The organism is Serratia odorifera (assembly GCF_041448735.1).
GTDB classification, from domain to species: Bacteria; Pseudomonadota; Gammaproteobacteria; order Enterobacterales; family Enterobacteriaceae; genus Serratia_F; species Serratia_F odorifera.
In genome coordinates this window covers 780,142-837,243 of sequence record NZ_JBGMUT010000002.1, presented here as the reverse complement: position 1 = coordinate 837,243, position 57,102 = coordinate 780,142, and the positions used below count along the sequence as shown (strand labels likewise).

56 protein-coding genes (1 of these 56 only partly in view) are annotated in these 57,102 nt (G+C 56.0%); 20 read left to right on the top strand and 36 right to left on the bottom strand.

Translation table 11 applies throughout. From position 1 onward, the window contains the following. The 3 genes in view from minC to minE are tightly spaced (at most 25 nt apart) and all read left to right on the top strand, a layout consistent with a single transcriptional unit that may run on beyond the window. Positions 1–654 carry the 3' portion of a septum site-determining protein MinC gene (gene minC / locus ACCC84_RS10055; protein ID WP_004962202.1) on the top strand. 42 nt of this gene lie to the left of the window's left edge, so the window shows 654 of its 696 coding nt (coding positions 43–696); its start codon lies off the left edge, out of view; it ends in the stop codon at positions 652–654. A gap of 25 nt (positions 655–679) precedes the next feature. After that, a complete protein-coding gene (minD, locus tag ACCC84_RS10050) occupies positions 680–1,492 on the top strand; it encodes a septum site-determining protein MinD (protein WP_004962198.1) in 813 nt (270 codons plus the stop codon). A 3-nt stretch (positions 1,493–1,495) separates the two neighbouring features. Beyond that, positions 1,496–1,765: a cell division topological specificity factor MinE gene (minE, locus tag ACCC84_RS10045; protein WP_088499709.1), complete on the top strand. Its 270-nt coding sequence runs from the start codon at positions 1,496–1,498 to the stop codon at positions 1,763–1,765. Between the two features lie 238 nt (positions 1,766–2,003). On the opposite strand, the gene rnd is transcribed toward minE, so the two are convergent. From rnd to yoaA, 5 genes are all read right to left on the bottom strand, one after another. After that, positions 2,004–3,125: a ribonuclease D gene (gene rnd, locus ACCC84_RS10040; protein ID WP_004962192.1), complete on the bottom strand. Its 1,122-nt coding sequence runs from the start codon at positions 3,123–3,125 to the stop codon at positions 2,004–2,006. Between the two features lie 81 nt (positions 3,126–3,206). Continuing rightward, positions 3,207–4,895, bottom strand: a complete 1,689-nt coding sequence (gene fadD, locus ACCC84_RS10035) for a long-chain-fatty-acid--CoA ligase FadD (RefSeq protein WP_039992038.1) — start codon at positions 4,893–4,895, stop codon at positions 3,207–3,209. Between the two features lie 208 nt (positions 4,896–5,103). Next, positions 5,104–5,694 (bottom strand): Slp family lipoprotein, encoded by a 591-nt coding sequence (locus ACCC84_RS10030; RefSeq protein ID WP_004962186.1) that lies wholly within the window; start codon positions 5,692–5,694, stop codon positions 5,104–5,106. Between the two features lie 99 nt (positions 5,695–5,793). Next, positions 5,794–6,495: a tRNA (adenosine(37)-N6)-threonylcarbamoyltransferase complex dimerization subunit type 1 TsaB gene (tsaB, locus tag ACCC84_RS10025; protein ID WP_004962183.1), complete on the bottom strand. Its 702-nt coding sequence runs from the start codon at positions 6,493–6,495 to the stop codon at positions 5,794–5,796. A 58-nt stretch (positions 6,496–6,553) separates the two neighbouring features. Then, entirely contained in the window at positions 6,554–8,455 is a 1,902-nt protein-coding gene (gene yoaA, locus ACCC84_RS10020; RefSeq protein WP_039992037.1) for a DNA repair helicase YoaA, read from the bottom strand. Positions 8,456–8,578: 123 nt separating this feature from the next. On the opposite strand from yoaA, the gene ACCC84_RS10015 reads away from it, so the two are divergent. Beyond that, entirely contained in the window at positions 8,579–8,923 is a 345-nt protein-coding gene (locus tag ACCC84_RS10015; RefSeq protein ID WP_004962179.1) for a RidA family protein, read from the top strand. 61 nt (positions 8,924–8,984) lie between these two features. Here ACCC84_RS10015 and mdtI read toward each other — a convergent pair whose 3' ends face one another. From mdtI to zwf, 11 genes are all read right to left on the bottom strand, one after another. Continuing rightward, positions 8,985–9,314, bottom strand: coding sequence for a multidrug/spermidine efflux SMR transporter subunit MdtI (mdtI, locus tag ACCC84_RS10010; protein ID WP_004962177.1), 330 nt, complete (start codon positions 9,312–9,314; stop codon positions 8,985–8,987). Continuing rightward, positions 9,301–9,669, bottom strand: coding sequence for a multidrug/spermidine efflux SMR transporter subunit MdtJ (gene mdtJ, locus ACCC84_RS10005; protein WP_004962175.1), 369 nt, complete (start codon positions 9,667–9,669; stop codon positions 9,301–9,303). Before mdtJ ends, mdtI begins: the two co-directional genes overlap by 14 nt. A gap of 562 nt (positions 9,670–10,231) precedes the next feature. Continuing rightward, on the bottom strand, positions 10,232–10,978 hold the full coding sequence (gene dagF, locus ACCC84_RS10000) for a 2-dehydro-3-deoxy-phosphogluconate aldolase (RefSeq protein ID WP_004962172.1): 747 nt from the start codon (positions 10,976–10,978) through the stop codon (positions 10,232–10,234). Beyond that, positions 10,965–12,092 (bottom strand): D-glucosaminate-6-phosphate ammonia lyase, encoded by a 1,128-nt coding sequence (gene dgaE / locus ACCC84_RS09995; protein WP_371901804.1) that lies wholly within the window; start codon positions 12,090–12,092, stop codon positions 10,965–10,967. Before dgaE ends, dagF begins: the two co-directional genes overlap by 14 nt. 7 nt (positions 12,093–12,099) lie before the next feature. Then, on the bottom strand, positions 12,100–12,960 hold the full coding sequence (locus ACCC84_RS09990) for a PTS system mannose/fructose/sorbose family transporter subunit IID (RefSeq protein ID WP_164844336.1): 861 nt from the start codon (positions 12,958–12,960) through the stop codon (positions 12,100–12,102). After that, entirely contained in the window at positions 12,960–13,706 is a 747-nt protein-coding gene (locus tag ACCC84_RS09985; protein ID WP_004962165.1) for a PTS mannose/fructose/sorbose/N-acetylgalactosamine transporter subunit IIC, read from the bottom strand. Before ACCC84_RS09985 ends, ACCC84_RS09990 begins: the two co-directional genes overlap by 1 nt. A 32-nt stretch (positions 13,707–13,738) precedes the next feature. Next, positions 13,739–14,224, bottom strand: coding sequence for a PTS sugar transporter subunit IIB (locus ACCC84_RS09980; RefSeq protein ID WP_004962163.1), 486 nt, complete (start codon positions 14,222–14,224; stop codon positions 13,739–13,741). A gap of 2 nt (positions 14,225–14,226) precedes the next feature. Next, the gene (locus tag ACCC84_RS09975; RefSeq protein ID WP_233092240.1) at positions 14,227–14,646 is read right to left on the bottom strand and encodes a PTS sugar transporter subunit IIA; all 420 of its coding nucleotides are present in this window, start codon (positions 14,644–14,646) and stop codon (positions 14,227–14,229) included. Between the two features lie 149 nt (positions 14,647–14,795). Beyond that, positions 14,796–17,606, bottom strand: a complete 2,811-nt coding sequence (gene dagR / locus ACCC84_RS09970; protein WP_371901803.1) for a transcriptional regulator DagR — start codon at positions 17,604–17,606, stop codon at positions 14,796–14,798. 292 nt (positions 17,607–17,898) lie between these two features. Continuing rightward, a complete protein-coding gene (locus ACCC84_RS09965; RefSeq protein ID WP_039992704.1) occupies positions 17,899–18,540 on the bottom strand; it encodes a bifunctional 4-hydroxy-2-oxoglutarate aldolase/2-dehydro-3-deoxy-phosphogluconate aldolase in 642 nt (213 codons plus the stop codon). Positions 18,541–18,685: 145 nt separating this feature from the next. Next, entirely contained in the window at positions 18,686–20,161 is a 1,476-nt protein-coding gene (zwf, locus tag ACCC84_RS09960) for a glucose-6-phosphate dehydrogenase (protein WP_039992033.1), read from the bottom strand. A gap of 380 nt (positions 20,162–20,541) precedes the next feature. On the opposite strand from zwf, the gene ACCC84_RS09955 reads away from it, so the two are divergent. The 3 genes from ACCC84_RS09955 to ACCC84_RS09945 all read left to right on the top strand — a co-directional run bounded on the left by ACCC84_RS09955 (position 20,542) and on the right by ACCC84_RS09945 (position 24,023). Next, complete coding sequence (locus ACCC84_RS09955; RefSeq protein WP_004962143.1) at positions 20,542–21,414, top strand: MurR/RpiR family transcriptional regulator; 873 nt, start codon at positions 20,542–20,544, stop codon at positions 21,412–21,414. Positions 21,415–21,600: 186 nt separating this feature from the next. Then, on the top strand, positions 21,601–23,043 hold the full coding sequence (gene pyk, locus ACCC84_RS09950) for a pyruvate kinase (RefSeq protein ID WP_004962140.1): 1,443 nt from the start codon (positions 21,601–21,603) through the stop codon (positions 23,041–23,043). A gap of 89 nt (positions 23,044–23,132) precedes the next feature. Beyond that, complete coding sequence (locus ACCC84_RS09945) at positions 23,133–24,023, top strand: leucine-rich repeat domain-containing protein (RefSeq protein WP_004962137.1); 891 nt, start codon at positions 23,133–23,135, stop codon at positions 24,021–24,023. Between the two features lie 56 nt (positions 24,024–24,079). Here ACCC84_RS09945 and lpxM read toward each other — a convergent pair whose 3' ends face one another. From lpxM to znuA, 3 genes are all read right to left on the bottom strand, one after another. After that, positions 24,080–25,048, bottom strand: coding sequence for a lauroyl-Kdo(2)-lipid IV(A) myristoyltransferase (gene lpxM, locus ACCC84_RS09940; RefSeq protein ID WP_371901802.1), 969 nt, complete (start codon positions 25,046–25,048; stop codon positions 24,080–24,082). A 159-nt stretch (positions 25,049–25,207) separates the two neighbouring features. Beyond that, positions 25,208–26,530 carry a murein DD-endopeptidase MepM gene (gene mepM, locus ACCC84_RS09935; protein ID WP_039992031.1) on the bottom strand — a complete coding sequence of 441 codons (1,323 nt, stop codon included), beginning with the start codon at positions 26,528–26,530 and terminating at the stop codon, positions 25,208–25,210. A 21-nt stretch (positions 26,531–26,551) separates the two neighbouring features. Next, positions 26,552–27,508: a zinc ABC transporter substrate-binding protein ZnuA gene (znuA, locus tag ACCC84_RS09930; RefSeq protein ID WP_004962127.1), complete on the bottom strand. Its 957-nt coding sequence runs from the start codon at positions 27,506–27,508 to the stop codon at positions 26,552–26,554. 78 nt (positions 27,509–27,586) lie between these two features. Between znuA and znuC the strand changes: the two genes are divergently transcribed. Both znuC and znuB read left to right on the top strand, forming a co-directional pair. Then, positions 27,587–28,345, top strand: a complete 759-nt coding sequence (gene znuC, locus ACCC84_RS09925) for a zinc ABC transporter ATP-binding protein ZnuC (RefSeq protein WP_273869795.1) — start codon at positions 27,587–27,589, stop codon at positions 28,343–28,345. After that, on the top strand, positions 28,342–29,127 hold the full coding sequence (gene znuB, locus ACCC84_RS09920; RefSeq protein ID WP_004962121.1) for a zinc ABC transporter permease subunit ZnuB: 786 nt from the start codon (positions 28,342–28,344) through the stop codon (positions 29,125–29,127). The genes znuC and znuB overlap by 4 nt, the downstream gene beginning before the upstream one ends. Positions 29,128–29,181: 54 nt before the next feature. Here the strand turns inward: znuB and ruvB are convergent, their stop codons facing one another. The 6 genes from ruvB to aspS form a co-directional block, all read right to left on the bottom strand. After that, complete coding sequence (gene ruvB, locus ACCC84_RS09915) at positions 29,182–30,186, bottom strand: Holliday junction branch migration DNA helicase RuvB (RefSeq protein WP_004962119.1); 1,005 nt, start codon at positions 30,184–30,186, stop codon at positions 29,182–29,184. Between the two features lie 20 nt (positions 30,187–30,206). Beyond that, positions 30,207–30,821: a Holliday junction branch migration protein RuvA gene (ruvA, locus tag ACCC84_RS09910; protein ID WP_088499710.1), complete on the bottom strand. Its 615-nt coding sequence runs from the start codon at positions 30,819–30,821 to the stop codon at positions 30,207–30,209. Between the two features lie 112 nt (positions 30,822–30,933). Next, positions 30,934–31,455: a crossover junction endodeoxyribonuclease RuvC gene (gene ruvC, locus ACCC84_RS09905; RefSeq protein ID WP_004962113.1), complete on the bottom strand. Its 522-nt coding sequence runs from the start codon at positions 31,453–31,455 to the stop codon at positions 30,934–30,936. A gap of 61 nt (positions 31,456–31,516) precedes the next feature. Then, on the bottom strand, positions 31,517–32,260 hold the full coding sequence (locus ACCC84_RS09900) for a YebC/PmpR family DNA-binding transcriptional regulator (RefSeq protein ID WP_004962110.1): 744 nt from the start codon (positions 32,258–32,260) through the stop codon (positions 31,517–31,519). Positions 32,261–32,282: 22 nt separating this feature from the next. Continuing rightward, on the bottom strand, positions 32,283–32,729 hold the full coding sequence (gene nudB / locus ACCC84_RS09895; RefSeq protein WP_004962103.1) for a dihydroneopterin triphosphate diphosphatase: 447 nt from the start codon (positions 32,727–32,729) through the stop codon (positions 32,283–32,285). Next, positions 32,729–34,513, bottom strand: a complete 1,785-nt coding sequence (aspS, locus tag ACCC84_RS09890; protein WP_004962101.1) for an aspartate--tRNA ligase — start codon at positions 34,511–34,513, stop codon at positions 32,729–32,731. The genes nudB and aspS overlap by 1 nt, the downstream gene beginning before the upstream one ends. A gap of 397 nt (positions 34,514–34,910) precedes the next feature. On the opposite strand from aspS, the gene ACCC84_RS09885 reads away from it, so the two are divergent. The 5 genes from ACCC84_RS09885 (at position 34,911) to cmoB (ending at position 38,785) form a co-directional block, all read left to right on the top strand. Beyond that, entirely contained in the window at positions 34,911–35,495 is a 585-nt protein-coding gene (locus ACCC84_RS09885) for a hydrolase (protein WP_371901801.1), read from the top strand. 59 nt (positions 35,496–35,554) lie between these two features. Continuing rightward, a complete protein-coding gene (locus tag ACCC84_RS09880) occupies positions 35,555–36,370 on the top strand; it encodes a DUF72 domain-containing protein (protein ID WP_164844309.1) in 816 nt (271 codons plus the stop codon). A 102-nt stretch (positions 36,371–36,472) separates the two neighbouring features. Beyond that, complete coding sequence (locus tag ACCC84_RS09875; protein ID WP_004962088.1) at positions 36,473–36,868, top strand: MAPEG family protein; 396 nt, start codon at positions 36,473–36,475, stop codon at positions 36,866–36,868. 205 nt (positions 36,869–37,073) lie between these two features. After that, positions 37,074–37,817, top strand: a complete 744-nt coding sequence (gene cmoA, locus ACCC84_RS09870; protein ID WP_004962084.1) for a carboxy-S-adenosyl-L-methionine synthase CmoA — start codon at positions 37,074–37,076, stop codon at positions 37,815–37,817. Next, a complete protein-coding gene (gene cmoB, locus ACCC84_RS09865; RefSeq protein WP_004962081.1) occupies positions 37,814–38,785 on the top strand; it encodes a tRNA 5-methoxyuridine(34)/uridine 5-oxyacetic acid(34) synthase CmoB in 972 nt (323 codons plus the stop codon). Before cmoA ends, cmoB begins: the two co-directional genes overlap by 4 nt. Before the next feature lie 52 nt (positions 38,786–38,837). On the opposite strand, the gene ACCC84_RS09860 is transcribed toward cmoB, so the two are convergent. Continuing rightward, a complete protein-coding gene (locus tag ACCC84_RS09860; protein ID WP_004962079.1) occupies positions 38,838–39,551 on the bottom strand; it encodes an HPP family protein in 714 nt (237 codons plus the stop codon). Between the two features lie 187 nt (positions 39,552–39,738). Then, complete coding sequence (gene cutC / locus ACCC84_RS09855; RefSeq protein ID WP_004962076.1) at positions 39,739–40,497, bottom strand: copper homeostasis protein CutC; 759 nt, start codon at positions 40,495–40,497, stop codon at positions 39,739–39,741. Positions 40,498–40,598: 101 nt separating this feature from the next. Here cutC and ACCC84_RS09850 point away from each other — a divergent pair, with 101 nt between their 5' ends. Further along, positions 40,599–41,747 carry a MalY/PatB family protein gene (locus ACCC84_RS09850; protein WP_004962074.1) on the top strand — a complete coding sequence of 383 codons (1,149 nt, stop codon included), beginning with the start codon at positions 40,599–40,601 and terminating at the stop codon, positions 41,745–41,747. Here ACCC84_RS09850 and ACCC84_RS09845 read toward each other — a convergent pair. Beyond that, on the bottom strand, positions 41,744–42,307 hold the full coding sequence (locus tag ACCC84_RS09845; RefSeq protein WP_004962071.1) for a VOC family protein: 564 nt from the start codon (positions 42,305–42,307) through the stop codon (positions 41,744–41,746). The two genes, ACCC84_RS09850 and ACCC84_RS09845, sit on opposite strands and share 4 nt — an antisense overlap. Before the next feature lie 828 nt (positions 42,308–43,135). On the opposite strand from ACCC84_RS09845, the gene argS reads away from it, so the two are divergent. Further along, on the top strand, positions 43,136–44,866 hold the full coding sequence (gene argS / locus ACCC84_RS09840; protein ID WP_004962068.1) for an arginine--tRNA ligase: 1,731 nt from the start codon (positions 43,136–43,138) through the stop codon (positions 44,864–44,866). Positions 44,867–44,927: 61 nt separating this feature from the next. On the opposite strand, the gene murJ is transcribed toward argS, so the two are convergent. The 4 genes from murJ to rimJ all read right to left on the bottom strand — a co-directional run bounded on the left by murJ (position 44,928) and on the right by rimJ (position 48,738). Beyond that, positions 44,928–46,463 (bottom strand): murein biosynthesis integral membrane protein MurJ, encoded by a 1,536-nt coding sequence (murJ, locus tag ACCC84_RS09835; protein WP_004962065.1) that lies wholly within the window; start codon positions 46,461–46,463, stop codon positions 44,928–44,930. Positions 46,464–46,586: 123 nt separating this feature from the next. Further along, positions 46,587–47,507, bottom strand: a complete 921-nt coding sequence (locus ACCC84_RS09830; protein ID WP_004962062.1) for a Gfo/Idh/MocA family protein — start codon at positions 47,505–47,507, stop codon at positions 46,587–46,589. Then, positions 47,500–48,144, bottom strand: coding sequence for a DUF480 domain-containing protein (locus ACCC84_RS09825; protein ID WP_198772863.1), 645 nt, complete (start codon positions 48,142–48,144; stop codon positions 47,500–47,502). Before ACCC84_RS09825 ends, ACCC84_RS09830 begins: the two co-directional genes overlap by 8 nt. Positions 48,145–48,153: 9 nt before the next feature. Beyond that, on the bottom strand, positions 48,154–48,738 hold the full coding sequence (rimJ, locus tag ACCC84_RS09820; protein WP_039992030.1) for a ribosomal protein S5-alanine N-acetyltransferase: 585 nt from the start codon (positions 48,736–48,738) through the stop codon (positions 48,154–48,156). 393 nt (positions 48,739–49,131) lie between these two features. Here rimJ and ACCC84_RS09815 point away from each other — a divergent pair, with 393 nt between their 5' ends. The 4 genes from ACCC84_RS09815 (at position 49,132) to ACCC84_RS09800 (ending at position 52,544) form a co-directional block, all read left to right on the top strand. Then, positions 49,132–49,377, top strand: a complete 246-nt coding sequence (locus tag ACCC84_RS09815) for a hypothetical protein (protein WP_004962051.1) — start codon at positions 49,132–49,134, stop codon at positions 49,375–49,377. 126 nt (positions 49,378–49,503) lie between these two features. Continuing rightward, complete coding sequence (gene grxB, locus ACCC84_RS09810) at positions 49,504–50,151, top strand: glutaredoxin 2 (RefSeq protein WP_004962048.1); 648 nt, start codon at positions 49,504–49,506, stop codon at positions 50,149–50,151. Between the two features lie 31 nt (positions 50,152–50,182). Further along, positions 50,183–51,826 carry an ABC1 kinase family protein gene (locus ACCC84_RS09805; RefSeq protein ID WP_004962045.1) on the top strand — a complete coding sequence of 548 codons (1,644 nt, stop codon included), beginning with the start codon at positions 50,183–50,185 and terminating at the stop codon, positions 51,824–51,826. A 154-nt stretch (positions 51,827–51,980) separates the two neighbouring features. Then, positions 51,981–52,544: a lipoprotein gene (locus ACCC84_RS09800; protein ID WP_004962044.1), complete on the top strand. Its 564-nt coding sequence runs from the start codon at positions 51,981–51,983 to the stop codon at positions 52,542–52,544. A 38-nt stretch (positions 52,545–52,582) separates the two neighbouring features. On the opposite strand, the gene ACCC84_RS09795 is transcribed toward ACCC84_RS09800, so the two are convergent. The 4 genes from ACCC84_RS09795 to ACCC84_RS09780 all read right to left on the bottom strand — a co-directional run bounded on the left by ACCC84_RS09795 (position 52,583) and on the right by ACCC84_RS09780 (position 56,574). Next, positions 52,583–53,164, bottom strand: coding sequence for a TorD/DmsD family molecular chaperone (locus ACCC84_RS09795; protein ID WP_198772865.1), 582 nt, complete (start codon positions 53,162–53,164; stop codon positions 52,583–52,585). 42 nt (positions 53,165–53,206) lie between these two features. After that, the gene (locus tag ACCC84_RS09790) at positions 53,207–53,944 is read right to left on the bottom strand and encodes a phosphatase (protein WP_273869852.1); all 738 of its coding nucleotides are present in this window, start codon (positions 53,942–53,944) and stop codon (positions 53,207–53,209) included. A gap of 90 nt (positions 53,945–54,034) precedes the next feature. Continuing rightward, positions 54,035–54,976, bottom strand: coding sequence for a glyoxylate/hydroxypyruvate reductase GhrA (gene ghrA, locus ACCC84_RS09785; protein ID WP_004962035.1), 942 nt, complete (start codon positions 54,974–54,976; stop codon positions 54,035–54,037). Between the two features lie 134 nt (positions 54,977–55,110). Then, the gene (locus ACCC84_RS09780) at positions 55,111–56,574 is read right to left on the bottom strand and encodes a peptide MFS transporter (protein ID WP_182646444.1); all 1,464 of its coding nucleotides are present in this window, start codon (positions 56,572–56,574) and stop codon (positions 55,111–55,113) included. Positions 56,575–57,102 lie beyond the last annotated feature (528 nt).

The following is a 57,102-nucleotide window of genomic DNA, read 5'->3' as shown; positions in this document are numbered from 1 at the left end:
CTATCGGTTGTTCATTTGCATAATTCGCAACCCGAGGTAATTCGCCAGGCGTTACAGGAAAAAGTCGAGCAAGCGCCCGCTTTTCTCAAAAACGCCCCTGTTGTTATCAACGTTGCTACGCTTAACGGCGATGCGAACTGGAAAGAACTCCAACAGGCCGTTACGGCTGCAGGCTTGCGCGTGGTGGGCATCAGCGGTTGTAAAGATGAGCGGCAAAAACGGGCTATTGCCCGTGCCGGCTTGCCGTTGATGAGCGAGGGCAAAGGCCAGAAAGTGGCCGTTGACGCACCGCCGGCCGTAGCGCCGGTAGCGGAAAATGCCCCGGCCAAAACGCGCACCATCAGCACGCCTGTCCGTTCCGGCCAACAAATTTATGCCCGCAACTGCGATTTAATCGTGACCAGCAGCGTCAGTGCCGGTGCCGAATTGATTGCCGACGGCAACATTCATATCTACGGTTCGATGCGCGGTCGTGCGCTGGCGGGCGCTTCAGGTGATACGCAATGTCAGATTTTTTGCACGCACCTGGGCGCTGAGCTAGTCTCTATCGCAGGGCAGTACTGGTTGAGCGACCAAATCCCGTCCGAATATTCCGGGCAGGCAGTGCGACTCAGCCTGTTGGATAACGCTTTAACCATACAACCTTTAAATTAAGCCCTTTTGACAAGGAATCCATTTCATGGCACGCATTATTGTTGTTACATCGGGTAAAGGGGGCGTTGGCAAGACCACTTCGAGCGCGGCCATTGCGACCGGCTTGGCCCAAAAAGGCAAGAAAACCGTGGTTATCGATTTCGACATCGGCCTGCGTAACCTTGACCTTATCATGGGCTGCGAACGCCGCGTGGTTTACGATTTCGTTAACGTGATCCAGGGTGACGCCACGCTCAACCAGGCGCTCATCAAGGATAAACGCACCGAAAACCTGTTCATTCTGCCCGCATCACAAACGCGCGACAAAGACGCGCTGACCCGTGAAGGCGTTGAAAAAGTGCTCAACGAACTGGGCGAGATGGATTTCGATTTTGTGGTCTGTGACTCACCGGCAGGTATCGAAACCGGCGCGCTGATGGCGCTGTACTTCGCCGATGAAGCCATTATTACCACCAACCCGGAAGTGTCGTCAGTACGCGACTCGGACCGCATTCTGGGTATCCTGTCGTCCAAATCGCGCCGTGCGGAACAGGGGAAGGAAGCCATCAAGGAACACCTGCTGCTCACCCGTTACAATCCGGGCCGCGTTAGCCGTGGCGACATGCTGAGCATGGAAGACGTGCTGGAAATCCTGCGTATTCCACTGGTCGGCGTGATACCGGAAGATCAATCGGTGCTGCGCGCCTCCAACCAGGGCGAACCCGTCATCCTGGACCACGAGTCTGACGCCGGCAAGGCCTACGACGACACCGTTAACCGCTTGTTAGGAGAAGAACGCCCATTCCGCTTCATCGAAGAAGAGAAGAAGGGCTTCCTGAAACGCCTTTTTGGGGGATAAACCATGGCTTTGTTAGACTTTTTTCTGTCCCGCAAAAAATCGACAGCCAGTGTAGCCAAGGAACGGCTGCAGATTATCGTTGCAGAACGTCGTCGCGGGGACAGTGAGCCCCCGTATCTGCCTGATTTGAAACGCGACATTCTGGCGGTAATCTGCAAATACATTCAGATCGACCCTGAAATGCTCCACGTTCAGTTTGAGCAGAAAGGGGACGATATTTCGGTACTTGAACTTAACGTGACGTTGCCGGAATCGGAAGAAGCAGCTAAATGATTGCGACGCATTAATTACCCCCTGTATATTTTTTGCAGGGGGTAACTGTATATGCATCCAGATAAATCGTATTTTGACAGTAATTTCCACGCGTTTATTGTTTGAGATTAATCCCAATTAATTTTGCGTCAACTTTCTTTAAAGTTGAAAATGGTCCAAAAATATCCGGTCAGATTATCCAGCAACAAATGTACGGAGCAAAGACTGTTTCCCCTGCCCCGTTACTTTTATCGTTTAATTAATAATTCTTCAGAATAGCCTGCAAAGGTTCGGCTAATAATTCCGCACGCCAACCACTGATTAATTCCGGCAGACCGTCGCCGTTTTTCAATTTCCAGTGCCAATTGAGCAACTGGTTGATCTGACGTCGCGATGCCAACAGCTCGCTGCTGAGACCGCTTTGTTCGCTGACGGTAACGATCGCCGCCTTGATATCCTTGAACACTTTCTTGTAACCAGGCTGGTCGATCAGGCTCGCGACCGGTGGCGGCAACGCGCTCTCGTCCATCTGGTTGGCTTCCTCGACCAGCGCCAGCAGGGTTTTACCGTGATAGCGAATTTCCGGACCACTCAGGCCAAGGGCATCCAGCTCCCCCAACGACCCCGGCATATGACGCGCTACCGCCCACAGATTTTCTTCACGCACCACAAAATTAACCGCCAGATCGCGTTCACGCGCCTGACGCAACCGCCACTCCGCCAGCTTTTGCAAACAGCCCAACTGACGCGCGCGCAGCTGCCAGGCGTTGGTGATTTCACGGTAGGCCAGTTCCGGCGCCAGCGTTTCGCTGCGGCGTTGGCACAACAGCAGGCACTCGCTGCTGGCGGCAGCGGTCCAGCCGGCCTGTTCGGTTTCCTGCACCAACTGCCTGGCCATCGGCAACAGATAAAACACGTCGGCGGCGGCATACACGCACTGGCGTTCGGTCAATGGACGCGCCAGCCAGTCGGTACGCGATTCGCTTTTATCCAGTTCGACCTGCATGTATTGCGCCACCAGAGTGGCAAAACCGCACGACAGCGGCTTGCCGGTAAAGGCGGCCAGGATCTGCGTATCGACCAGCGGAGTGGGCAACGTATTGAAGGCGTTCAAAAACACCTCCAGATCTTCGCTACCGGCGTGCAAGAACTTGACCACTGCACTGTCGGCCAGCAGATCGACAAACGGCTGCCATTGTTTGATTGGCAGTGGATCAATCAGGGAGAGTTGTTCACCATCGTATAACTGGATCAGGCCTAACTGCGGATAGTAGGTACGCGTTCTGACAAATTCGGTGTCGAGCGCAATCTGCGCATGTTTTCTTGCCTGTTCGCAGACCTGCTGCAATCCGGCGTCGGTAGTGATCAACGTATAATTCAAAACATCATTCTCTTATTTCGGTTCAAACACAACAACGCCGGCATTCACCGGCGTTGTTGATGCAAAGGGACAAGCAAGGCGTCAGGCGGCATCAGCGGCCTTTGGCTTGTTCTGCTCGTCACGCAGTTCTCGCCGCAAGATCTTGCCAACGTTGGACTTTGGCAATTCGTCGCGGAACTCAACAATTTTAGGCACTTTATACCCGGTCAGATGCCGACGGCAATGCGTCAGCAGCTCATCAGCGGTCAGTGAGGCATCCTTCTTCACTACGCACACCTTCACCGCCTCACCGGAAACGTCGCTCGGCACGCCAATCGCCGCGCACTCCAGCACTTTGGCATGCTGACTGACCACCTCTTCGATTTCGTTCGGATATACGTTGAAGCCTGACACCAGGATCATGTCCTTCTTGCGATCGACAATGCGGATAAACCCGTCATTATCGACCGTAACGATATCGCCGGTCGCCAGCCAACCGTCCTTCAGCACTTCATCCGTTGCTTCCGGGCGCTGCCAATAGCCTAACATAACTTGCGGCCCTTTGACCCACAGTTCACCCGGTTCGCCCGGCGCAACATCATTGCCGTGCTCATCCACCAGGCGCACGTCGGTCGACGGCACTGGCAAACCGATGCTGCCGCTGTAATGTTTCAGATCGTAGGGGTTGCCAGCCACCAGCGGCGCGCACTCGGTCAGGCCATAGCCTTCCAGCAAATGTTTGCCGGTGGTTTTTTCCCATTTGTCCGCCACCGATTTCTGCACCGACATGCCGCCGCCGACCGAGAAACGCAGGGTCGAGAAATCGAGTTTGTGGAAGTCGTCGTTATTCAGCAGCGCATTAAACAAGGTATTTACCCCACTCATGGCGGTGAACGGGTATTTGGCCAGTTCTTTTACCAGACCGGGAATATCACGCGGGTTGGTGATCAGCAGGTTGCGACCACCCAGATCGATGAATAACAGGCAGTTCACCGTTAGTGCAAAAATGTGATACAGCGGTAACGCCGTCACCACCAGCTCCTGACCGTCACGGAACAGCGGCGCATAGGCCGCCTTGGCCTGCTCCAGATTGGCCTGCATGTTGCGGTGGGTCAGCATCGCGCCCTTGGCAACCCCGGTGGTGCCACCGGTGTATTGCAAGAACGCCAGATCGGAATTAATGATGTCCGGTTTTACATATTGCAGCCGGCGACCGCGTTGCAGCGCGGCGCGAAACGAGATGGCATCCGGCAGGTGATACTTGGGCACCAACCGTTTGATGTACTTCACCACAAAATTGACCAGCGTGCCTTTGGCGGCGGAAAGCTGATCGCCCATCCGCGTCAGGATTACGTGCTTTATCTGGGTTTTGAATACCACTTTTTCCAGCGTATGGGCAAAGTTGGATACGATGACGATCGCCGCCGCCCCGCTGTCGTTCAACTGGTGTTCCAACTCGCGCGGCGTATAAAGCGGATTGACGTTGACCACCACCATGCCGGCGCGCAAGACGCCAAACAGCGCAATCGGGTATTGCAACAGGTTGGGCATCATCAACGCCACACGGTCGCCCTTCTGCAAACCGAGTTCATTTTGCAAATAGGCGGCGAAAGCCCGGCTGCGCTCTTCCAGCTTGCGGAAAGTCATGACCTCGCCCATGTTGATAAAGGCTGGCTGATCTGCGTAGCGCAGCGCCGCGCTTTCGAACATTTCAACCAAAGACGAATGGCGATCGGCGTCGATTTCTGCCGGAACATCTGCCGGGTAACGTTTTAACCAGACCTTGTCCAAGGTATTACTCCTGAAATCATTACTAATAATCATCGCAGCCCCCAAACACGCAGCCGAACTTTAACAATATTTTAACTCAGCGTACCAGTTTGCGTTTTAAACAATATTCAGGTTGCGATGTAGGTCACTAATTGCCGGCGGATCCTGGTGCCAAAAGAAAAGGGCGGCATCTAAGCCGCCCTCATCACAATAAAAATCTTCGCGTAACTTACTCGGTAACGATAGTCTGCACCTGTGCTGGCCCTGGATTGTACCAGCCATAGCCTGCGCCCCAACCCGGTCCCCACGGCCCGCTACGCCATCCCCATGGCCCCATCGGCGCCGGCGGCATGACGATCTGCTGCGTCAGGTGCCAGCGTTTGTAACCGCTGGCATTCATGGTAATGAATTTATACGGCGTGGCGCCAATTTTGCCGGGGCGCACACCGGTAATCGGCCCAACCACGGTGACCAGTTGCCCTTTGAAATCCGTCGGCTCCAGGAAACCGTTCACCGTTGCCAGCAGCCGCCCCTGAGAAGGTTCGCCCAACGTCGGTCGAGCGCCGTTGTCCAGAGGTACCGCCGCAATCTCCAGCACCGTTTTGCCCTGCTCGTTGTGCACGCTGATGACGTTACCGCCAAAACGCGCTTCAGCACCGGTAAACAGGCTTGGTGCGTTTTGCACCGATGCCAAATCCGTCACCGGCGTCGGCGAGCTCCCCTTGATCGCATCCGGAACCGTTACACAGCCGGATAACAGCAGCGCGCCGCAGGCCATGGCCAGCAGCGACAGTTTATTGGTAGCAGTACGGATTATCATGTCGCAATCTCCTGAAATTTCTGTAACTTCGACTGCGCTTTTGGCAGCAAGTTGCAGACAATTTCATCCTTGATTCAAGGTTGGCGCAATAACAGGCAATTATTCACGGCCCGGTAGTTTTTTCCAGGTCACTTCATTACGCAAATAGGTCGGCTCGGCGTTTTCCACGCTGCACGCCAGCCCCTGCTGCCAGGCAAGCAGCGCTAGCGGTAACATGTCTTCGGCCTGCGGCAATAGCATTTGCCCGTCGCGCAGCGTAACTGGCGTGCCGGCCAGCAGATCGGGATAGGTTTGCCAGCCGGTGCCGACCTGCGCCCACTCCCCTTGCAGCCGTTGTGCACGTTCCAGCACCTGCTGCGGCGACAGCACCGCTTCGGGCTGGCTGTCATGCCAGCTGCCATCGGGTTGGCGTTCAAAACCGCCCCAATACACCTCGCCCATCCGAGCGTCGATCGCCGCCAGCACGCGCTCGGCGCCGGTCATGCGCCAGGCACCCTGCGCCATGGTTTGCAAGGTCGAAATGCCGAGCATCGGCAGATCGGCGCCCAATGCTAGCCCTTGCGCGATGCCAATGCCGATACGCACGCCGGTGAAGCTACCAGGGCCACGGCCAAAGGCCAGCGCATCAAGCTGGGACAGCGCCAAACCGGATTGCGCCAATATCTGTTGTACCAGCGGTAATATGCGTTGCGTATGCTCGCGTGGGCAGAGTTCGAACAAGGCGTGGGTTTCACCTTGATTCCACAGGGCGACGGAACAGGCTTCCGTCGCCGTATCAATCGCTAAAATTCGCGGGGACATGCCAACCTCAGGCGGGAGAAAACAGGGCGCGCATTGTAGCACAGCACAAAAGTCACGACTATTGCGCCTTGAGGAAGGCGATAGCCTGCGCCAGATCGCGGGTGCGCGGCGTTGGCGGCAAACTGTTGAGAAATACCTCGCCGTACGGGCGCATCACCAGACGGTTGTCGCAAATCACCAACACACCACGATCGTCGGTGTCGCGGATCAAACGGCCAACGCCCTGCTTGAGGGTAATCACCGCATCCGGCAACTGTACGTCATTGAATGGATCGCCGCCGCGCAGGCGACAATCCTCGATACGCGCCTTGAGCAATGGATCGTCCGGCGAGGTGAACGGCAGTTTATCGATAATCACGCACGACAGCGCATCACCGCGCACGTCAACCCCTTCCCAGAAACTGCTGGTCGCCACCAATAGCGCATTGCCGGCCTCGACAAACTGCGCCAGTAATTGGCCCTTGCTGGTTTCACCCTGCAGCAATACCGGCAGCGTCATCGTGGCGCGAAACTCTTCGGCCAGTTCGCGCATCATCTGGTGCGAGGTGCATAAAAAGAAGCATCGACCCTGGTTGGCTTCAATCATCGGCCGCAGCATACGCGCCAACTGACGCGCCCCGCCGGGCTGATTGGGCGAAGGCAGATTGCGCGGCACACACAGCAACGCCTGATTGGCATAATCAAACGGGCTGGGCAACAGCAGCGTTTTGGCCTTGTTCAAGCCAAGCCGGTCGGTAAAGTGGCTCATCTGTTCGTTTACCGACAGCGTGGCCGAGGTAAAAATCCAGGTCCCCGGCTTGTCGTCCAGCAATTCGCGAAAGCGTTCGGCGACCGTCAGCGGCGTCAACGCCAAAACAAAATGACGCGAATTACATTCATACCAATAACTGAAGCCCGGTTCGTCGACATTTTTCAAGCGCTTGAGGCGAGCCCGGTATTGGGTGGCCCGTTCGAACGCCGCGTCCAACAGCGCCGAGCGGCCAAGGGACAGTTTGACCACGTCATAGCACAGCTCCAGCGCATCATCGAGCAGTACCAAGGCGCGCTGCACGTTGGGCTGGTTCAATACCTCACGCAGATTGCCGCGAAAACCCGGTTCCCCCAGCGCCAAGCGGAAATCCTGGGTACTCTGGTTCAGGCGGTCGGCGCTTTTTTGCAATTGGGCCGAATCGCGTACCTCAGTGCGATAAGCGATAGTAATGTCTTTGGCTAAATCCATTAACTGACGACTGGTGAGCTGCTTGCCGAAATATTGGCTGGCAATGTCCGGGATCTGATGGGCCTCATCGAAAATCATCACTTCCGCTTCGGGGATCAGTTCCGCAAAGCCGCTTTCCTTTACCACCATGTCGGCCAGAAAAAGATGATGATTGACCACCACCACGTCGGCATCCATCGCCCGGCGGCGTGCCTTGACCACGAAGCAGTCTTTGTACAGCGGGCAGTCGCTGCCCAGGCAGTTGTCGTTGGTGCTGGTCACCAGCGGCCAGACAAAACTGTCTTCCGCCACGTCGCTGCAGGTGCTGATATCGCCTTCTACCGTTTGCGAAGACCAGCCGCGCAACCGCACCAGGTCAATCAACGTCTGACCGGCCAGCTCTCCGCCGGCCATCGACTGCTGCTCCAGCCGCTCCAGACACAAATAGTTGGAGCGCCCTTTCAACAGCGCCAGCTTGCCTTTGAATTTCAGCGCCTTGGCCATGGTGGGTAAATCACGTGTATACAGCTGATCCTGTAACGCTTTGGAACCGGTAGAAATGATCACTTTGCGCTTGGCGCGCAGCGCCGGTGCCAGATACGCGAAGGTTTTACCGGTGCCGGTGCCCGCCTCCACCACCAGTTCCTGCTTGAATGTAATCGCTTCGGTAACCGCTTCGGCCATCAGCCGCTGCGCTTCACGCGGTTTAAAGCCGCTGATTGCCTGCGCCAGGGCGCCGTCTGTTGCGAAATCGTCTGCCACGCTATCTCTCTGCCGGGAAAATTCAACTGTGATTATATACACATTCGGCGCCGCCGTGCAGGGTGCAGCAACCCGCGCCGTGCTGTGTTACCCTAGGCGCGATGATGATATGGAGATAACCGAATGAATATTGAACGAATTGATCCTGAACAGCGCTGGTCGGAAGCGGTCATCCACAACGGCACCGTCTATTACACCAGCGTACCGGAGAATCTGGACGACGACGCCACGGCGCAGACCGCCAATGCGCTGGCGGCAATAGACGTGCTGCTGGCCCGCGTCGGTTCCGACAAAAGCCGCATTCTCGACGCCACCATTTTCCTGGCTGACGGCGCCGACTTTGCCGCCATGAACGCGGCGTGGGATGCCTGGGTGGTTCCCGGCAGCGCCCCGGTTCGCTGCACGGTGCAAGCCAAATTAATGAACCCGAAGTACAGGGTTGAAATCAAAATCATTGCGGCCCAATAAAAAAACCGCGGACAGCATCCCCCGTCCGCGGTCATATTACAGCGCCCTGGTGGCGCTTTTATCATGCCAGTTTGATAATCACCATGCCGGCCAGCAACAGCGCCAGGCCAAACCAGCCCTTGGCATTCAGCCGTTGACCAAACAGGATCCAGCCGGCGGCGATCGTCGCGGCGATACCAAAGCCACCCCACAGCGCATAGGCCACCGACAGATCGATACCTTTCACCGCCTGCGCCAGCGCGCTAAACGCCCCTAACACCGACAGCAATGACAGCAGTCCCAGCCAGATTTTACGAAAACCGTCAGACATTTTCAGGAAGATATTGGCGACAATTTCCAGCACGATGGCCAACGCCAGGAATCCAATGTGATACCACTCAAGCTGTTGCATGATGGTCACCTCGCGCGTTCGCCGAGTCAGTCGCCTTGCGGGTACCTGACTTTACCAGCAGAATGCCGACAATCAGTATCGCCAGCCCTGCCACCTTCAGTGCAGAGATCGGCTCATCGAACCACATAACGCTGAACAGGGTAATAAACAGGATGCCAATGCCTTCCCACAGCGCATAGGCCACGCCCAGCGCCACCCGCTTGATGGCTAATGACAGCAGCACATATGAGGTGGTGATCATCACATACATCACCAGGTGACCGGTGATACTGTCGGTTACACTGGCATATTTCATCGACAGCGTACCAATGATTTCAGCCACAATGGCCATGCCTAAAAAAATCCAATAAATCATAAAAAATCTCCCAAACGGCGAATAACGCACGCAAAGGCGTATTTATCCCGATTTATCTCGTACAAGCGGCACAAGGCACGCAGAGATCCCTGGGGATAAACTGACCAAAACGTAATAAAATGGTTTGCCCGGCCATGCCCATTGACGTGTGACAGGTTGCCACGTCAGCGGTACCGGTTAAGGGAGAAAGGCGCTATAGCTCGCTACACCAGTGATGTTCACTGGCAAGAATGGCAGACAGGAAAAGCTGACAAGGAGAAGTTTTTACGGTGGTTCGATTAAGTATCATCATAATGTTGTTCTCTATCTTCAGCCGCACACTAACGGGTAACACCACGTGCGATTTGCCCAATATCCTCATCAAGGTAAATTATTTAACCTGAATAGTTGTACCATAGCAAAATTAATAAATCAAACCGACATTTTGACATTTAGATAAAAAAAACAGTTTATAAATAAGAAAGTTAATGTTTTCAAAAATAAAAAAAGACTCAGATTTACATCTGAGCCTTGCAATACATTCGGCAATCGCCAACTGCAGCGACAGCCTGCACCCCGAGCCTTAGCGCAGCATCTGCTTGATGCTGTCCAGCAACCACGCCACCTCTTCGGTTCGGGTTTCTCCGCTGTGCGGATCGATGATCGAACTGTAAACGTGAGGCATCACCTTTTCGACTCCGGCATCAAGACAGGTTGCCAATATCGGCCGGAAGTTTTGCGTATCAATCCCGCCTGTCGGTTCGATCATGGTCATGCCATGGCGTACGCAACTTTCAGCCAAGGCGCGTAGTTCTGCCAAAGACGATAACCCTGCCATGGGGAAGAACTTGGCCGCATGCCCTCCCAGGTCTAGGATCATCGCCACCGCGCTGTCGCAGCTCACCACGGCAGGCTCGCCCTGGCTGCTGTGAACGCCGGTGGAAATGATCACCTTGCCTGGCGTACCGGTTGGCGAGATCAGAGCATTAATGCAGGTATTGCTGATGCCTCGCGCCGCCAGTGCTCCAGCGGCAAAACCACAGCCGGTGAAGGTTTGGTTGACGTGTGCCGGCGCCGTGGCTGCGGCAATCATGGCCGCCTTATAAAACTGTGCCGCCGACCCGGCCCCCAGACCAACGGAAATCGCCGGGATATGCGCCATCCAGCGCTTCACCTCCGCCACGCCCTGTTCAACGTCAGTGAACTGCGCCGAGATTACCCCCACTGCCGCATGCCCTTCGGCGGCATGGTGTACCTGTAGCGCATTGGGAATGTCCTTCGCCAGCACGTTGATAGCCACCCGCCCCCGGTAAAAATCAAGCTGTTGCATATTGCCCCCTGGCCTGTTGCACTATTTCCTGCAGACGCGCCACGATCAACGGCCAGTCATCATCCCGCACCCCTCGAGGATCGAGGCTGAAGATACCTTGATTCAGCCAGTAGTGGCGGGTATAGATAGCCACTTCACCAGTACGCAGTTGCTGTTCTACCTGATAGGCAGTTAAACCCAGGGTGGAAGCGTCCACACTCACCCGCAGGCGATAAATCGCCCGCCCGGCCTCATCTTGTTCGATCTCCGCCTGCAGGCCCGACAACGCTGAAATCTGTTGTGCCAATTCATTCAGCGCGGGTAATTGGCGGCTCCAGTCCGGCTGATGTTGCTGATAATGATCCAGCGCCATCACCAGTCCTACCATGTTCTCTTTACCAATCTTCATCGCACGGGCAATACCGTTATGCTGGGCCTTGCAGCAGGCGATCCACTGCCGGTCGCCGGTAACAAAACCCGAGGTAGGCGCATCCAGCGCTTTCGCTCCGCTATATACCACCATGTCGGCGCCAGCAGCCACGTAAGCTCGCAGATCCTCTTCGGCTGCCGCATCGACAATCAGCGGCACTCCGGCCTCACGGGCCAGCGCGACAAAATCGCTCAGCGCAACCATACCTTTTTGTACACAGTGATGTGACTTGACGTAAAACAGCGCCGCCGTCTGCGCCGTAATCGCCTTTGCCAGTTGCCAGCGGGCCGCCAGATTGCTTTGCCCCACCTCAACCACCCTGCCGCCCCCTAACCGGATAGCGGTGGTGATCGGCGCACCGTAGTCAATATTGTGACCACGCAGCATAACGATTTCATTGGCCAAACCTTCACTGCACGGCATCTGCGCCACCCGATCCGGCTCTCCCTGGGTAATGGCTGCCGCGACGGCAATAGCCACTCCGGCAGAGGCGCAGGACGTCACATAGCTATCTTGCGCGCCGGTATGCCGAGAAATGAGTTCGCCAACCCGATCCACCAGCGCATCAATTTCCACAAAGGCTGATGCCGCTTCGGCCGTCGCCGCCATTACCTCGCTTGGCACCGAAGAAACCCCAAGGATGGTCATCTTGCCGCTGGCATTGATCACCCGTTTCAGCCCGAGCCGTTGATAAATGTTCATCATTGCTCCGTTACAAAATGCCCAGCAAGGAACACACCACGCTCAGTACCACCACCGAAAGCAGGATAGTGGTATAGCGGGGACCTTTTTTGACCAGATAAAAGTAGATAGAAAACACCGCGGCCAGCGGTAACAGGCCGGGGGCGATGGAATCCAGGATCTGCTGCACCACCACCTCGGAGCCTTCCAGCGCGCTGATTTTCAGCGGCGAGGTGATCTTGACGTAGCTGGCAGACAGTGCCCCCATCATGATCAACCCGAGTACGTTGGCCCCGTAGATCAACTCTTTTATCTTGCCCCCTTGCAGCAGACCAATGATCGACTCCCTGCCCAGCGTGTAGCCTTTGTGGGCCAGGCCATAGCTGATCGCCAGAGTAATGGCGGTATACAGCACCACCGGCATAATGCCGCCCATAGCGCTGCCGTTGGCCGCAAAGGGAATGAAAATGGCGATCAGCAACGGCATAATCGCCGCCCAGACCACCGAGTCGCCAATCCCGGCCAGCGGCCCCATCAGACCGGTTTTGATGCCGGTGATAGACGAATCTGAAATCGGCTCACCGTGGGTCTTCTGCTCCTCCATGGCGATGGCCACCCCCTGGATCACCGCACCGAAAGTCTGTTCGCTGTTAAAAAAGTTCAGGTGGCGTTTCAGCGCTTCAACCTGCTCTTCCTTCTGTGGATAGAGCTTTTTAATAATTGGCGTCATGGAGGCGCAGAAAATCAGGCTCTGTAAACGCTCGTAAGAATTGGAAACTTCGGCGCCCAGCCAGTATATAAACCAGGCTTTGGTGATGTCCCGCTTGGTCAGGACGTTGGTTTGCCGCGCCCTTTCCACCAGTTCGTGTTGCATGATGTCGCTGCTCATGATCAGGCCTCCTCACCTTTAGCCATGTTTTTAACCAGGAATGCCGCGCAGGTACCGAAGATGGCCATCGCCATGATGTCGACCTTGAGGTACAGCACCGCGAAGAACCCGGCAATGAAGTAAGGCAGCAGGCTCTTCTTGCCAATAACCATGATGGTGATCGCAAAGCCCAGCGCAGGCAGGATACCGCCCATGATTTCGAACGAGTGGGTCAGCCAATGTGGCATCAGTGCCAGGAATTTCTCGACCACGCCCTGGCCAAAATAGTTGGCGGCGAACACTACCGGGAAGCGGATCACCAGGCCAAGCAGGGCCGGATAAAGGAAGGCGCAACGCATGATCCCGCCGATATTGGCCTCTTCCGCATGCTTATCGGCCATATGCACCCAGACGGCGTTCACGGTACGGCGTAACTGGTCAACAAACACGCCAATCACCCCAAATGGAATTGCCAACGCGATCGCCAGATTGGGATCCATCCCCGCTTTCACGGCGATCGGCAGGGCGATACACGCCGCCAACGCCGGATCTGAAGGGACGTTGCCCCCCGGTGTCGAGGTGACGCCCAGATACACCAACTGCATCCCGGCGCCGATAATCATCGCCGTTTTCATATCCCCCAGCAGGAAGCCGACGAATACCGCAATGGCGATGGGCTGCACCAGCATCCCCGAGAGGGTGTAGCCCAGACGCAGGCGGGCAAACCAGTAATACAGCCCCATACAGATGGCAACGGTCAAGTTATCCATGTTATTGCTCCTAATCGATCAGATGCCGAATATCAGAACTTCTTCAAAATATCTGCCAGTGCCTGTGGCTTGTCTTCCGGGATGGTCTGGAAGAACACCGTCACGCCGCGTTGCTGTAAATCACGCAGGATCGCCACATCCGCCTCATCCAGGGTAATGTTCTGGAACACCGCTTTACGATTCGGCCCACCGCCCAGACCACCTACCTGAATATTTTTCACCTCAAACCCGTCGACCACCGCCTGTTGCACCGTCGCCAGGTTAGGGAACAGCACCAATACGTTGCCCTCTCCCAGTTGGTTCTCCTGCCACGCCGCTGCAAAGCTCCGGTTGCCATAGCAATCCACTTTCACATTCGGCGGCGCAGCCATCAGGTAAATACTTTTCATAAACGGATCGGCTTCCAGCTCATCGCTGACTACCGCGATACGGTTAGCCTGTGATTGCCCAACCCACTTGGTGACGACCTGACCGTGGATCAGACGGCTGTCAATACGGCATAAAACGATGTTGGCCATAATTATTTTTCCCCTGATGTTATTGATTTAATTTGTTTAACTACGTCGAGACAGCTGTTGCGCCCCAGTTCAACCAGCTCATCGAGATGGTTGAGAAGATTGCCCTGTTCGCGTAAATCGATGGCGGCCAGCAGCAAGGTGGCGTTCAGACCGGAAATCACGCCGATGGCGTAGTCACGGCTCAGGCGAGCCGCCACGTTTGAGGTGGTGCCACCGATAAAGTCGGTGAGGATCAATGAGCCCTCCGGCATGGTTTTCACCTGCTGTTCAACGCGCTGTTGGAACTCTGCCAGTGTGTCGACCGGCATCAGCGCGATAGCGAATACCCCGTGGGTTTCGCCAATCACCATGCGGACGCTTTCACTCAGTTGTTGGCCCCAGCCGCCGTGGGTCAGTAGTAAAATCTGTGGTAATGCAGCCAAAATGGCCTCCTGGCAATCGATTGAAAGTCATTGAGAATTTCTGTTCGCTACGCGATTCATTAAAGACATAGCAATGCCTGTGCCAATTTTGTGGCACATCGGAGGGCGGTCAGAGGAAAGCGGGCCATCAAGGCCCGTCATCGGGGGATTTAGCGGTAGAGGAGCTCGTAGATATAAAAATATTCTGCATCGGACAGGCGGATAAAATAGGCGCGCTCAATCGGCGAAAACGCGTCTTTAATGACAGAAAACGCCTGTTGGTCGATATCCTGCTGGGCATCCAGGGCAATCTGTAACGGTTTGTGGCTTAAAACGATACGCTCCACCATGCAACAGCAGTGGATCAGAAAGCGAAGTGTCACCTGCCTAGAAGGCTGCAGATCCAGCGAGCGGCAAATCTGGTGCAACACCGCTTCAATCTCTTGCAGAATACGTTGCGGATTGAGCACGGAAATATGGTTGATGATGCTCTCCAGCGTCAGCGCGCTGATAAAGCGCATTGAACAACGCTCAACCTGCAACTGGCGTTCTGCACTGCCAAGTTCCGGGTTCAATAGACTGAGCACCAGCTCCGGCCCCTGCTCGGAGAACAGCTCTTCCAGCGCGATAAACGGGATATCCGGCAAGCCGGGCTGGAAGGTGCCCACGATGCCCACCAGGCGTTCGTTACCGCCTATCGCCTGGCGCAAGCGCTCAAGGCTGCGCACTTCGTTGTAATCCACCAGCACCATGCGGGTGTCTTCCGCCATCAGTTCACCAAAACTTTCCTCCAGCACTTTCTTGATCTTCACCGCCGTGCCCATCCCGGTAATACAGGAGATTGCCAACACCTTGCCGGTGTCATCTTCACGCTGATCGTATAGCTGATGGTCAATCCCTTTGCTGGCCATCAGTTCCATCAAGGGGGCAAAATCACTGGTTTCATAGGTCAGGTCCAGGCCAATCTCCAGCAACGCCCCCATGGTGATGTTCTGGATCAGCAGCACGTCGATGTGGAACAGTTTGCTGACGGTGCTGGCAAAGTGCACCAAAGAGCCGATATCCACAATCAGAATCAGGCGTTGATAGCGCTTTTCCCGCAGCGTGGCGATCAGTAATTCCAATGTGTCATGCACCGACTGTTCAAACGGCATATCGATGGCGGTAAACAGCTCGCATTCCAGAACTCGATTGACATAGTGCGCCATACTGCTGGCCGTGGTGGTGCCGTGGCCGATCAGCATGGCGCCACAGTCTGGGCTAACCTGTTTGCGCTGGCGGAAACTGCGACACTCTTTCAAAAACAGGCACAGGTAGACGATTTCCGTTGACGGGCATTGGATATGGAAGATTTCATTGATTTTGCGGCATAGCTGATTGGCGTTGTCGTACTCATCCTTGCAGTAATCCAGTATCAGGCTCGAGGAATACAGATTGGGGATCAGGCCTTTCTGTACATAGGAAAGCAGCGCCAACAGATGTTTACGCAGATGGCCTGCCATATTCTGCGGCAGCGGGAAACCCAACACCTGTTCGATGCAACTGCTCAACAAGATGATGCGTTGCTCGACCTGGCCGCCATAATACCGCTCTTCGCTTTCCCCGCCGGTGCGGCTATACAACCCATATTCAAAAATGGTGCGTAACTTGTTCTTCAGGATCGACAGGGTTTCCTGCGGCGGCACGTTGCTGTTGCGCAGATTGACGTATTCACGTGTCAGATAGGTATAAAACAGATCGCTGTCCTGCTCGTTGCTTAGCGCACTCAGATGCTGCTTGAGCTGCTCCAGCGGCTGCGAACTGATATCCAGATACTCCTGCTGACCAAATAGCGCATCGACCAACAGGCGGCTACTGGCGCTGGCGGAGTGCGGCACATCCATCAGTCGCTTATCCAGCAACAATCTTGGGCTGTTGTGGCCCATGCCGCTAGCCCAGGCCTGGGCGCAGAGAAACTGGATATCACTCTTGAGTTGGCCGATATTGCCGCTCAGTGGTTTCTCCAGCAGATAAAGCAATAACCCTTTATCCAGGCGAATAATGCGGCCAATCTTGCGGCTCTCCAGCTGTAAGAAACCGGTAATGATTTCTACCTGCTCCTCCAGTGAACGTTCGCGCAGCGCCGGTATGGCAATCGACACCTGAATACGTCGCAGAAAAGTGCGTAGCAGCGTTGAGTCCGGGCTTTCGGTGGTGGCACAAATCAGCCGTACGCTGATAGGCCGGGCCTTGTCGCTGGAACCCAGCGGCCGGTACTCGCCTTTATCAAGGATCGAAAACAGTTTCTCCTGCCCTTCGTAGGGCAGACGGTGCACTTCATCGAGTAACAGAAAGCCACCGTCAGCCTGTTCGATCAGGCCACGTTTACTTTCGATCGCGCCGGTAAACGCGCCCTGCTTGTGGCCAAAAAGATGGGATGAAAGCAGCTCCGGGTTATGGGCATACTCGGCACAGTTGAAATACACCAGCGGGATCTGGCGCTGCGGCTGTTGCGCCATGGCGAACTGGTGCATCACCTCGGCAAAAAAGGTTTTCCCCACCCCGGAAGGCCCGGTGAGCAGCACATGCAATCCACCAGGATACAGCACCGCCGCCTTCCCCTTTTCTACCGACAGCCGCAGGCTGCGATCGTAACCAATCACCGTATCAAAAGGGTCATCACTGGCTGACTGCGACAGGGTTTTGGCGGGTAATAGCGCCAGCAAATCCCTGGCCTCCAAGCGGTCATCCGACAGTGGTTGCTCAATCAACTGCTCGCAGACAGCCCGGTGCAAAAACAGTACCGGACGGGATTTAATCTTGATAACCAACCGCTCTGCGTGCAGCTGGTTGAGATCTTTACTGACGGAGTTACGCGCTAACCCCAGGTTGAAAGCAATAGTCTCGGCGGCGAAACCGCCGGCGCTGAGTTCAAGGTTTTCCCGGTTAAGCGTAAGGGTAAGACGTTCCAGCTCCTGGCGAACCGCATCTTTACGTTTCATTTTAACCCGTTGTTATTATTAATTATAAACAAGAAAGAGCAGGCAACTGACAAGCTGACAATCGACCTGAGAAAAAGTCATCCTAATACAGGAAGATGGAAAACAACCACCGCTAAGTGTCAGGTTGTAGCAGAGACAGGTAAAAAAAGCCGAGCTCTGCCGGTAGCCGGCAACGCCCTGTATGGTGGGATTTGCTCGTTTCCAACCGACTCACAGAGCACAAATCGGCGGAATGACAGACATAAAAAATGCCAATCACAGAGGATTGGCATCGGTTGCAGCAACGGCAGATTTAGGCGGACGCGCCGCTGACCGCTTCGCGCGCCAGTTCGGTGATACGTGCGTAGTCGCCTTTTTCCAGCGCCTCCGCCGGCACCAGCCACGAACCGCCAATGCACAGTACGCTTTTCAGCGCCAGGTAATCACGGTAATTGCTCGGCGAAATACCGCCCGTCGGGCAGAAACGCACCTGCGGGAACGGACCGCCGATCGCCTGCAGCGCCTTCACGCCGCCGTTGGCTTCCGCCGGGAAAAACTTGAACTCACGCAGACCATGATCCATACCCAACATCAGTTCCGACACGGTGCTGATACCTGGAATCAGCGGTATCGAACCGGCGGTTGCCGCCTGCAGCAGGTCAGCGGTCAGGCCCGGACTGATGGCGAACTGTGCGCCAGCCTCGGTCACCTCTTGTAACTGCCGGGCGTTCAGCACCGTGCCGGCACCGATAATCGCTTCCGGCACCTGTTTGGCGATCGCCCGTATGGCATCCATCGCGCAGTCGGTGCGCAACGTCACTTCCAGTACGCGTACGCCGCCGGCAACCAGTGCTTGGGCCATCGGCACCGCCTGTTCCAGTTTGTTGATCACAATCACGGGTACCACCGGGCCGGCGGTCAGGATCTGTTCTGCACTGGTTTTCCAATTGGTCATCATCGTTATCTCCACTCTGTGAGGTGTAATGTATGGCACGTCCCTGCCACGGGATGTTGCGACATCGGTCGCAAGCCTCCGGCCGTACCCTCAAGCCACATACTGCAGGCAAAAAAAACCGGCAGACCAGCTGCCGGCGGATGGTTTATTCGAACTCGTTCCAGGAACGGCCGTCGCGGGTAATCATCGCTACCGAAGCAACCGGACCCCAGGTACCTGACTGATATGGCTTCGGCGCTTCGTTGTCGGCTTTCCACGCGTCCATGATGGAGTCGACCCACTTCCAGGCTTCCTCAACCTCGTCACGGCGCACGAACAGTGCCTGAATACCGCGCATGGTTTCCAGCAGCAGGCGCTCGTAGGCGTCCGCCACGTGCTCCTGGTTGAAGGTCTCAGAGAAGCTCAGATCCAGTTTGGTAGTTTGCAGACGGTGTTTGTGATCCAGACCCGGCACCTTGTTCAATACCTGGATTTCGATCCCTTCGTCCGGCTGCAGGCGAATGGTCAACTTGTTCTGCGGCAGTTGCTGATAGGAGTCGCTGAACAGGTTGAGCGGTGGGTTCTTGAAGTATACTACCACTTCGGAACATTTGGTCGGCAGGCGCTTGCCAGTACGCAGATAGAACGGTACGCCAGCCCACTGCCAGTTATCGATATCAACCCGAATGGAAACGAAGGTTTCAGTATTGCTGCTTTTGTTGGCTCCCTCTTCTTCCAGGTAGCCCGGCACTTTTTTGCCTTGCACAAAGCCCGCAGTGTACTGACCACGCACCGTGGTTTCACGCACGTTGGTCTGATCGATGCGGCGCAACGAACGCAGCACCTTGACCTTTTCGTCGCGAATACGGTCGGTGGTCAGATCCGCCGGCGGCGACATGGCGATCATGGTCAATACCTGCAGCAGGTGGTTCTGGATCATGTCGCGCATCTGTCCGGCCTGGTCGAAATAGCCCCAGCGCCCCTCAATGCCCACTTCTTCCGCCACGGTGATCTGCACGTGATCGATAGTGCGATTATCCCAGTTGGAGGCAAACAGCGAGTTGGCGAAACGCAGCGCCAACAGGTTCAGCACCGTCTCTTTACCGAGATAATGGTCGATGCGGTACACCTGGCATTCGTTGAAGTACTCCGCCACCTGATCGTTAATCACCCGTGATGAAGCCAGATCGGTACCCAGCGGTTTTTCCATCACCACTCGCGCCGGCTCGGCGTTCAACTTGGCTTCACCCAACCCTTTGCAGATTGCGCCAAAGGTGCTGGGCGGCATGGCAAAATAGTTGATGGTGGCACGATTTTTCTGGTCCAGCATTTTGCCGAGCTTGGAGAAATTCTTGCTGTCGTTAACGTCAAGATTGCAGAAATCCAGACGTGCGCTCAGCGTGGCCCAGAGTTCTTCGTTCAATTCTTCTTTCATAAAGGTGGCGAGCGCTTCTTTAACCACCTTGACGTAGGTATCTTTATCCCACTCGGCGCGGCCCACCCCGATAATGCGGGTATCCGGGTGGATATGGCCGGCTTTTTCTAATTGGTACAGGGAAGGCAGCAGCTTACGACGCGCCAGATCGCCTTTCGCGCCGAAAATAACCAGGTCACACGCCTGGGCTGTAGAGGTTACCGCCATGTTCATCTCCTCGTTGCAGGATATTTGTAATTTTCTTACATTACTAATGTACTCTCTTTGCCTACGGCCAGTAAACCCGGATCAAAAGCAGAAAAAAAGACGGATAAACCCGAGGGTTAAGCATTAGGCGGCGCGGTGGCCGCGCATGATGACACAAACTGTAATTTTCTGTCTTTTTTGACACTCTTTTACCATTATGAAAGTTAGACACAGCTCATATTCTGGTGAAAAATTCCAGCAAACGCTCTGTCGCTACTGCCAACGGTTACCAGCACGTAGTATATTTTCATTAAACCGGCATTGATGTCTCCTTTGATTGAAATCGTTACCACCAATCGATCTCATCTCTGGGGCAAAAAACCATGAGTGACTCCCGTTATATGAATACGCTGGAAAAAATCCAGAGCCATCTGGACATCCTGAGCAAGTCTGAAAGGAAAGTCGCCGAGGTCATCCTCGCATCGCCACAAACGGCAATACATTCCAGCATCGCCACCTTGGCACGCATGGCCGATGTCAGTGAACCTACCGTCAATCGCTTTTGTCGCCGGCTGGATACCAAAGGGTTTCCCGATTTCAAACTGCATTTGGCGCAAAGCCTGGCGAACGGTACGCCATATGTAAACCGCAACGTTGAAGAAGACGACAGCGTCGACGCTTACACCAACAAAATCTTTGAATCAGTGATGGCCAGTCTGGATACTGTAAAGGCAAGTCTGGATGTTGCCGCCATCAATCGTGCGGTCGACCTGCTTACCCAGGCTAAAAAGATCTCTTTCTTTGGCCTTGGCGCCTCTGCCGCGGTGGCGCATGACGCCATGAACAAGTTTTTTCGTTTCAATATCCCAGTGGTCTACTTTGACGACATCGTGATGCAACGCATGAGTTGCATGAATTCCAGCGAAGGCGACGTCGTGGTGCTGATCTCCCATACCGGCCGTACCAAAAACCTGGTGGAAATGGCGCAACTGGCGCGAGATAATGACGCCACCGTCATCGCCATCACCTCACACGATACGCCATTGGCGCACGCAGCCACGCTCGCCCTGCTGCTCGACGTACCGGAAGACACCGACGTTTATATGCCCATGGTATCGCGGATCGCGCAATTAACGCTCATTGACGTGCTGGCAACCGGATTTACCTTGCGTCGAGGGGATAAATTCAGAGATAACTTGAAGCGGGTCAAGGAAGCGCTGAAAGAATCGCGCTTTGATAAGGGCGCGGTTATCCCAAACAATTTCGATGCGTAATCGAAACCAAAACCTGTTGAAAGCAGGACCAATGCCGACTATTTGATCGGCAGCATTATAGTCTGTAACGTACCAATACGCTCATGCGGGTAACATCAGTGTAGTTAAATTAGCGTTCACACCTGGCTTTGTTATCCGATGTTTATCGCAACACCTTATTTGCTTCACCAGTCAACGGAGTAAGACATGTCCAGACGGCTCAGAAGAACCAAAATTGTTACCACACTGGGTCCGGCTACTGACCGCGACAATAATCTGGAAAAGATCATTGCTGCCGGCGCCAACGTAGTTCGGCTCAACTTTTCCCACGGCACTGCGGAAGATCACCAGGCTCGTGCGGATAAGGTGCGTGAAATTGCCGCCAAACTTGGGCGTCACGTGGCTATCCTCGGCGATCTTCAAGGGCCAAAAATCCGTGTCTCCACCTTCAAGGAAGGCAAGATCTTCCTGAACATCGGCGATAAATTCCTGCTCGATGCCAACATGGCGAAAGGCGAAGGCGATAAAGAAAAAGTCGGTATCGACTATAAAGGCCTGCCTGCCGACGTGGTGCCGGGCGATGTGCTGCTGCTGGATGATGGCCGCGTTCAGCTAAAAGTGCTGGAAGTGCAAGGCATGAAAGTATTCACCGAAGTGACCGTCGGTGGCCCGTTGTCAAACAACAAGGGCATCAACAAGCTGGGCGGCGGTCTGTCTGCCGAAGCGTTGACGGACAAAGACAAGGCCGACATCGTCACCGCCGCCAAAATCGGCGTCGACTACCTGGCAGTATCCTTCCCGCGTACCGGCGAAGATCTGAACTATGCTCGCCGTCTGGCGCGTGATGCCGGCTGCAACGCCAAAATCGTCTCCAAAGTCGAACGCGCAGAAGCCGTCTGCACCGACGAAGCGATGGACGATATCATTCTGGCATCCGATGTGGTGATGGTGGCCCGCGGCGATCTGGGCGTAGAAATCGGCGATCCCGAACTGGTCGGCATCCAGAAGAAACTGATCCGTCGTGCCCGTACGCTGAACCGCGTCGTGATCACCGCCACCCAGATGATGGAGTCGATGATCACCAACCCGATGCCAACCCGCGCCGAAGTGATGGACGTGGCGAACGCGGTGCTGGATGGCACCGACGCCGTAATGCTGTCTGCGGAAACCGCCGCCGGCCAATACCCGGCAGAAACGGTAGCGGCAATGGCGCGAGTCTGCCTGGGCGCAGAGAAAATCCCAAGCATTAACGTCTCCAAACACCGTCTCGAGGTGCAGTTCGACAATATCGAAGAAGCGATTGCCATGTCTTCGATGTATGCCGCCAACCACCTGAAAGGCGTCACCGCCATCATTGCCATGACCGAGTCTGGCCGCACCGCACTGATGATGTCACGTATCAGCTCCGGGCTGCCCATCTTCGCCATGTCTCGCCATGAGCACACCCTGAACCTGACCGCCTTGTATCGCGGCGTGACGCCGGTGTACTTCGACAGTCACACCGATGGCGTAGCGGCGGCCAATGACGCCATCAATCGTCTGCGTGACAAAGGCTATCTGTTGTCCGGCGATCTGGTGATCGTCACCCAGGGTGACGTGATGAGTACCGTCGGTACCACCAATACCAGCCGCATCCTGCGCGTTGAGTAGTTCGCTGTTTAATGCCGGTCACTGACCGGCATTTTCCCCACTGTTGTTCCACACTATCATTGCCTCACTCCATACAGAGAGCAGCGCGTATGCTTCATCAACATACCCCAAGCACCGAGAACGCCTCGTCAGCGCATCTTGACCGTGACGGACAGGCACTGACGCATATCGATCCACTGGCACTGCAGGGATCGCAGCTGCGTAAAATCAGCCTGTATGACAACCGCCTCACGATATTCCCGCAGCAAATATTCGACCACACAAATTTGCAGGTGCTGAATATTTCATGCAATCAACTCACGCAGTTGCCGCAGCAGATCGGGCTATTACGCCAGTTGGAAATGCTGGATTTCGGCCACAACCAGGCGACACAGATCCCCGATGAGATCGGTCAGTTAACCCAGCTACGGTATCTCTACCTGAGCGATAACCATTTTAGTGATTTACCCCACACCCTCGGCCAGCTAGGCGAGTTGCGCTACCTGAACGTCACCGATAACCGTTTGGCCGCAGTGCCGACGGCGGTGTGGCAATTGGGCAATCTGCAGGAGCTGCGACTGTACAACAATGCCATCACCAGCCTGCCCGCTGCGATCGGCCGGTTAACCAGGCTGCGCGAACTGCACCTGATGAAAAACCGCCTGAGTGAGCTGCCGGCAACCATTGCCGAGTTAACCGCGCTAAACGTGCTTGATGTTGCAAACAATGCCATTGAGCGACTGCCCGATTCGTTTGGCCAGTTAAGCCAACTGCGTGAGCTGAATTTACGCTTTAATGCGCTAACGCATTTACCCGAGGCGTTTTGCCAACTTGGCGCGTTGCAATCGCTGGACTTGCGCGCCAATCGCCTCAGCACGCTGCCTGCCGGTATGGCAGAGATGAAAAATCTGCGCAGGCTGGATTTACGCTGGAACGACTTCACACAGTATCCCGCGGTGCTCGACAGCCTGATTGCACAAGGCTGTCTGGTACACGTTTGAAATCACCCGGCAAAAAAAAAGGCGCCACTGGCGCCCTTTATCACGCTTCTCAGCGATCAACGGTATAAATCGTCACGGGAATAGGGCTCGATCTCCCCTTCTTTGCGCGTCTTCAGCAGTTTGAGGATCCAGGTGTATTGCTCTGGATTCGGCCCCACCAGATTCTCTACTTCCTCGTTCATGCGGCGGGCAATCTGATGGTCGTCGGCCTGTGCCAAATCATCCATCGGTGGACGGATATAAATATCCAGCATGCTGGTCTTGCCGTTGTAGACCGGGAACAGCGGCACAATGGCTGCACGGCAGACTTTCATCAGTCGCCCGACCGCCGGCAGGGTTGCCTTGTAGGTGGCGAAGAAATCGACGAATTCGCTGTGCTCGGCGCCGTGGTCCTGATCGGGCAAATAATAACCCCAGTAACCCTGACGCACCGAGCTGATAAACGGTTTGATACCGTCATTACGCGCGTGCATGCGGCCGCCAAATTTGCGACGTACCGCATTCCACAGGTAATCCACCAGTTGGTTGCGCTGGTTGTGGAACATCGCAGCCATCGGTTGGCCACGTGCCGCCATCAGCATCGCCGGAACGTCCACTGCCCAGCCATGGGGCACCAGAAAGATCACATTGCGCCCTTCGGCACGGATGTTATCCAGCACCTCTTCACCATGCCAACGCACGTGTTTCAGCACCCGTTGCGGATCGGTACACGCCAGTTCCGCCATCAGCACCATCGACTGCGGCGCGGTAGCGAACATTTCGTCAATGATATGCTCGCGATCGCTTTCCGAGACTTCCGGCAAACAGTACAGCAAATTTATCCGTGCACGGCGACGCGCGCCCTTGGCCACCTTGCCGGCCAGTTTACCCACGGCGCCCAGCACCGGGTCGCGCATGCGCGCCGGGATCAGCGATACGCCGGCCATCAGACCGGTTCCCAACCAAACGCCCCAGTAGCGTGGATGGAAGAAGGCTTTCTGAAATTGCGGGATGAACTCTACGTTCGATTTTTTATCGTTTTGCATGCACCAACTCTTAATTTAGCGGTTCGGCTAATAATAATTGCAGATGATGAATTTGCAATTAACCGTGGCGAAGCGCCAAAGAAAAACATCGGCCTGACAAGCAACTCAGGCCGATGAATGAAGATTTAGACCCCTGTCCTTACGGCGGGCACCTGCGGATTAATCCAGTTGCAACTGCGGTACCACTTCGCGCACCTGCGCCAGATAATCACTGCGATCCTTACCGCTCAGCCCTTCGGAGCGTGGCAGTTTGGCTGTCAACGGGTTCACCGCCTGCTTGCCAACCCAGAACTCGAAGTGCAGATGTGGCCCGGTTGAACGGCCGGTATTGCCAGACAGCGCGATGCGATCGCCACGTTTGACCTTCTGGCCCGGCTTGACCAGCAGTTTTTTCAGGTGCATATAACGCGTGGTGTATTGGCGACCATGGCGGATTGCCACGTAATTGCCCGCCGCACCGCTGCGCTTGGCGATAACCACTTCACCGTCACCGATGGCCAGCACCGGCGTACCGACCGGCATAGCGAAGTCAACGCCCTTGTGCGGCGCAACGCGACCGGTGACCGGGTTAATACGGCGCGGATTGAAATTGGAGGAAATACGGAACTGTTTCATGGTCGGGAAACGCATGAAGCCACGCGCCAGGCCGGAACCCTGACGGTCATAGAACTTGCCGTCTTCAGCGCGAATGGCATAGTAATCCTTGCCGCCGGAACGCAGGCGTACGCCAAGCAATTGGCTCTGTTCGCTCTTGCCTTCAAACTGCTCGCGCGACATCAACACCGAGAACTGATCGCCCTTGCGCAGCTTGCGGAAATCCAGCTGCCATTGCAGCGCCTTGATCACCGCGTTGATTTCGCTGCGGCTGAGGCCCGCGGCCGACGCGCTGCTGACGAAACTGCCCTTCAGGCTGCCGGCCAATACCTGGTTGCGCCATTCGCCCTTCTGGGTTTCTCTGCTTTCCTTGAAGTTGTTGCCAACACGATCGTACGTGCGGGTTTCACGGCGGGAGACTTCCCAGGTCAGTCGCTGCAGATCGCCGGCCTCGTTCACCGTCCACGACAGTTGCTGACCGATTTTCAGATTGCGCAGCTCGCGGTTTTGCGACGCCAACTGGGCGACGTCCGACATGTCGATGCCGTACTGAGTCAGGATGCTGCTGAGGGTATCACCGGTAGAAACCACATATTCATGCACGCCTTCCTCGCCGGCGACCTTTTGGTCCAGCTCATCCTGGGGGATGTCATCATCGGGAGTGGGTTGGTCGGCATCAATCGGCTCACTGGCCTCTGGCAATAGCGATCGTACCTGGCTTGCTTCCAGGACGACGTTCTTTACGATGGGATCCTGTTCTGGGTGATAAACAAAAGGCCGCCAAACGGCAACGGCCAAGGTAACCACTGTCAACGACCCCAGCATGACGCGGTGGGGTCGAGGCAGGTTGTTATACGCCAGAGCGATAGTTCGGACTATCTGCTGCACTCGATATTATCCTCATAATCTTTACTTCAGGCAGCTCACGTATTGGTTAGACAGCGCTGTCAGGAAGTTCCCGTAGCTGCCCTTCCCCAATGCGATGCCGCTGCCCAGCGGGTCCAGCGTTCCAGAACGCACCTTGGTACCCTTGGCAACGGCAGTGATTACGGCCGGCCTGAATTGTGGCTCAGCAAAAACGCATTCCGCTTTTTGCTCAACCAACTGTGTTCGAATTTGGTGTAAGCGCTGTGCTCCCGGCTGGATTTCCGGGTTAACGGTGAAATGGCCCAACGGGCTCAAACCGAAATGTTTCTCAAAGTAGCCGTAAGCATCATGAAAAACAAAATAACCCTTACCTTGCACAGGCGTAAGCATCTTAACAACATTTTTGTCAGTTTGCGCTAGCTGATCCTCGAACCGGCGCAGGTTTGCGTCTAATTTGTCCTTATTTTGCGGCATAAGTTCCAATAATCTGTCGTGAATCGCGATCGCAGTCACTTTTGCGATTTCTGGCGACAGCCAGACGTGCATATTGTATTCGCCATGATCGTGATGGTGCTGGTCATCACCGTGCTCATCGGCATGGTCATGCGCTGCATGGTTATGCGTCTCTTGCGCATGGTCATGATGGTCCTCGCCTTTCAGCAGCAGCGGTTTTACCGCCGGCAATTCGGCAATGGCGATCTGCTTGTTGGCTGCAACCGGCTGCAACGCCTTGGAGAGAAAGGCTTCCATATCCGGCCCTACCCATACCACCAAATCGGCAGCGCGCAGGCGTTGCAAATCGGAAGGACGCAGCGCGAAATCATGCGGTGAGGCACCATCCGGCAGCAAAATTTCGGTGTCGGTCACGCCGTCGGCTATTTCCGACGCAATAAAGCCCAACGGGCGCACTGTGGTTACCACTGCCGCATAGGCGCTGCCCGCCATCATCAACGCACTGGCCAACAGCGTGCGCTGCAGCCATTTATTTTTCTGTGTCATAGTCGATTATCCCCATCGTGTTAATCCGCGAGGCGTGATATTATAACATCCGGTAAGTTCTGCAAAATGTAATCAGACATGTCTACACTGACAACGCTTAAAAATATCTCCGTTTCTTTTGGCAGCCGTAATGTGCTGTCGAATATTTCACTCAGCCTGCAACCAGGTCGAATTCTGACGCTGCTCGGTCCGAACGGCGCGGGTAAATCAACGCTGGTGCGCGTGGTACTGGGGCTGATCACGCCGACCAAAGGCGAGGTTGAACGTCAGCCGAATCTGCGTATCGGTTATGTCCCGCAAAAGTTGCACCTCGATGCTACCCTGCCGCTGACCGTCAGCCGCTTTATGCGCCTGAAGCCCGGCGTCAAGAAGGTCGATATCCTGCCAGCCTTGAAGCGCGTGCATGCCGCTCATCTGCTTGATCAACCGATGCAAAAGCTGTCCGGCGGTGAAAACCAGCGCGTCCTGCTGGCACGCGCGCTGCTCAACAGGCCGCAATTGCTGGTGCTTGACGAGCCGACGCAGGGGGTCGACGTCAATGGCCAGTTGGCGCTGTACGACCTGATCGATCAGTTGCGTAAAGAGCTCGGCTGCGCAGTGTTGATGGTGTCTCACGATCTGCACCTGGTGATGGCCAAAACGGACGAAGTGCTGTGCCTCAATCAGCATATTTGCTGTTCCGGTACGCCGGAGGTGGTGTCGATGCACCCGGAATTCATCGCCATGTTTGGCAACCGCGGCGCAGAGCAGTTGGCGATTTACCGCCATCACCATAATCATCGCCACGATCTGCAAGGACGAATTGTGTTAAAGAAAACCGGGGGCCGTGAGGCATGATCGAATTGTTGTTGCCCGGCTGGCTGGCCGGGATTTTGCTGGCCGCCGCCGCCGGCCCATTGGGATCTTTTGTGGTCTGGCGCCGCATGTCCTATTTTGGCGATACGCTGGCACATGCGTCGTTGCTCGGGGTCGCGTTCGGCCTGTTGCTCGATATCAATCCGTTTTATGCGGTGATTGCCGTTACGCTGCTGCTGGCGCTGGTACTGGTGTGGCTGGAGCGTCGCCCGCAGCTTTCCGTCGATACCCTGCTTGGCATCATGGCGCACAGCGCTCTGTCTTTGGGTCTGGTGGTGGTGGCACTGATGTCCAACGTGCGGGTCGATCTGATGGCCTACCTGTTTGGCGATCTGCTGTCAGTCACCATCAGCGATATCGGTATGATTGCCATTGGCGTGGCGATTGTACTGCTGGTGCTATGGTGGCAATGGCGCGATTTGCTGTCAATGACCATCAGCCCGGAAATGGCGCACGTTGACGGCGTCAATCTGGCTCGGGCGCGTACCGTGTTAATGCTGGTGACGGCGTTGACTATCGGCCTGGCGATGAAGTTTGTTGGCGCGTTAATCATTACTTCGCTGCTGATTATCCCAGCGGCCACCGCGCGGCGGTTTGCCCGTACGCCGGAGCAGATGGCGGGATATGCGGTAATCATCGGTATGCTGGCGGTGAGCGGCGGGTTGACCTTCTCGGCGTTTTACGACACCCCGGCCGGTCCGTCGGTGGTGCTGAGTGCGGCAATACTGTTCGTGCTCAGCCTGGCGAAAAAGCAGCAGGCGTAAACGCCGTCATCAGGATGACAAAATAATCGGGCGCAATCTGTTGCGCCCTTTTTATTACTCTTCGCGTTCGATACCGAAATGCTTATAGGCATGCAGCGTGGCCATCCGCCCGCGCGGCGTGCGTTGGATAAAGCCTTGCTGGATCAGGAACGGTTCAATCACATCTTCGATGGTTTCCCGCTCTTCGCCAATCGCCGCCGCCAGGTTATCCAGCCCCACCGGCCCGCCGGTGAACTTATCGATAATTGCCAGCAACAGTTTGCGGTCCATATAGTCAAAGCCTTCGGCGTCGACGTTGAGCATGTTCAACGCCTGTGCGGCCACTTCGCCGCTGATCTGGCCGTTGGCTCGCACTTCGGCAAAGTCACGCACCCGTCGCAGCAGGCGGTTGGCAATACGCGGCGTGCCGCGCGCGCGTCGGGCGATTTCATGCGAACCTTCCGTCGACAGGCTCAGACCAAGGCAATGGGCACTACGTGATACAATGTGCTCCAGATCCGCTACCTGATAAAACTCCAGCCGCTGAACGATGCCAAAACGGTCGCGCAGCGGTGAGGTCAGCGAGCCGGCGCGCGTGGTGGCGCCAATCAGGGTAAACGGCGGCAGGTCGAGCTTGATCGAGCGTGCCGCCGGCCCTTCGCCGATCATGATGTCCAGCTGATAGTCTTCCATCGCCGGATACAACACCTCTTCGACCACCGGCGACAGACGGTGGATTTCATCGATAAACAGCACATCGTGGGGTTCGAGGTTGGTCAGCATCGCCGCCAGATCGCCGGCTTTCTCCAGTACCGGGCCAGACGTAGTACGTAAATTGACGCCCATTTCGTTGGCAACGATGTTCGCCAGGGTGGTTTTACCCAATCCAGGCGGGCCGAATATCAGCAGATGATCCAATGCGTCACTGCGCTGCTTCGCCGCCTGTATGAAGATTTCCATCTGTTCACGAACGTGCGGCTGACCGACGTATTCCGTCAACAGCTTGGGACGAATCGCGCGGTCGATAACCTCTTCTTCGGTAATCGGCTCGGCAGAGATCAGGCGGTCAGCTTCAATCATGTTTTATCCCTTCGCAACGGTTACAGTGCGGCGCGCAACGCGTCGCGGATCAGGGTTTCGCAATCCGCACCCGGCTTGGCGATCTTGCTGACCATGCGGCTGGCTTCCTGTGGCTTGTAACCCAGGGCCACCAGGGCGGAAGCGGCTTCAGCCTCGGCGTCGGCTTCCGGTGTCTGAGTCGCGCTGGCCGGCAGGCTGATTTCGCTGCTGTTGTTGAACAGATCGCCGTTCAGCCCCTTGAAGCGGTCCTTCATTTCCACCACCAGGCGTTCGGCGGTTTTTTTACCAACCCCCGGCAGTTTCACCAGGGCGGTGATTTCTTCGCGTTCTACCGCGCTGACAAATTGCTGCGCCGACATGCCAGACAGGATAGCCAGCGCCAGTTTTGGCCCGACGCCGTTCACCTTGATCAACTCACGGAACAGCGCGCGTTCCTGCTTGTCATTGAAGCCGTATAATAATTGCGCATCTTCACGCACCACAAAATGGGTAAATACGATCGCTTCCTGCCCCAGTTCCGGCAGTTCATAGAAGCAGGTCATCGGCATATGCACTTCGTAACCGACGCCATTCGCTTCCAGCAACACCAGCGGCGGCTGCTTTTCCAGGATATTACCTCTGAGACGACCTATCATTTACCCTCCTGCTTGGATTCCGATCACGGCCTGCGGCCATGCAATGCTGCTAAGCTTATACCATAAAAAAGGCTGGATGAATATCCAGCCCGTGTTGTTGCAGCGCGCGTTTTCAGCGTAGCCGACCTCGCGCCAGATTCAATCGCCCTTCACTCATACGCAGCACGTTTTGGCTAAGGTGGCAATGGGTGATGGCAATCGCCAGGGCGTCGGCGGCATCCGCCTGCGGATTGGCAGAGAGCTTGAGCAACGAGCGCACCATATGCTGCACCTGGCTCTTTTCCGCCGCGCCGGTGCCAACCACCGTCTGCTTGACCTGACGTGCCGCATACTCGAACACCTCAAGGTTCTGGTTGACGGCAGCGACGATCGCCACGCCGCGCGCCTGCCCAAGCTTCAGCGCCGAGTCCGGGTTTTTCGCCATAAACACCTGTTCGATGGCAAAAAAATCCGGCTGGAACTGGGTGATGATTTCGCTGACGCCGGCATAGATCAGTTTCAAACGCGTCGGCATATCATCTACTACCGTGCGAATGCAGCCGCTGGCGATGTAGCTCAACTGACGGCCCTGCTGACGGATCAGGCCATAACCGGTGATGCGTGAACCTGGATCGATACCAAGAATGATCGCCATTGTCAGAGCCGCTCCGTGTGAACAACCAACATTGCCCTGCGCTGTCGCGCATTCGCACGCATTACAGCGTCGCCGCCACCTCGTCGGAGATTTCACCGTTATGGTAAACCTCCTGCACGTCGTCACAGTCTTCCAGCATATCGATCAGACGCAGCAGCTTCGGCGCGGTTTCTTCGTCCATATCGGCTTTGGTCGACGGGATCATCGACACTTCGGCCGCCTCGGCGGTGAAACCGGCGGCGGTCAGTGCGTCTTTCACTTCGCCCAGATTTTCCCATGCGGTGTAGACGTCGATCGCGCCGTCGTCATAGGTCACGATATCTTCAGCGCCGGCTTCCAGCGCCGCTTCCATCAGCGTGTCTTCGTCCAGACCTGGTGCATAGGTGATAACGCCTTTCTTGGTGAACAGGTAAGCCACCGAGCCGTCGGTCCCCAGGTTGCCGCCACACTTGGTGAAAGCATGGCGCACTTCCGCCACGGTACGGTTACGGTTGTCGCTCAGGCATTCGATCATGATGGCGGTGCCGCCCGGACCGTAGCCTTCGTAAATGATGGTTTCCATGTTGCTGTCGTCGTCGCCGCCGACGCCGCGCGCAATGGCACGGTTCATGGTATCGCGCGTCATGTTGTTGGACAGCGCCTTGTCCATCGCCGCGCGCAGGCGCGGGTTGGAATCCGGATCGCCGCCGCCCAGTTTGGCCGCCGTCACCAGCTCACGGATAATTTTGGTGAAAATCTTACCGCGTTTGGCATCTTGTGCCGCTTTGCGGTGCTTTGTGTTGGCCCACTTACTGTGACCTGCCATAAAATATCTCCAAAAATAAAGACTACTGGACTGAATTAATCACAAACTCTTCAATCGCCTGCTGGTTGCTCCATGACTTGGTCAATTTGACGGCGTCGGCCGCCTCAAGCCATTGGTAGGCGTGATGCTCGGTAATCACCGGCTCGCGCTCTTCGGGCAACGCCAGGCAGAACCAATGCTCTTTATTACGCGTGGTTCCCGGCGCATAGCGATGTCGCAAATGGACAAAGAGTTCAAACTCCACACAGCGCTGACAATCGAATAACGGCAGTTTCTCTGCGTCGATATCGATGCCGATTTCTTCCATGACCTCACGCCGTGCGGCACACGGCGGCGACTCATCCAACTCCAGGCTGCCGGTGACCGACTGCCAGAACTCAGTATCATCGCGCCGCTGTAACATCAGCACCCGACCACTGGATCGCGCGTAAATCACTACCAGAATAGACTCGGGACGCTTGTAGTTCATCACTCGCTCTCTTGCTCGGTAGCAGCTTTCTTCACCACGCTGATGGCGAGTTCCTGCAACGCCGCCGGATTGGCAAAGCTTGGCGCATCGGTCATCAGACAGGCCGCAGCGGTGGTTTTCGGGAAGGCGATCACGTCACGGATATTGTCGGTACCGGTCAACAGCATCACCAGGCGGTCCAGACCGAAGGCCAGGCCGGCATGCGGCGGCGTACCGTACTTCAGCGCATCCAGCAGGAAGCCGAACTTTTCGCGTTGCTCATGTTCATTAATGCCAAGAATGCCAAATACCGTCTGTTGCATCTCGCTACGGTGAATACGCACTGAACCGCCACCGACTTCATAGCCGTTCACCACCATGTCATAGGCGTTGGCGATGGCACTGGTAGGATCGTTTGCCAGCGCTTCCGGTGCCATATCACGCGGCGCGGTGAACGGGTGGTGCATCGCCGCCAGACCGCCTTCACCGTCGTCTTCAAACATTGGGAAGTCGACAACCCACAGCGGCGCCCATGCGTCCAGTCTGGTCAGTTGCAAATCGCGGCCCAGCTTCAAACGCAGCGCGCCCATGGCGTCGGTCACGATCTTGTGGCTGTCGGCGCCGAAGAACAGAATGTCGCCGGTTTGCGCTTCGCTGCGCGCCAGCACCGCTTCCAGCACCTCGGCGTTGAGGAATTTGGCGATCGGGCTCTGTACCCCCTCAAGACCGGCGGCGCGGTCGTTGACCTTCAGCCATGCCAGGCCTTTGGCGCCATAGATATTGACGAACGCACCGTACTCGTCGATCTGCTTGCGGGTCAGCTGGGCGCCGCCCGGAACGCGGATCGCCGCTACGCGGCCCTTGGCATCGTTAGCCGGACCGGAGAACACTTTGAACTCGACGTCCTTCACCAGATCGGCCACGTCCACCAGCTCCAGCGGGTTACGCAGGTCCGGTTTGTCAGAACCGTAACGGCGCATTGCTTCGGCGAAGGTCATGATCGGGAAATCGCCGAGATCGACGCCCTTCACTTCTTGCCACAGCTCGCGTACCAGTTGCTCCATGACTTCACGCACCTGATCGGCGGTCATAAAGGAGGTTTCCACGTCGATCTGGGTAAATTCAGGCTGACGGTCGGCACGCAGATCTTCGTCGCGGAAGCACTTGACGATCTGGTAGTAACGGTCGAAGCCGGACATCATCAGCAGCTGCTTGAACAGCTGCGGCGACTGCGGCAATGCGTAAAACTTGCCCTTGTGCACCCGGCTTGGCACCAGATAGTCGCGTGCGCCTTCCGGCGTGGCTTTGGTCAGCATTGGGGTTTCGATGTCGAGGAAGCCGTGCTGATCCATAAAGCGGCGCACGAAGCTGGTGATTTTGGCTCGGGCTTTCAGACGGTCGGCCATTTCCGGGCGACGCAGATCCAGATAGCGGTATTTCAGGCGCGCTTCTTCACTGTTAGTCTGGTTGGAGTCCAGCGGCAGCGGCTCCGAGCGGTTAATGATCTCCAATCCGTGGGCGAATACTTCTACTTCGCCGGTGGCCATGTCTTTGTTGATCTGGCTGTCTGGACGGGCGCGTACGGTGCCGACGATCTGAATACAGAACTCGTTGCGCAACTCGAACGCCTTATCGAACGCCGTTTTCTGGTCCGGATCGAAGAACACCTGTACGATGCCTTCGCGGTCACGCATATCAATAAAGATCAGGCCGCCCAAATCGCGACGACGATTGACCCAACCGCACAAAGTCACTTCCTGGCCCACGTGGGACAGATTCAACTGCCCGCAATATTCAGTACGCATACGCTATCCTTTTACTCAGCCGATGCCGCGCCAGAGAAATTGCTGCTCTGCACGCTGCGGTTATCCGATGAACGCTTATTACCTGTTTTGAATCGCCTCGCGCGACGCCGCTCGGCGGCGCAGACACATTCGTAAATCGGCATAGGTCGTGGGATTAAAGAGTGTTGAAAAAAGGCGGTCATTATAAAGGAAATTCATCCGTCCGATAAGTGCGAACACAGCATTGTTCAACGGCTAAATGGCGCGTTTTTACCCGAATCAACACATTGATTAACAAAATTCCCGTTAACCCGGCGCAGAATTTTCACGTAGCCTGAAACAAGCCGCTGTAACGCACCGGGTTACGCGTGCCGGTTACAGCGGTGATTTAATCCATTTACACCATGAGAAAATCGCCATGTTAAACATTGACGCCCAAACCACCGCGCTAGTGGTTATCGATTTGCAAAACGGTATTCTGCCCTACGCCGGCGGCCCGCACAGTGCGGAACAGGTGGTAACGCACGCCGCCCACCTCGCTGGACGTTTCCGCGCGCTTGGCGCACCGGTGATGATGGTACGCGTCGGCTGGTCCGATACCTTTGCCGAAGCGTTGAAACAGCCGGTCGATCGGCCAACGCCGGCACCGGTTGGCGGCTTGCCCGCTGATTGGTGGACCTTCCCGGAGGCACTGGCGGTCGACGACAGCGATATTTTGATCGTCAAACGCCAATGGGGAGCGTTCTACGGCACCGATCTGGAAATGCAGCTGCGCCGTCGCGGCATAACAACCCTGGTGCTGGGCGGCATTGCCACCAACATCGGCGTTGAGTCCACCGCCCGCGCCGCATGGGAACGAGGCTTTGAACTGATTATCGCCGAAGACATGTGCAGCGCGCCGAACGCCGAGATACACCGTTTTGCCTTTGAGAACATTTTTCCACGCCTGGCGCGAGTGCGCAGCACCGGTGAAATTCTTGCCGCGCTTCAGGTTGCACGCTAACGTAGGCATTATTTTTTGTGCTGCCCTGCCGGGGCAGCCGATGCATGACGAAGGCGCTGATGTATATCGGATTACCACAATGGCAACACCCGGCCTGGCAGCGTATCGGGCTGCGCGACCTGGCTGACTACAGCCGCTACTTTAACTGTGTGGAAGGCAATACCACCTTTTATGCGCTGCCGAAGCTGGAGATCGTTCAGCGCTGGCACGCCATGACCGATGACAACTTTCGCTTCTGCTTCAAGTTCCCCTCCGCTATCAGCCATAAGGCAGCATTGCGCAATTGCAGCTCGGATATTCAGGCTTTCTATCAGTGTCTGACGCCGATACAGCCACGCATCGGCCAACTGTGGCTGCAATTGCCGGCAGCCTTCGGCCCGGCCGAGCTGCCGACAATGTGGGCGTTTTTCGACACGCTGCCCAAGGCGTTTACCTACGGGGTGGAGGTGCGTCACCCGGCGTTTTTCGCCAAGGGCGAAGAAGAACGCCTGCTGAATCAGGGATTACATCAGCGCGGTATCAACCGGGTGATCCTCGACAGTCGACCGGTGCATCACGCCGCCGCCAACAGTGCCGCCGTACGCGACGCCCAGCAAAAAAAACCGATGCTGCCGGTGCACGCGCTGATTACCGCCAATAATCCGCTGGTGCGCTTCATCGGCGGCGATGTGCTGGAAGATAATCTGCGCTGGTTTGCCCCCTGGCAACAGAAACTGCCCGATTGGCAACGGCGGCACAATCCTTACCTTTTTATTCACACCCCGGATAACGGAGATTCACCACAACAGGCGCAAAAAATCTGGCAACAGCTGCGGCGGGTTATCCCCTCATTGCCCGCGCCACCGGACTGGCCAGAACAGAACTCACTGTTTTAACCAATTAATCGGACGTATTACATCAGATTTTTCTCCGCGACAGCCGGACTAATGGCAGTTATCATGCTGCTGCCAGTTTTGGTTAGGGAATGGAGTTAAATAATGGTAAGCGCGCTTTATGTAGTGCTCGGCGCATTGTTGTTGATCAAACTCTCTTACGACGTAGTCAAACTCAGAACACAGTATCGCGTCGCCTATGGCGACGGTGGCTTTTATGAACTGCAAACCGCCATTCGTGTCCACGGCAACGCCGTTGAATACATCCCGATTGCCGCCGTGCTGCTGGTAATGATGGAGATGAACGGTGCTGGAGTATGGATGATTCACGTGTGCGGCCTGATGCTGATGGCCGGTCGGCTGGTGCATTATTACGGTCTGCGCAACCGTGAAGTCAGCTGGCGTCGTTCTGGCATGTCCGCCACCTACATTGCCCTGGTGCTGATGGTGTTGGCAAATATCATCTACCTGCCATGGGATCTGATCTTCAGTCTGTACTGATGTTGCCGGTTCAAGGCGGCTTTGCCGCCTGTTCCCGAATCAGAGACTTGAATCCACGCGCCCGCCATTCTCCGCGCGCTGCCAACGGCCAACGCCAGCGAGTGCAAATCGCTGTCGCACGGTCGCACCGCGATGCAACTCGAATTATTTAGGCTAAATCTGCTAGAATACGCCCCTCCGAATTCTGAGCTGATTTTTTGCCGCTATGCCAAACCGCGATACTCTATTTTCCGCCCCGATAGCCAAACTGGGCGACTGGACCTTCGACGAACGCGTCGCTGAAGTGTTTCCCGACATGATCCAGCGCTCCGTTCCCGGCTATTCCAATATCATTTCCATGATTGGCATGCTGGCCGAGCGTTTCGTACAGCCGAACAGTCAGGTGTACGATCTGGGCTGTTCGCTGGGCGCGGCGACGCTGTCGATGCGGCGAAACATCAAGGTTGACGGCTGCAAAATCCTGGCCATCGACAATTCCCCGGCGATGGTCGAACGTTGCCGTCGCCATATTGATGCCTTCCGCGCCGATACGCCGGTTGAGGTGATCGAGGCCGACATTCTCGATATCAACATCGAGAATGCATCAATGGTGGTACTGAATTTTACGCTGCAATTCCTCGAGCCCGCCGATCGTTTGCGCCTGTTGCAGCATGTATATCGTGGTCTACGCCCGGGCGGCGCACTGGTGTTGTCCGAAAAATTCAGCTTTGAAGACGGCGACATCGGCGAACTGCTGTTCAATATGCATCACGATTTCAAACGCGCCAACGGCTACAGCGAACTGGAGATCAGCCAGAAACGCAGCATGCTGGAAAACGTCATGCTGACCGACTCGGTAGAGGCCCATAAGGCACGGTTGAAGCAGGCCGGCTTTGAGCATGCTGAAGTGTGGTTCCAATGCTTCAACTTCGGCTCACTGATCGCCTTGAAGTCAGGAGAAACGGCATGATTGAGTTCGGTGATTTTTATCGGCATATTGCCAAAAGCCCACTCAGCCACTGGCTGGATACCCTGCCGGCGCAAATCTCCGCCTGGCAGCGCGAATCGCTGCACGGTAAATTCAAACAATGGTTCAATTCGGTAGAACACCTGCCGTCGTTGACCCCTACCCGACTTGACCTGCTCCACGGCGTACACGCCGAGCTGGATCAGCCGCTGTCGGCCGGCCAGCGTGAAGGCATCGAAAAAATGCTGCGCACCCTGATGCCATGGCGTAAAGGGCCGTTCTCGCTGTACGGTATCGATATCGAAACCGAATGGCATTCCGACTGGAAGTGGGAGCGGGTATTACCGCATATTTCTCCCTTGGCCGGCCGAACGGTGCTGGATGTCGGCTGCGGCAGCGGTTATCACATGTGGCGCATGATCGGCGCCGGGGCGCAGTTTGTGGTTGGCATCGACCCGATGCAGCTGTTCCTGTGCCAGTTCGAAGCGGTACGCAAACTGCTGGGCGGCGATCAGCGTGCCCATCTGTTGCCGTTGGGGATTGAGCAACTGCCGGAACTGGCGGCGTTCGACAGCGTATTTTCCATGGGCGTGCTGTATCACCGTCGTTCGCCGCTGGATCACCTGTATCAGCTGAAGAATCAGCTGGTGCGTGAAGGTGAACTGGTGCTGGAAACGTTGGTAGTAGAAGGCGATCGCCATCAGGTCCTGGTGCCGGGTGACCGCTACGCGCAAATGCGCAACGTCTATTTTATCCCGTCGACCGAAGCGCTGAAATGCTGGCTGGAAAAATGTGGTTTCGTTGATGTAACCGTGGCAGATATCAGCGTCACCAGCACTGAAGAACAGCGTCGCACCGACTGGATGACCAGCGAGTCGCTGGCGGATTTCCTTGACCCGAACGATCGCAGCAAAACCATTGAAGGCTATCCCGCACCACGTCGCGCGGTGCTGATCGCCAGAAAACCTTAAAAAAGCTCGCCAGGTTGCCAAACGGCCGCCGACGCGGCCGTTTGGTTAGCGTTTAAGGTCGCATGGCCAATCGCTGTTGGGCAGCGCGTTCCGCCCGCTGCAATATTTCCTGCAGGTCGTCTTCGTCAATATCGAGAAACTCGCCGTCCATCAGCGCGACATGCAGATCTGCGCGGGTGATCGGTACGTCAATCGGTAGCGGTTCCGGTTTGGCCTCCGTGTCGGCCAACGCATGCGGATAGCGTCGACCCGCCAGATTGTTGAACACCAGTGCCAGCAGCGCCAGCAACACGGAATTGAGCAACACCGGGGTCAACACAAAGCCGTAGCCCAACTGATGCACCGTCGGCCCGCCGAGGATCGCCGTCAACGCCACTGCCCCGCTCGGCGGATGCAAACAGCGCAGTTTGAACATCAGCACAATGGCGATGCCCACTGCAACGCCGCAGGCGATACCGGGATCGGCGATCGGCACGCCGACGCTGACCCCCACCGTCGCCGCCACCAGGTTGCCACCAACGATTGACCACGGCTGAGCCAATGGACTACCCGGCACGCCAAACAGCAATACCGCAGAGGCGCCCATCGGCGCGATAAACCATAAGTTGGCCTCCCCCAGCATCCAATGGCTGATCCAGCCGGTAATCATTAATCCTAAACCGGCGCCGCAACCGGAGATCAGCATCTCCTTTTTTCCTACGCCCAACGGGTGCGGCCATAGGCGCGCGCATCCAATCTTCAACTGCTTAACTAACGGGTTAATCATGCTACCTGACAATAATAAAATTAACGTTTCGGCAGCAAATATATCACACGACCGTGGCGGGTTGCTCTCTTGCCTGCCATGCCAGGGCTGAATGCGCAAAAAAGCCCCGACCAGAAGGTCGGGGCTGATGTATGGAGACACGGACGAAAGGAGATTTTAACGAGCCAGAAGAGCAACCACCGACGCACTAGGCGCTTTGCGCCATCGGATCAACCAGCGCCAGCGCATTCTTCATCGCCTCGACCATCTCGCCATCCACGCAATAATGGCTGAATTCGTCAAATTCATTATCGGCGCACATGGTCACCCCCGCCTTGCGGTAGCGCATGGTCGACGGTACGGTATGGCCAGACGAACTGTGCAGTTCCCGAATGCCGATATCGACAAACTTGTGCAGATTGCTCAATCGCACCCCGGCACCGGCCATAATCACCGGCCCCTGACTGGCCTGCTGCAAATCACGCAGCAGCGGCAACCCCAGTTCGGCATTTTGTTGCTGGCCAGAGGTCAGAATACGCGCAATACCAAGATCGGTAAGTTGCGCCAGTGCGGTCATCGGGTTCTGGCACATGTCGAAGGCACGGTGGAAGGTCACCGCCATATCACCGCTCAGCGACACGATCTCCTGCATCCGCCGCAGATCGATATGCCCTTCTTCGTCGAGCATCCCCACCACCACGCCGGCGAATCCCATGTCACGCATCAATGAGATATCGCTTTTCATCACGGCAAAGTCTACCGCGCCGTAGCAGAAATCGCCTGCGCGCGGACGAACGATCGGATGTACCGGAATACTCAGCCGTTCACGCGCCAACAACAGGGAACCGTAGCTTGGCGTCAGACCGCCCTCGCTCTGACTGGCACAGAGTTCAATACGATCGGCGCCTGCCCGTTCAGCCGTCAGTGCGCAATCTACGCTATAGCAACAAACTTCCAGTTTAATCATTGTCACCCCCAGATGACGGCCAAATAACACAACGGTTGTTAAGCACCAGACTTCTCGCCTAGGCTCAAAGCATCAATATTGAAACGGTTCAGGAGATAACTATGGCATTCAATTTTGATCAATGGGTAGACCGCAGTCACAGTGAAAGCGTTAAGTGGGACAGATATCACGATCGCGACATTATTCCGCTGTGGGTTGCCGACAGTGATTTTCGCTCCCCGCCGGCGGTGATCGACGCGCTGCAACAGCGGGTCGCCCACGGCGTATTCGGCTACAGCCATCCTTCCCCTGTTCTTATTGAGGTTTTTATCCGGCGCATGGTAGAGCGCTATAGCTGGCACATCAAGCCCGAATGGCTGATTTTTTTGCCCGGTCTGGTGTGTGGGCTGAACCTGTGCGTACGTGCCTTTACCGATGCAGACGCCGGCACGCTGGCTCCGGCGCCAATTTATCCACCGTTTCGCAAAGCGGCGGCATTTGCCGGCTGCCGCCAACTCTCCATCCCCATGCAACTGCGCGCGCAGCGCTGGCTACCGGATTTGTCCTCCGCAGCCAGTCAATTGAACGGGCGAGAAAAGCTCTTGTTGCTGTGTAATCCGCACAACCCCGGCGGCACGGTTTATCGCCGCAATGAGCTACTGGCGCAGCAGCAATTTGCACAAGCGCACCAGTTGATCGTCTGCTCCGACGAAATCCATTGCGATCTGTTGCTCGAGCCCGGCTTGCAGCACATCCCCTTTGCCACGCTGAATGAGGATGCGGCGCAGCGCAGCATAACCCTGATGTCACCGTCTAAAACCTTCAATATCGCCGGGCTGGGGGCGTCAATGGCCATCGTGCCCAATAGCGAGTTACGGCGCGCGCTGTGTCGTGAACGTCGCGGCATTGTGCCGGAGGTCGACGTGCTGGCACTGGTGGCGGCCCAGGCGGCCTATTGCCACGGCCAGCCATGGCTAGACGCCCAGCTAGACTATCTGCGTGGTAACCGTGATTTGGTGATGGCGTGCATCACTGCCCTGCCCGGTTTGCAGTTGCAGCCGGTGGAAGCGACCTATCTGGCCTGGATCGATTGCAGCGGGCTGCCGGTCGACAACCCGCATGCATTTTTTGAACAGGCCGGCGTCGGCTTGAGCCCCGGCCTGGAGTTTGGCGATCGACGATTTGTGCGGCTCAATTTCGCCTGCCAGCGTGCCTTGCTGCAACGCGCGTTGCAGCGTATGTCCAACGCCGTGCAAGCGCTGATGGGCTAGGCACCTTCGCTGGCGACAATCTCACGCAACGTATAAGGATGGAATTTGATGGTTACGCTGCCATCGGTGATCGCCAACGTTGGATTTGGCAAGCGTTCGCCTTGGCCTTTTGGCGAACTCTGCTTGAGTTTGATGCCCGGTGCCAACAGCGCCTGATCCGGCAACAGCGCCAGCGCGCGCGCGTACAGCGTCTGCGGATCGCCGCCAAGCGCCAGTTCCACATGTTCCCAGCCTTCATGCGGGTAACGCTTCTCACCGGGATACGGCAACTCGATGCAGTCAATGCGCCACGGCCCCACCGACAGCGGTTCTGCCAGACTGAACAGGCAGATCGGTCGGCCATTAATCATCGCCTCGGAGATCAGAGTGCCGCATTGCAGCAATCCCCGCCGCCAGCGTTCGGCGGTGGCCTGCTGGTGGCAACGTAGCGAAATATGATCGGCAGTAAACTGCGACAGATCGAGATGCAGTTTTTCGGCAAATTGCGCCAGCGCCTGCTCAAAACGCGGCAGATCCAGCACCAGGTCGCCCAGCTCGGCGATAGCGGATAAATTGGTCATAAAGCTCCTGCGACAACACAACCACATTGCAAACGGCATAATTTACACTGGCAGCGCGCCGACCGCCACGTTCGGCCATATTAAATTCATCATTGTATGATGAGATAAAAGAACAGACTAGATATGCTATATGGCTAATCAATTTCAGTAACGTTAAACTTTTGTGCGTTAATTTGTTTTTTAGGATTTTTCGCATGCCAATAATTTCCCCAAACCAAAAATTAAGATCATAAGTTAATAACCAAATGACGTGTAATTCTGCCATTAGCGAGTGACTGCAACACAAAAAAACAATGATGCATTAACAATGCGCATTACCAACAACGCAACAGATGGAATAATAAGCAAATCATTATCCATGTCATTGTTTTAAATCAGCCTTCAAGGCCAGTCACCTGAGACTTATCTTAAATAAATTGTCACGAATTGCTTCATGCAAATAATTAAGCTATTTTGGGAAAATGTTATAACAGAGATAAATTATCATGTTCCTTTTAACGTTATCCGCAATATTGATTGTTATTGCCGCTTACGCCATTTATCGCCATTTTAAAACACGTCGCACCAGCAGCCTGGATGCGAATCGTCGCAATAAAAAGCATTAACCCCTCCATTCGTTTTTTGTTTTACCCTCCCCTACTTTGCTTACTTAATCTCCGTTCGCCCACTCGCCAAAGCCGTGGGTAACGCCTTGCGGCTGTGCATCAGGTTTTCCTCGGCTTCAATCCGCGCCAACTGCTGACGCGGCGCCTGCAATCGGGTACAATTACAGGCTGTTTTCCGGAGGGGCGCAGTGCGCGACCCTCGTTCGTCATTTAAGGTATCCCGGTGAATATTCAGGCTCTTCTCTCAGAAAAAGTCAGCCAGGCGCTGATTGCCGCAGGCGCACCCGCCGATTGCGAAGCTCAGGTTCGTCAGTCCGCCAAGGCGCAGTTTGGTGATTATCAGGCTAACGGCGTCATGTCCGTGGCGAAAAAACTCGGCATGCCCCCGCGACAACTGGCAGAAAAAGTGGTGCAACTGCTGGATCTTGGCGATATCGCCACTAAAGTAGAAATCGCCGGCCCGGGCTTTATCAATATCTTCCTGACCCCAGCCTGGGTGGCACAACATGCCGACGCCGCATTGCGTGCGCCGAAACTGGGCATTGCGCCGGTCGAGCCACAAACCATCGTCATCGACTACTCGGCGCCAAACGTCGCCAAAGAGATGCATGTCGGCCACGTGCGCTCCACTATCATTGGTGACGCGGCTGCTCGTACCCAGGAGTTCCTCGGACACAAGGTGATCCGGGCAAATCACGTCGGCGACTGGGGCACCCAGTTCGGCATGCTGATTGCCTACCTGGAAAAAATGCAGAACGAAAACGCCAGCGAAATGGGCCTGTCCGATCTGGAACAGTTTTATCGTGAAGCAAAGAAACACTACGACGAAGATGCACAGTTCGCCGAACGCGCCCGTGGCTACGTGGTCAAGCTGCAAGGCGGCGATCAATACTGCCTCGGCATGTGGCGCAAGCTGGTCAACATCACCATGGCGCAGAACCAACTGGTCTACAACCGTCTTAACGTTACCCTGACCGAAGACGACGTAATGGGCGAAAGCCTGTACAACGCCATGCTGCCTGGCATCGTTGAGGATTTGAAAGCCAAAGGGCTGGCGGTGGAAAGCGAAGGCGCGACCGTGGTGTTCCTGGACGAATACAAAAACAAGGATGGCGAGCCGATGGGCGTCATCATCCAGAAGAAAGACGGCGGTTACCTGTATACCACCACCGATATCGCCTGCGCCAAATACCGTTATGAGACACTGGGTGCCGATCGGGTGCTCTACTACATCGACTCCCGCCAGCATCAGCATCTGATGCAGGCCTGGACCATCGTACGCAAGGCCGGATACGTGCCGGACTCCGTCTCGCTGGAACACCATATGTTCGGCATGATGCTGGGCAAGGACGGCAAGCCGTTCAAGACCCGCTCAGGCGGCACCATCAAGCTGTCCGACCTGCTGGATGAAGCCATTGAGCGCGCGGCGAAGCTGATCGCCGAAAAGAACCCGGACATGCCTGCCGACGAACTGAACAAGGTCGTCAATGCCGTCGGCATCGGCGCGGTGAAATATGCCGACCTGTCAAAAAGTCGCACCACCGACTATATCTTTGACTGGGATAACATGCTGTCGTTCGAAGGTAACACCGCCCCTTACATGCAGTACGCCTATACCCGCGTGGCTTCGGTGTTCAAACGTGCCGGCGTCGATGAAAACGCGCTGACGCTGCCACTGGTGATGACCGAAGAGCGTGAAATTGCGCTGGCAACCCGTCTGCTGCAGTTTGAGGAAACCCTCACCGTGGTGGCGCGCGAAGGCACACCTCACGTGATGTGTAGCTATCTGTACGATGTTGCCGGCCTGTTCTCCAGCTTCTATGAACATTGCCAGATTTTGAACGCCGACAGCGAAGCAGCGCGTCAGAGCCGTTTGAAGCTGGCGTTGCTCACTGCCAAGACGCTGAAAACCGGCCTGGATACGCTGGGTATCGACACCGTCGAACGCATGTAACGCCGCCCATCGGCAATAAAAAAGGGTCGCCAAGGCGACCCTTTTTGCATCTGCTGCCCCGTTACGCCGCTTTGCGGGCAAAGTCACGTGGACGGAAGCCCAACCCAGCCAGTACGCCGAAGTAAGCCACCACGCCGGCCACTACCACCACCGCCAGCCGTAATAGGCGTTCCAGCATATTGCCGTGATCCCAGGCCGGCATGAACCACATCACGCCCACCAGCACCGCCGACATGACCAGGACCGCCACCAGCAGCTTGGCAAGGAACACCGCCCAGCCTGGCTGCGGCTGGAAGATATCCTGTTTGCGCAGCTGCCAGTACAGCAAAGAGGCATTCAGGCAGGCAGCCAGACCGATGGACAAGGACAGGCCGGCATGTTTCAACGGCCCGATAAACGCCAGGTTCATCACCTGCGTCATGATCAGCGTAATAATGGCGATTTTCACCGGCGTTTTGATGTTTTGCCGCGAATAGAAGCCCGGTGCCAGCACTTTCACCACGATCAACCCCATCAGACCGACCGAATAGGCAACCAGCGCACGCTGCGTCATCGCCGCGTCGAACGCGGTAAATTTACCGTACTGGAACAAGGAGACCGTCAGCGGTTTGGCCAGAATGCCCAGCGCCACCGCGCTAGGCAACGCCAGCAGGAAGCACAGGCGCAGTCCCCAGTCCATCAGACGTGAATATTCATCATGGTTGCCGCTGGAGAAGCTTTTAGCCAGTGACGGCAACAGAATGGTGCCCAACGCCACACCCAGCACGCCGGAAGGGAACTCCATCAGGCGGTCGGCATAATACATCCATGACACCGAACCGGACACCAGAAACGAGGCAAAGATGGTGTTAATAATCAGCGAAATCTGACTCACCGACACCCCAAGGATCGCCGGCCCCATCTGACGCATAACGCGCCAAACGCCAGCATCACGCCACTTGATACGCGGCAAGACCAACATGCCGATTTTCTTCAGATGTGGCAGTTGGTAACCCAGTTGCAGCACACCGCCAACCACCACCGCCCACGCCAGCGCCAGCACCGGCGGGTTAAAATACGGGGCGGCAAACAGGGCGAACCCGATCATGCTGACGTTAAGCAACGTCGGCGCAAACGCCGGTATCGAGAAGCGGTTCCAGGTATTCAGGATGGCCCCAACCAGCGACGCCAGTGAGATCAGCAGAATGTAGGGAAAGGTAATACGCAGCAACGCCGAGGTCAGCGCGAACTTGTCCGGCGTGTCGGTAAAGCCCGGCGCGGTGACAAAAATGACCCAGGGCGCGGCCAGCATCCCCGCCACCGTCACGATGGCCAACACCAGCGTCAACAGACCGGAAACGTAGGCAATAAAGGTGCGCGTCGCTTCTTCGCCCTGTTGACTCTTGTATTCTGCCAAAATCGGCACGAAAGCCTGCGAAAAAGCCCCCTCGGCAAAGATGCGCCGCAGCAGGTTGGGTAACTTGAACGCCACGAAAAAGGCGTCCGTTGCCATGCCTGCCCCAAAAACGCGTGCCACGATGGCATCACGCGCGAAGCCCAGCACCCGAGAGAACATCGTCATCGAGCTGACGGCTGCCAGTGATTTTAGTAGGTTCATGTGGTTTTGAATAATACCGTAAAATATCAACGCCTGCGGCAGCAGGCGTTGGTGTCAATAAAGTGGCTTCAGTTTACGCATCCATCAAAGAATAGCTACCGCCAACTGTTACATGGGATTACCTTACGCCGCCGCGTCGCGCAGCAGGCGCTCGATAACGCGTTGGGCACGGATCCCCTGCTCGCCGGCAGTTTCCGGCACGCTCTGGTTGCCTACCGCCTCGATAAAGTGACGCACCGCACCGTCAAAGCCGCGTTGCGCCAGGGTGGACTGCCAGCCCGGCACCGGCTGCTCGACGATGCCACGGGCGTCTTCTCGCAGCCACTGACGCATATCATGCAACTGATAGCACGCACCGTCGGTTACCGCCTGTACGCTTTCGCGCTGGCTGCCCGCCCGGCGGTGCATACTGGTGGTGATCAACATCTCACCACACTGGAAGTGGTGCTCGGCGTACAGCATTTCGCCGGCGGCGGTGGCCTGCAAATGGCCGCTTTGCAATACCGCCTGTTCGCCGCCCAGCCAGAGCGCGGTGTCAACCACGTGCAAATAGTCGTCCAGCAGGGTAAAGCGCATATCCTGCGGCCCAACGCTGTCGCTGCGGTGTTTATCCATGCGCAGCGAGGTCGGCTGCTGCATTTGTTGTTTCAACTGGCGATACAACGGGGCGAAACGGCGGTTAAAACCCACCATCAGCGTCTTGCCACGCGCCTGGGCAAGTTCGATCAGCTGTTCACCTTGCGCCACCGTTTCTGCCAACGGCTTATCAACATAAACGTGTACCCCCTGCTGCAACAGCTGTTGCACCACGGCAAAATGGCTGGCGGTGCTGCTATGAACAAACACCGCATCACACTGTTCGGCCAGCGCATCCAGGCGTGAAAAGCAACGCATGCGATAGCTGTCGCATACCGTCTGCGCTTTCTGCTGATTGGGTGAAAAACCGCCCACCAGCTGCCATTCCGCCGCCTGGCTCAGGATCGGCAAATAGGCCTTTTGCGCGATCCCACCCAGCCCGACCATGCCAATACGCAATTTACTCATTTTCGCTCCGCGCCATCAGTTGTTGCAGTTGCTGTTTCAACAGCGCCACCTGTTCTTCCAGTGCCGCGACCCGTTCGCCCAGCATGCTGTCATCCACGCTTTCCTGCACCTCCTCGACCGGTGTAATCTCGCCGCTGAACAGGTGCATAAAACGGCTTTCGCGCTTGCCCGGCTCACGTGCCAACCGCACCACCAACGGCCCGTCTTCACGGCTCGTCAACTGCTGTAACAGCTGTTCAACCTCGCCGACGTCGCTGAAATCGTGCATGCGCGCGGTTCGGGTCCGCAATTCGCCCGGCGTTTGCGCTCCGCGCAATAGCAGTGTGGCCACCACCGCCACCTCGGCCGGGGACAGTTTAAGCTGGCCGAACTCCGAATTGCAGAAACGCTGCTCGTATTTGACGACCCGATTGCCAAAGCCATTTTGCGTACGTAAAAAATGCCGTTTTACCAGCAGATCGAGCAGTTGCTGGACTTCGCTTTCAGTCAGATCCATCACCGGATCGCGATTGGTTTTTTGATTGCAGGCCAGCGTGATGGCATTGAGAGACAGTGGATATTGATCCGGGGTGGTGACCTGCTTTTCCAGCAGACAACCAATAACCCGGGCTTCTTTGGCGCTTAATTGATATTTCATTTTCTGGCCTCAGCGTGGCGGTAGCCATTCTTTGTTGGTCAATGCGGTCAACACGTGATCCTGCCACTGCCCATCGATCAGCAGATAATCCTTGGCATAGCCTTCACGTTCGAAACCGAGCCGGGTGAGCAATGCGCCGCTGCGGTGGTTGTGCGGCATATAGTTGGCCATGATGCGATGCATGCGTTGCTGGCGCAGCATATAGCGGATCGCCGTCTGCAATGCTTCATGCATCAACCCTTGCCCCTGCCATTTTTCCCCGAGCGAATAGCCGAGGAAACAGGCGTGAAACGAGCCGCGCAGCACATTGCTGAAATTCGCCACGCCGCGCACCTCGGTTTCATCCGGATCGAGCAGGATGAAATAGTAGGCGCTGCCCTGCTTTTGCATTTCGGTGATCATGCCAAGACGCGCCTGCCAGCCGGAAGGATAGCAATGGCTGTCGTCGCGTACCGGTTCCCACGGTTTTAGAAACGCGCGGTTTTCGGCGTAATACTCCGCCAACCGGTAGGCATCGCGTTCATGAACCAGGCGGACAACCAGCCGGTCGGTGGTAAGACGTACTTTTGGTGATGCAGAGCGATAGCCGAACATCATTTCCCCCGCGGTCAGGACGGTTCTGATAAGAGTGTTGATGGGCGCGCATGCGAATGCCAATATCCAGAATTGTTGCTCGCGCTATTTTCATTGGCCGGCGCAGAACCGCACTTGCCCTTGATTAATATAACCTTAGCCTGCCCCATAGGTAAAATCTCGCCCGCTCAGTAAATAACCGTTCACGCGGTTTTTTGGCGCTTTACGCCGATTTCCGCCGTTTTTGTCGGTCAGCGCAGGTTATTCTGCCGCTGCCGCCGGCAGAAAATGCCATTATCAGAGCGGCACTTTTAATCATTTCATGCCCTGCCGGGTGCTAAGTCACCAGAAAATCTGCCGAATTTACCATAGCTGCTATTCTGATAGTAAAAATATGACCCAGGAGTCGTTGGCATGTCCGAAACTAACTTACCGCAATTGTTAGAACACATGGTTCTGAACCTACGCATGATTTATGCGCGATCTACGCTGATAGAAAAAACGCTGGCACACATCCTCGCCGCGGATCCGCCGTTGAAAAGCGAGGTGATCAAGCAGCTACAGCTGGTCAGCGCCAGCAGCGAACGCGACAAGATCGATTTGGAGCAGGCCCGCCTGCACTTGATTGAAGTGCTGAATGCCGTTCCAGCCAAAAAATAATCGCTGACGGCCCGGGTTTTCTACGCGGGCCAGGTCACATTACGCACCTTGCAACAAGAATCTCGTGCGACAGTCTCAGTATGCTGTGATAACTATTGCAGTAAAACCAGAGAACCGGGAGCAAGCATGAAACTGTTTATTTATGACCATTGCCCATTCTGCGTAAAGGCGCGCATGATATTCGGCCTGAAAAACCTGCCGGTACGCTTGATCACGCTACTCAACGACGACGAGCTGACACCCACCAATATGATTGGCAAAAAGATGGCGCCGATTCTGCAAAAAGATGATGGCAGTTATCTACCGGAGAGCATGGATATCGTGCACTACGTCGATCAATTTGACGGGCAGCCGTTGCTGAGCGGAAAAACCAACCCGGCGATTGGCGAATGGTTGCAACAGGTTGCCGACTACAGCGCCGAGCTGCTGCTGCCACGCTTTGCCCAGGCGGATTTTGAAGAGTTTGCCACTGACAGCGCCCGCGAATACTTCACGCATAAGAAACAGGCGGCGATCGGCGACTTTAGCGCCCACCTGGCCAACAGCGCCGACCTGATCCGCCGCCTGGAACGCGATCTGCAAACCCTGTCGCCGCTGATCGTTGCGCCTGATGCGGTAAATGGCCAACTGTCGGAAGACGATATTCACCTGTTCCCGCTGTTGCGCTCGCTGTCGATCGTCGCTGGCGTATCGCTGCCAGACAACGTCGAAGCGTACCGTAACCGCATGGCCGCCCGCAGCGACGTTCCGCTGTTGCTGGACATGGAAAACTGACCGCCATTCGCGATAATGGAGTAGCGCGCAAATGTTGAAAATGGTGTTGGTTACCGCGCGCGATCGCGCTCGACTGGCAGAGATTTCGGCGGTACTTATCCGCTACGGCTTGCAGGATGTGGTAAGTCTGCTGGGGCTCAATAGCCTGTTGGGCGCGGCAGTCGGCAACCGTCGCGATGACGGTAGCCAGCAGTCGCTGCCCGAGCGCCTGCGTGCCGCACTGGAAGCGCTGGGGCCTACCTTCGTCAAATTCGGTCAGATCCTGGCGACCCGCTCCGACCTGCTTGAGCAAAACTGGACCGATGAACTTGACCGGCTGCACAGCCAGGCGGCGGTGCTGCCCTGGGAGGCGTTGGAAGGCCAGATACGCGCCGATCTGGGCGCCGACCCGCAGCAGGTGTTTGCCGAATTTGACACCCAGCCGCTGGCCGCCGCGTCGATGGCGCAGATTTACCGCGCCCGGCTGCACAGCGGCGAAGCGGTGGTGGTCAAGGTGTTACGCCCAGGGCTGGCGAAGACTATTCAAGCCGATTTGCGCTTGCTGGCCTACCTGGCTGAGGTGGTGGAACAGCAAAGCCCGGCGCTGGCTCGCTATCGGCCACGCCAGATGATACGCGCACTGGCAACCGCCCTGAGTCATGAACTGGATCTGACGCACGAAGGCAATAATTGCGATCGGGTCGCGCAACAGTTTGCCGCACACCCCGAGGTGGTGGTACCCCGAATTTACTGGCAGTGGTCGTCTAAACGGCTATTGGTTCAGGAATTTTTACCCGGCGTCGCGCCGGAAAACCCGCAGCAACTGGCCCATGCCGGTTTCGACGGCCCGCTGTTGGCACAGCGTGGCGCGCAGGCATTTATGCGTATGGTGCTGGAACACCGCGTCTATCACGCCGATCCCCATCCCGGCAACGTGATGGCGCTCAGCGATAACCGCGTTGGTTTTATCGATTTCGGCATGGTCGGGCAACTTTCCCAGCGGCGGCGTAATCAGCTACTGCGGGTATTACAGGCCATTGCCGAGCGGCAAAGCGACGGCATCGTTAATACGCTGATCGCCTGGTCAGACGGGCATCAGCTTGATGTGCTGGATCTGGAGCTGGCTGCACAGAACTTTCTCGACAAGCAGGCCTCTGCCACGCTAACGCTGGGAAAGGCGTTAACCGATTTACTGGTTATGGCGCGTGAGCATCAGTTGGCGTTACCGCCGGATCTGGTGTTGCTGTTCAAGGCATTGATCACCGCCGATGGCGTATTGCATCGACTGGATCCGCAATTCGATATCATCGCCACGCTAAAACCGATGCTGCAGCAGGTGATGCTGCAACGCCATACGCCGGAGGCGTTGCGCGAACGTATGCTGGCGCTGGGTGCGGAGGCGCTGGATGCCGGCGACGAACTGCCGCAAACCGTTCGGCTGTTGCTGAAACGGTTAAAACACGGGCGAATCGGCGCTGATATCAGCGTTAATAATATTGGCGATCTCAGCAAGTCATTAGAACGCGCGGCGGTCACTCTGGCGATTGCCATTGTCACCGCCGCGTTCGCGCTTGGGCTGGCGCCGTATCTGATGCAGTCGACCTTACGCCTGTGGGGACTGCCGCTGTTCCCCACGCTCGGCGGGCTACTGTGTCTCGCCGGGGTGGTGTTACTGCTACTGCGTCTGCGCCGCTGAACAGTTTCAGCGTTATCCGATAGGCGGTTTCGCGTTTCACACGCACTATCGTTGCGCATCGCGTTTAAACCTTGGGTTCAATGCAGCTGAATGTTTATAATGAAAATCAATCGATTGACTGCCGTTGTTCCGTTGGCGGTATTATGAGGCATGTATGAAAAAAATTTTTATGGGCGTCGCCGCCCTGGTGTTCGCCGGCGTGATTGCCGGCTGCAATCAACTGACGCAATACACGCTCAGCGAGCAGGAAGTGAACGATTACCTGCAAAAACATAATGATTACCAGAAGCAGCTTGGCGTACCAGGACTGGTGGATGCGCATATCGTACTCACCCAGCTACAGAGCCAGATTGGCCGCAGCGAGCCGGGCAAGGTGACGCTGACCGGTAATGCCAAAGTTGATATCACCTCCATCCTCGGTCCGCAAAAAGCCGACATGCAGCTGACGCTAAAGGCGCAGCCGGTATATGACCGCGAGAAAGGCGCGATTTTCCTCAAGGATATGGAGCTGACGGATTATAAAATTCAGCCCGAGAAAATGGACACGGTAATGAAGGCGTTAACGCCTTACCTGAATCAGTCGCTGAAGAGCTATTTCGATCAGAAACCGGCCTACGTGTTGAACCCGGAAAACAGCAAAACGGAAGCCATGGCGCGCAAACTGGCGAAAGGGCTGGAAGTTAAACCAGGGCAATTGGTCATTCCCTTTACCGACTAATCCACCGTTGGCGCAGCACAGGCTGCGCCTTTTACCCTTTACTGTTCGTCTTGCGCTGCGTCATCGTCGCTGTCTTCATATTCCGCCAATTCGTCACGCATAGCCTGTAAGGCATCACGTGTAATCAGCGCCAGGGTACGATAAAAACCGCTGGTAGCATGTGCCTCCACCTTGCCAAGAAAACGACCACACCACGGCAACAGATACTCATCAAACAACGTAATCTGCGCCTGCGCTTCATCTTCCTGCGACTGGTCTTCCAGCCATGAGGCCGCCAACAATAAAGAACCGAAGTGATCGGCCGGTGCGTCACTCAGCGGCATGCCACGCTGTTGCAGAAACGCCCGAACGTCACTTTCTGTCGCACCTTCGACATAGGTCGAGCGGAACGGCGATACGCTGCATTCGTTACCCACGAACAGCGCATTAAAATCGGCGGCCAGCAAATGCGGCTCGCAGCCCTGCTGCAAACGCGTCAGCAGCTCATCTTGTTCAAGCGGCCAATGCTGTTGCAGCTTCCCCTCCTGAATCAGCGCAAACAGCGGCACCAGCAACGGATCTTGTGGTTGGCGGTAAAACAGCGTACCCAACACGCGACAGACGATGGAAAACTCATTCATGATTAAACCTTATGCAAAACGGTAAATTTTGCCGTGACGATGTCACAAATCCGCCAATTCCGCAATCGCCGGCTTGCCACGCTGCTCAAGAAAATTCAACAGACGTCGTGGACTGACGTTAAGAATGCGCTCCTGTGGGAATTCCACCTCGGCAAGGATGCGCTCACAATGCTCGAAGTTGCCCAGCGACATGGCAATGTGCGAATCGGAGCCCAACGCCAGCCAGCCGCCGGCGTCACGTACCGCAGCGGCGATACGCCGACAATTGGCTTCGCTACCTTTTCGAGAGTGGGTAAACGAGGAGTTATTCAACTCCAATGCGACGTTATAGCGTGCCGCCGCGGCAGCCACCTCGGCAATGTCAATCGGATAACGCGGGTTTCCCGGATGGCTGATGATATGCACATCCCCCTGCGCCATGGCGGCAATCATCGCCTGGGTGTGCGTTGCCTGATCCTGCGGCGCGAATACCGGTTCGTGGAAGCCGGCAATGATTACGTCAATGGCCGTGAGCATCGGACCGGTACAATCAATGTCGCCATCGCAGTTTTTGATATTGGCCTCAATACCGCGCAGGATACCGACACCGTCAACCAGGCGCGGCCATACGTGCATATTCATAAAGTGCCAATAATGTGGCGCATCGGCCATATCCGGTCCGTGGTCGGTAATGGCGAACAGTTTGATGCCTTTCTGCCTGGCTTCGGCAATATAATCATGCAACGTGCTGTAGGCGTGGGTACTGGCGACGGTATGCATATGTAGATCAACGGGATACATTGGTTCTCCTTCTTGATTGCCTGTGCTTGCCACCAGCCACAGGCTCAGTCTCTGTTTAGCATAGCAGCTTACGCCGGCCATCTGCTGGCATTAATAGCCGCGGGCCAGGTCCACCACTCCGCTCGGCGTCCGCCCGGCCTCTATCGCCTGAATATTGGTTGCGATCATGTCCATCGCCTGCTGCGGCAAGGTAATCGCAGCAATATGCGGGGTTATGGTGACACGCGGATGACACCAGAACGGATGTTCAGCCGGCAACGGTTCACGGGCAAAAACGTCCAGCGTCGCTGCGGCAATCTGCCCCTGCTCCAGCGCCGCCAGCAGATCGTCCTCCACCAAATGCGCGCCACGCGCCAGGTTGATCAGATAGGCGCCCGGAAGGAGATGGGCGAACAGTTCGCGGTTAAGCACGCCGGCGGTTTCCGGCGTATTGGGCAACAGATTGATAATCAGTCGGCTGCCGTCAAGAAACGCCGCGCGCTGGCCTTCGCCGGCAAAACTGGTGACGCCTGGGATCTGCTTGGCGCTGCGGCTCCAGCAACGTACCTCGAAGCCAAACTCCACCAGTTTTTGCGCCACGCTTTTTCCCAACACCCCGGCACCGAGAATGCCGATGGTGAAGTTTTCCTGCTGGTGCGGTGCCAACGGTTGCCACTGTTTTTGCTGCTGCAACAGTTGATACTCATCGAAACGCCGGAAATAGCGCAATACATAGCTTAACGCGTACTCCTGCATCTGTTGTGCCATGCCGGTATCTTCCAAACGCACCAATGGCACGCCAGCCGGTAGCGTTCCGGGTCGTAACCGCTCCTGCTGCAAGATGGCGTCGACGCCGGCGCCGAGGGCAAAAATCCCCTTCAGACGCTGCCGGTTGGCCAGCATTTCGAATGGCGGTTGCCACGCCAGCGCATAGTCCGCCGGCTGGTCGTCCCCCGGTAGCCATTGACGTATGCTGGCCTGCGGCAGGCGTTGCCGCAGGCCGTCGAGCCATGGCTGCACGTCAAAAAAAGGATGATAGAAAATGATGTTCATCGACGTTGCTCCGTTGTTTTCGTTTTGCTCCAGACTTCCGTGATTCGGCGGCAGATGCAAGAATTAAACGCACAAAAGAAAACAGCCCCGACCAGTGGGGCTGTAGAACGCAATCAGTCCCCTTTACTGCGACACTAGGCGGCGTTGGCTTCGCGGCGAATCAGGCGGCGCAGCAAAGGGATCAATACCAGCAGTACTACCGCTATCGCTACCGCCCCCCAGCCCAGCAAACCAAAGATGTGGCTGTAACCGGGGTTGGTCTGTAATGGCGTACTGCCACTGTTTTCCGGCATCAGACCCGAGACATATCCCGCCAACACCGACGCCACGCCGGTCACCATCATCCAGCATCCCATCATTATCCCTTGATAACGTGGCGGCGCCAGTTTGCCAATCATCGCGTAACCAATCGGCGAAATCAGCAACTCACCGATACTTTGCAATAGATAGCTGATGACAATCCATTTGAACGCCACCATGCCATCGCCGCCGGCCATGCTGATGCCCAAAGGCAAAACCAGCATGCCAAGGCCGATACAGAATAGTGAGGCGGCAAACTGCAAGGGTATGTCAATGCTGCAGCCGCGTGCGCGCAGACGATTGAACCACCAGGCCAGCAGCGGCCCGCCAACGACAATCACCAGCGTATTGATATTCTGAATCCACTGCGGTGCCACCCGCATGCCATAGACGTTCAGATCGATATTGTGTTCGGAAAACAGCATCAGCCCCATCGGCGCCAACTGATACAGCATCCAGAATACCAGCGAACCCAGCGCCAGAATCAGGTAGGCAAGCATACGGCGACGCTCATCGCGTGGAGAATGGCGCAATGTTATCAGGCACAGCAGCAGAAAAATCAGCAGGCCGAGCACAATGACAAAGTGCCCGCTAAACTCGGCGTGCGTCAGCATCAGCCGAATGATCGGCACCAGGGCAACCAGTACCACCAGACCGATCAGCATACGTTGGCGATATTGCCCAGGCGTAGCCTCATGCAACGGAGTATTGATATCGGCCAGAATGCGCCAGCGGGTAGCGGCCACCACAATGGCGGCCGCATTGCCCAGCGTGGCGAACAGGAACAGCGCGCGATAATTTTCGGTCAACTGAAAATAGCCGGCAACCGAGAACCCGACGAAAAACCCAAGATTCATGCCGGCATAATTCCACAGGAATGCCGATTCACGGCGATCGTCTTCTGGGTGGAATCTTTGCGTCAGCATCATATTGATGCAGGTAACATTCAGCCCACTACCGGTGAGGAACATCGCCAGCCCCCAGTACAGCCCCGCAACGCCAGCAACGGCAATCAGCGCGCAGCCAATCACCTGCAACACCATTCCCAGCACGAACAGATTGCGATTGCTGAGGAAGCGCCCGCCGAGGTAGCCGCCGAACATGTGGAGACCGTAATTGAAGGCACCAAACACCCCCATCATGGTATTGGCGCTGCTTTCACTGAATCCCAATCGTTTGGTGGCGTACAGCACCAGGGTCGAATACAGCACGGCAAATCCGAGCGTGGCGAAAATCTGGATAAAAAACAGCGCGCCCGCGCCAGGAGGGATGGCATGACGCTGCTGCGCTGCCGGAATGGAGTCTGATAAAGTCAAAGCAACCTCTACTGCATTATTATTTAATCGATCGGTTCCTGCCTGCTGGTCGTTACGACCGGCACGGCCGCCTGAGCGACGTTATAAATTCCTTGCCAAAGTCGCCGCACCAGCCCGAGCATTTAGCGACACATCTGACTAATAATCCAGTATTAATGCATACAACAGCAAAACAATCGCATTAAATGCTGGCGAATTACTCCACCGAGCCTCAGATTGCTCAAATATCGGCCTGCCCACAATCCTGCGCAAAACACGGTAAAACAAGCACCGGCAAGCGAGGAAATACAGCGCATATCGTTCGTGAAATCAGCAAATTGCTGCAAGTTTGGCTAAACGATCGCAGAGTGCTCACAAGGGTATTGACGCTGGAATCAGTTTCTCCTACATTAGCGCCCGTCGACAGCGCAAAGCGTTGCCGACGACAATATGGTGAGGTGTCTGAGTGGCTGAAGGAGCACGCCTGGAAAGTGTGTATACGCGAAAGTGTATCGAGGGTTCGAACCCCTC

Bases quoted from the DNA above. Each gene is read 5' to 3' on its own strand.
- minD (WP_004962198.1), top strand. From the start codon at position 680: ATGGCACGCATTATTGTTGTTACATCGGGTAAAGGGGGCGTTGGCAAG.
- minE (WP_088499709.1), top strand. From the start codon at position 1,496: ATGGCTTTGTTAGACTTTTTTCTGTCCCGCAAAAAATCGACAGCCAGT.
- ACCC84_RS10030 (WP_004962186.1), bottom strand. From the start codon at position 5,694: ATGATAATCCGTACTGCTACCAATAAACTGTCGCTGCTGGCCATGGCC.
- tsaB (WP_004962183.1), bottom strand. From the start codon at position 6,495: ATGTCCCCGCGAATTTTAGCGATTGATACGGCGACGGAAGCCTGTTCC.
- ACCC84_RS10015 (WP_004962179.1), top strand. From the start codon at position 8,579: ATGAATATTGAACGAATTGATCCTGAACAGCGCTGGTCGGAAGCGGTC.
- mdtI (WP_004962177.1), bottom strand. From the start codon at position 9,314: ATGCAACAGCTTGAGTGGTATCACATTGGATTCCTGGCGTTGGCCATC.
- mdtJ (WP_004962175.1), bottom strand. From the start codon at position 9,669: ATGATTTATTGGATTTTTTTAGGCATGGCCATTGTGGCTGAAATCATT.
- dagF (WP_004962172.1), bottom strand. From the start codon at position 10,978: ATGCAACAGCTTGATTTTTACCGGGGGCGGGTGGCTATCAACGTGCTG.
- dgaE (WP_371901804.1), bottom strand. From the start codon at position 12,092: ATGATGAACATTTATCAACGGCTCGGGCTGAAACGGGTGATCAATGCC.
- ACCC84_RS09985 (WP_004962165.1), bottom strand. From the start codon at position 13,706: ATGGATAACTTGACCGTTGCCATCTGTATGGGGCTGTATTACTGGTTT.
- ACCC84_RS09980 (WP_004962163.1), bottom strand. From the start codon at position 14,224: ATGGCCAACATCGTTTTATGCCGTATTGACAGCCGTCTGATCCACGGT.
- dagR (WP_371901803.1), bottom strand. From the start codon at position 17,606: ATGAAACGTAAAGATGCGGTTCGCCAGGAGCTGGAACGTCTTACCCTT.
- ACCC84_RS09965 (WP_039992704.1), bottom strand. From the start codon at position 18,540: ATGACCAATTGGAAAACCAGTGCAGAACAGATCCTGACCGCCGGCCCG.
- zwf (WP_039992033.1), bottom strand. From the start codon at position 20,161: ATGGCGGTAACCTCTACAGCCCAGGCGTGTGACCTGGTTATTTTCGGC.
- ACCC84_RS09955 (WP_004962143.1), top strand. From the start codon at position 20,542: ATGAATACGCTGGAAAAAATCCAGAGCCATCTGGACATCCTGAGCAAG.
- pyk (WP_004962140.1), top strand. From the start codon at position 21,601: ATGTCCAGACGGCTCAGAAGAACCAAAATTGTTACCACACTGGGTCCG.
- ACCC84_RS09945 (WP_004962137.1), top strand. From the start codon at position 23,133: ATGCTTCATCAACATACCCCAAGCACCGAGAACGCCTCGTCAGCGCAT.
- lpxM (WP_371901802.1), bottom strand. From the start codon at position 25,048: ATGCAAAACGATAAAAAATCGAACGTAGAGTTCATCCCGCAATTTCAG.
- znuA (WP_004962127.1), bottom strand. From the start codon at position 27,508: ATGACACAGAAAAATAAATGGCTGCAGCGCACGCTGTTGGCCAGTGCG.
- znuC (WP_273869795.1), top strand. From the start codon at position 27,587: ATGTCTACACTGACAACGCTTAAAAATATCTCCGTTTCTTTTGGCAGC.
- znuB (WP_004962121.1), top strand. From the start codon at position 28,342: ATGATCGAATTGTTGTTGCCCGGCTGGCTGGCCGGGATTTTGCTGGCC.
- ruvB (WP_004962119.1), bottom strand. From the start codon at position 30,186: ATGATTGAAGCTGACCGCCTGATCTCTGCCGAGCCGATTACCGAAGAA.
- ruvA (WP_088499710.1), bottom strand. From the start codon at position 30,821: ATGATAGGTCGTCTCAGAGGTAATATCCTGGAAAAGCAGCCGCCGCTG.
- ruvC (WP_004962113.1), bottom strand. From the start codon at position 31,455: ATGGCGATCATTCTTGGTATCGATCCAGGTTCACGCATCACCGGTTAT.
- ACCC84_RS09900 (WP_004962110.1), bottom strand. From the start codon at position 32,260: ATGGCAGGTCACAGTAAGTGGGCCAACACAAAGCACCGCAAAGCGGCA.
- nudB (WP_004962103.1), bottom strand. From the start codon at position 32,729: ATGAACTACAAGCGTCCCGAGTCTATTCTGGTAGTGATTTACGCGCGA.
- aspS (WP_004962101.1), bottom strand. From the start codon at position 34,513: ATGCGTACTGAATATTGCGGGCAGTTGAATCTGTCCCACGTGGGCCAG.
- ACCC84_RS09885 (WP_371901801.1), top strand. From the start codon at position 34,911: ATGTTAAACATTGACGCCCAAACCACCGCGCTAGTGGTTATCGATTTG.
- ACCC84_RS09880 (WP_164844309.1), top strand. From the start codon at position 35,555: ATGTATATCGGATTACCACAATGGCAACACCCGGCCTGGCAGCGTATC.
- ACCC84_RS09875 (WP_004962088.1), top strand. From the start codon at position 36,473: ATGGTAAGCGCGCTTTATGTAGTGCTCGGCGCATTGTTGTTGATCAAA.
- cmoA (WP_004962084.1), top strand. From the start codon at position 37,074: ATGCCAAACCGCGATACTCTATTTTCCGCCCCGATAGCCAAACTGGGC.
- cmoB (WP_004962081.1), top strand. From the start codon at position 37,814: ATGATTGAGTTCGGTGATTTTTATCGGCATATTGCCAAAAGCCCACTC.
- ACCC84_RS09860 (WP_004962079.1), bottom strand. From the start codon at position 39,551: ATGATTAACCCGTTAGTTAAGCAGTTGAAGATTGGATGCGCGCGCCTA.
- cutC (WP_004962076.1), bottom strand. From the start codon at position 40,497: ATGATTAAACTGGAAGTTTGTTGCTATAGCGTAGATTGCGCACTGACG.
- ACCC84_RS09850 (WP_004962074.1), top strand. From the start codon at position 40,599: ATGGCATTCAATTTTGATCAATGGGTAGACCGCAGTCACAGTGAAAGC.
- ACCC84_RS09845 (WP_004962071.1), bottom strand. From the start codon at position 42,307: ATGACCAATTTATCCGCTATCGCCGAGCTGGGCGACCTGGTGCTGGAT.
- murJ (WP_004962065.1), bottom strand. From the start codon at position 46,463: ATGAACCTACTAAAATCACTGGCAGCCGTCAGCTCGATGACGATGTTC.
- ACCC84_RS09830 (WP_004962062.1), bottom strand. From the start codon at position 47,507: ATGAGTAAATTGCGTATTGGCATGGTCGGGCTGGGTGGGATCGCGCAA.
- ACCC84_RS09825 (WP_198772863.1), bottom strand. From the start codon at position 48,144: ATGAAATATCAATTAAGCGCCAAAGAAGCCCGGGTTATTGGTTGTCTG.
- rimJ (WP_039992030.1), bottom strand. From the start codon at position 48,738: ATGTTCGGCTATCGCTCTGCATCACCAAAAGTACGTCTTACCACCGAC.
- ACCC84_RS09815 (WP_004962051.1), top strand. From the start codon at position 49,132: ATGTCCGAAACTAACTTACCGCAATTGTTAGAACACATGGTTCTGAAC.
- grxB (WP_004962048.1), top strand. From the start codon at position 49,504: ATGAAACTGTTTATTTATGACCATTGCCCATTCTGCGTAAAGGCGCGC.
- ACCC84_RS09805 (WP_004962045.1), top strand. From the start codon at position 50,183: ATGTTGAAAATGGTGTTGGTTACCGCGCGCGATCGCGCTCGACTGGCA.
- ACCC84_RS09800 (WP_004962044.1), top strand. From the start codon at position 51,981: ATGAAAAAAATTTTTATGGGCGTCGCCGCCCTGGTGTTCGCCGGCGTG.
- ACCC84_RS09795 (WP_198772865.1), bottom strand. From the start codon at position 53,164: ATGAATGAGTTTTCCATCGTCTGTCGCGTGTTGGGTACGCTGTTTTAC.
- ACCC84_RS09790 (WP_273869852.1), bottom strand. From the start codon at position 53,944: ATGTATCCCGTTGATCTACATATGCATACCGTCGCCAGTACCCACGCC.
- ghrA (WP_004962035.1), bottom strand. From the start codon at position 54,976: ATGAACATCATTTTCTATCATCCTTTTTTTGACGTGCAGCCATGGCTC.